The sequence below is a fragment of the Acidiphilium sp. PA genome (assembly GCF_026191915.1).
In the GTDB taxonomy this organism is placed as follows: Bacteria; Pseudomonadota; Alphaproteobacteria; order Acetobacterales; family Acetobacteraceae; genus Acidiphilium.
This window is the reverse complement of the sequence record NZ_JAIMBY010000001.1, coordinates 168,858-225,117: the sequence shown is the minus strand read 5'-3', so window position 1 is coordinate 225,117 and position 56,260 is coordinate 168,858. Positions and strand designations below refer to the sequence as shown.

Genomic DNA, 56,260 nt, shown 5'->3' with positions numbered 1-56,260 from the left:
GATCCCCGGCGTGCTGATCGGTGCCGCACTGCTCGGCGTGATCAACGATGGCATCGTCCTGCTCGGCATGGCCGGATACTGGCAGCAACTGATCACCGGGCTGGTGATCATCGCTGCGGCGTCGATCGATATTCTGCGCCGCCGGCTGGAACGGCTGCAAGTCGCATGAACAACAACCAAGGAGGAAATCGATGACCCGTATGTTCGTCATTCAACCAACGCGCCGGAGCCTGATCAAGACGACCGGCGCGGTCGCGGTCGCCGGGCTGGCGATGCCCGCGATCGCGCGCGCGGCAAAGCGCTACAGCATTGCCGTGGTGCCGAAATCACTCGATAACCCGGTCTTCTACACCGCCCATTACGGTGCGATGCAGCGGGCCAAGGAACTCGGCGACGTCGATCTGATCTGGACCGCGTCAGCGACCTCCGATGCCAGCCAGGAAGCCGAGATCATTCAGAATTTGATCACCCGCCATGTCGACGGCATGGCGATCGATGCCAATGCGCCGCAGCCTCTGATCGCGCCGATCAACGAGGCGGTCGAGAAGGGGATTGTGGCCATCACCTGGGATTCCGATGTGCCGGGCAGCAAGCGCGCAGTCTATTATGGGGTCGATAACACCAAGATGGGGGCTCGGATGGGTGAAGAGGCGCTCAAACTCATGGGCAAGCCGGCGGGCAAGGTGATTTTGGTTTCGGGCGGCCCCGGTGCGACCAATCTCAACGCGCGGCTGGCCGGCGTGAAGCAGGCGATGGGCAAGCACAAGGGGATCGAGTTCCTCGGCCCGTATTTCGACGATGACGATCTGACCAAGGGGCAGGAACTGATGAACAATCTGCTTACCGCGCATCCGGACGCCAAAGCGATCGTCAATGTCGCGGCGGTCGCGTTCTTTGGCAAGGTTGCGGCGATGCCCAAACTGATTTCCAATCACGGCAAGGTCAAGATCATCGGGTCGGATGTATTGGCGCCGGAAATTCCCCTCGTGCAGAAAGGCTATGTGCAGGCGTTGGTCGGTCAGGATTACTGGGGCTGGGGGTATCAGACCGTCAGCATCATCCACAACATGCTGACCAACAAACAATGCCGTTACCCCAAGCTGGTGCCGCAGCACATGCCGGTGGTGACCAAGGCGAACGCCGATCACTGGGCGAAGATATGGAAAGAGGCCGCGACGCCCGCGGGTGCGGCACGGGCGTTCAAGGAGGCTCCGGTCGGGTGCATGGCGACGTAGATCATGCCCGGTCCCATCCTGAGCCTGCACGGCATCCGCAAGAACTATGGACCCGTGCGCGCGCTCGACGGGGTCGATTTCGCGATCATGCCAGGGGAGATCGTATCGCTGGTCGGTGACAACGGCGCGGGAAAATCAACCCTGGTGAAGATCATGTCCGGCGCGGTACAGCCAAGCGCCGGACAAATCCGCTTCGAAGGCACGCCGGTGGTGTTCACCTCTCCCCATGACGCGCGCGACGCCGGGATCGAAACCGTTTATCAGGACCTGGCGGTGGTGCCGGAACTCGACGCCGAGGCCAATCTGTTCCTCGGCCGCGAATTGACGGGAACGGGGTTCCTGTCGCGGTTCTTTCTCGACCGCAAGCGGATGCGCGCGGCGGCGGAGGCCCATATCCGTTCGCTCAAGGTCAATCTCAAATCGATCCGTCAGCCGGTCGGGTTGCTGTCCGGCGGGCAGAGGCAGAGTGTTGCGGTGGCGCGTTCCATTTTGTGGGGCCGCAAGATGATCATTCTTGATGAGCCGACGGCGGCGCTCGGCGTGCGGGAATCGCGTGGTGTGCTCGACCTGATCCTGGAACTACGGGCACGCAATTTTGCGGTTCTCATGGTCAGCCATTCGATGCCGCATGTCTTCGAAGTGTCCGACCGGATTTTCGTGTTGCGCCAGGGGCGAAGCGCCGCCGTGCTCGACCGGCACGGCACGACCATGAACGAAATCGTCGGTTTGATCACCGGAATTCCGGTATCGGCGGATATGACACGCGCAGGATAATGCAGGATGCCGAGCATCTGATGCTGGTCCTTCGGTCAAGCGTCAGACCCACACCCACAACAGCATCAAGCAGCGTACCATAAATGGACATCGGAACCGCGCCGCTTCCCCCTCAAGTCCACCCGCCGCTCGTCCTCATCGCCGGGTCCTGTTCGTACCGCGCCGAATTCGAGTACCGCTTCAAGCGCCGACACGACCTCGCCAGCACGATCCCTCGACGCGGCTACGCCCTCGCCGAAGCATCTCCCATGCCTTATCGGTTGCGCAAATTGGCTCAGGTTTATGGGTAAGCGGGAAAAACTGCCTTGATTTGGGTCTGTGGCGGTGGAACTCTCTTACAGATAAGACGCTTTCCCTTCTACCAATACGCCCCCTGGCACACCAGGAAACCCACCCCATGTGACCGCAAAGAACGATAGCAACCCCGGGAGCGCCCCATGTCGAAATCCGCCGCCGCCATCCTGTTTGCCTTCGGCCTCGCCAGCGCCGTGCCGGCCTACGCGGCACCGCTTGCACCCGGCGCCACGGCTCCCGATTTCTCGGCCGCCGCCACCATGGCCGGCAAGACCTTCCAGTTCAATCTCGACCGGGCGCTTAAATCCGGCCCCGTCGTGCTCTATTTTTACCCCGCCGCGTTCACCGCCGGCTGCACCATCGAGGCGCATGATTTCGCCACCGCCATGCCCGCCTTCCACGCCCTGCACGCCACCGTCATCGGTGTCTCGATGGATGGTGTCGCCATCCTGAAAAAATTCTCGGTCAGTGAATGCCGCAGCCGCTTCCCCGTCGCCTCCGATAAATCCGGCGCCATCAGCCGCAGCTTCCACGCCGTCATGCCCGGCGACCCCCACTACGCCGACCGCATCAGCTACGTCATCGCCCCTGACCATAAAATCATCGCAACCTACCGCTCCGAAAATCCGGACCATCACGTCGCCACCACCATGGCCGCGGTGAAGGCGTGGGACGCCAAACACCCGCCCGCCTGATGCACCCAGCGAACCGGTCGCCTGACTTTATCTCCGGCACCATCGCCCGCTTTACCGCCCTCGGTCTTCCCACGGAGACCGTTCCGCTCTGGCTCTACCAGCAATTATGCCGCTGCAGCGACCCTGAATTCGCCGCGCTGTTCGCCGACCACCTTGATCTGCCAGGCATTTGCCCCGCCGATTACCTTCATAAAGTCATCCCGACCCCATCCGGCGCGCTGCTCGGCGGCATCCGCTTCTATGGCCAGGACAGCACGAAACCCTTCGTCGAACTCCTCGCCTGGACCGGCCCGATCGACCTGCCCGCGTGGCGCACCGCCATCACCACCGCCTGGTCCCGCTTCAAACCCACGCAATTCCGCATGCTCGCCGTAAATCAACCCGAGTTCGCCGGCGCCGTGATCGACCAGTCCATCCACGCCGGCCGCGCAGGGGTCATGGCCGAAACCCCGACCACCCCAGGCGTTGCCCTGCGACCCTGCCCAAACCCCGCCGATGCCGCCGCAGAGGTCGCTGCCTGGTACGACGCCTTCGCAGCCGATCACCCCACGCTCGCCGCCGAACTCCACCCCGCCGACACCGCCGAACTCGCCGCTTGCCACGCTAACGGCACGCTCGATTTCATTACCATCGACGGCGCCGTCGCCGGCCTGATCGCCACCGCACCCGGCCCGATCGACTGGCTGCACGGCCATGTGATGATCGAGGAAATCCTCGCGCCCGCCCACCGCGGCCGCGGCGCCGCCGCCCAAGCCCAACGCTTGCTCGCGGCCCGGCTCGCGACCACGCACGGCAGCGAAACCCTGATCACCGGGACCATCCACCGGCTGAACATCGCCTCGCACCGCACCGCCATCAATGCTGGAAGGCCCGCGATCATGGACTACCGCTTCCTGCCGCTCGGCTGACGAAATCGCGACGACCGCAGCAATACCAATTGGTAACCCGACCCTGCCATACCGCACTGCGGTAGCGCACCCGCCCGGTGCGGCGTATAGGACGCGCACCGAACCAGACAGGGGATCACCGATGAACAGCACTCATCCCACCATCACCAAAACCCGCGTCACTGCCATGCCGGGGGATGGCATCGGCCCTGAAGTGTTCGATGCGACCCGCCGTATTTTCGAAGCGGCCAATGCCCCGATCGAGTGGGAGATCGCCGAGGCCGGCGCCGCTGCGTTCAAGAAAGGCATCCCCTCCGGCGCCCCGCGCGAAACCCTCGACAGCATCGCCCGTAACGGCCTCGCGCTGAAGGGCCCGCTGGAAACCCCGGTCGGCTACGGCGCCAAATCCGCCAATGTCACGTTACGCAAACATTTCGAACTCTACGCCAACATCCGCCCGGTCCGGGAACTCCCGGGCATCAGGACGCCGTTTACCGGCCGCGGCATCGACATGGTGATCGTCCGCGAAAACGTCGAAGACGTCTATGCCGGCATCGAACATATGCAGACGCCCGATGTCGCCCAATGCCTCAAACTCATGACCCGCCCGGGCTGCGAGCGCATCATCCGCGCCGCCTTCGGCCTCGCCCTCGCGGAAGACCGCAAGAAACTCACCTGCGCCACCAAGGCCAACATCATGAAACTTACCGAGGGCATGATGAAGCGCGTGTTCGAACAGGTCGGGCCGGATTACCCCACCATCGCGCAGGACCACATCATCATCGACAATTGCGCCCACCAGCTGGTCATCGCCCCCGAGCAGTTCGACGTGATCGTCACCTCGAACATGAACGGCGACATCATTTCCGATCTCGCGGCCGGGCTGGTCGGGGGCCTCGGCATCGCGCCCTCATCCAACCTTGGCGATCATGCCGCGATTTTCGAAGCGGTTCATGGCTCGGCACCGCAGATCGCCGGCAAGGGGCTGGCCAATCCCACCGCACTGCTGTCCGCCGCGATCATGATGCTGCGTCACATCGGCGCCTTCGACACTGCCGCCACCATCGAACAGGCGCTGTTCATCACCCTGGCCGAAGGCGAAAACCTCACCGGCGATCTCTCGCCGCGCGGCCACGGTGTGGGCACCGATAAATTCGTGGGCCAGATCATCGACAATCTCGGCCGCTCCAGCAATCTGGCCTCGCGCGAATACCGCCCGCTGCACCTCACGCCCTGGCCCAACCTGACCGCCCATACCGAACCGAAGAGCCGTGAATTGATCGGGGTCGACGTCTTCATCGAAAGTGATCTATCGGCCGCCGACCTCGGCGCTTCGCTGACCAGAATCGCCGAAGGCAGCGCGCTCCGCCTCGATTCGATTTCCAACCGCGGTGTGCAGGTCTGGCCCTCGACCGGTGGCCAGACCTTCCTGGTCGATCATTTCGACTGTCGTTTCATGCTGCTCACCCCCGCCGAAGGCAACGTGCCGCAAGGCATCGCTGACCTGGTCGGCAAGATCGGCCAGAACCACGCGTGGATGCATGTGGAAAAACTTCAACGCTTCGACGGCAAGGACGCCTTCGAACGCCCCCAGGGCGAGGGCTGAGCCCCCGATCAGGTAAAGAGGCGTTGCCGGGAGAAGCGCCCGGCAACCAGCCATCCGATGGTCGACGCGACGCCACACACCACGGCCCCCCACGCCATGTCGATCAGCGTGAGTTCCAATGTCCAGTGCTGCAGGGTGGCATCATTGGTCAGGTCATACAGCCCGTAGGTGAACATGCCGAACAGCGCGCCGTAGCCCAGCGCGCTCGACGCCCGGCCGCTGGCCCGTGCCCGCGGCATCACGAACACCATCAGCCCCAGCACTTCGAGCAGATAGACCGCGAGCGCCGGCACCGGTTTGAACCCGGCGAGCAGAATGCCGCCGAGCGTCGCCCGATAGAGCGGCGCACTGGTCAAACTCAGCCAGACCGCATCCATCACCAGAAATGCAACCAGGGTCGCGCAATATAGTCCAATCCGTCCACGCATGGCCTATCCAGTTCCTGTTCACCATCGATATGCGTTGGTCGGGCGCGAGCGCAAGCGAAATCAACTTGGCGTGATCACCTGGCACCCCCATCTCGTGAGCGATGGACGCGGGCACCGCCATAACGACCGATACCAGCGCACCCCGCGCACGGCGCGCGCCAAAAACCTTTGCCGCGGTGAATTTTTTCCTCGCAGACGTCGCCGGCGGCCTCGGCCCGTTTCTGCCAACCTGGTTCGCCGAGGCGCTTCACTGGTCGCCCGAGCGGATCGGCTTGCTGATGACGCTCGGCGGCGTATTCGGCCTGCTGCTCAACACCCCGGGGGGCGCTCTGGTCGACCGCTTCGGCAAACCGAAATTGCTCGTCATGGCCGGGTCCGGCCTGATCCTGATCGGGGTCAGCACCATGGTGGCCGGTCGCGCGCTGCCGTACGTGATCCTGGGTGAAATCATCCAGGCCATGGGGGCGGCGGTCGTCGGCCCGGCGATGGCGGCGACCACCATTCTCTATGTCGGCAAGCGCCACTTCCCCAGCCAGCAGGGCCGCAATTCGGCCTGGAGCAACGCCGGCAACGTCTCGGCTGCCATCCTCGTCTTTCTCGGGGCCCGCCAGTACGGTGCCAACACGCCCCTGCTGGTGCTCGCCGCCATGGCGGCCCTTACGCTGGTTGCGCTGACCGCATTGAAATCACCCACGGGCGCCAGTACCCGCCTCGGCCTGGCCAGCGGTGGCACGCCGATGGGATTCCGCGATTTCATCCGCGAGCGGCCGGTGTTCGTGTTCGCGATCGCGTTGATGTTCTTCAACCTCGGCAACGCGGCGATGTTGCCTCTGCTGGGGCTCCGGCTCGCGCATTTCGGCGGCGCCCATGGCCGTGACGCAACGAGCTGGATGTCGCTATGCGTCATCGTCTCGCAATTCGCGATGATCGGTGTCGCGATCGTCGCGGGACGATTCGCCGAGCGGTTCGGCCGGATACCGCTGCTGATCGGCGCGTGCGCGGTTCTGCCCGTCCGCGCGGCGATCGCCGCGTTTGGCATCGCGCCGTTCTGGCTGATCCCGGTCGAGATCCTCGACGCCGCCGGGGCGGGCACCATCGGGGTCATCACGCCGCCGCTCACCGCCGATCTGTCGTGGGGTTCGGGGCGGACGCAGACGATCCTCGGTTTCGTGATGACGATCCAGGGTATCGGCGCGGCCACATCCAACGCGCTGGGCGGCGCCCTGATCGGTCTGATCGGCTGGAAATTCGCCTTTCTCGGCCTTGGCGCACCGCCGCTCATTGCGCTCGGTCTCGCGCTTTACCTGCGCCAGTTGACCAGGCATGCGGACGTGACCTGATCAACTCCGTGTTAATCTCAATCATTTAACGTGCGTTGCTGATAAATAGGTGGCACGTCACCCTGGAAGTATGAAACTGCGCCACCCTGGCGGACGGAGGTTTCTCATGAGTTTTTCACGCCGATTCCTGCTCGATGCCGGCGTCAAGGCCACGATCAGCCTGCCATTATGGATGCAGGCGGCCCTTGCGCGCGCCAGCGGACCCGACCGGGCGCGCATGATCTCGCCGGCGGCGTATCGCGAAGCGACCCGACATCGCCTGGTCGTGATCGATCCCGGTCACGGCGGGCACGATCCCGGTTGCATCGGTCAGGGCAATCTCTTCGAAAAGGACATCGCCCTGTCAGCGGCGTGGGATCTGCGGCATGCGCTGGAGCGCGGCGGCTATGAAGTGGTCATGACCCGGGCCCGCGATGTCTTCATTCCCCTGCAAAACCGCGTCGATATCGCGGAAAAACACAAAGCGGCGCTGTTTCTGTCGATGCATGCGAATTCGGTCGCGCCCAACACGACGGTGCGCGGTGCCAGCGTCTATACATTTTCCGATCAGGCGTCGGACGGCCTTGCGGCCACCATCGCGCGTTCGGAAAACAGCGTCGAGCGCATATCCAACCCGACGTTTCGGGGCGTCTCGCCCCAGGTCGGTAAAATTCTGTTCAGCCTGATGGCCCACAGCACGAAAATCGAATCCCTGCTCCTGCAGCGGAAAATGGTCGGCTCCCTGGGGCGTGAAGTGCCCATGCTGCCAAATCCGGCCCGGCACGCGACCTTCGCCGTGTTGCAGTCTTCCGCGATTCCCAGCGTCTTGGTCGAAACCGCGTTTCTGTCGAACCCGCAGGACGAGGCGGCGTTGCGTACCAACGCGTTTCGCGAGCGCATTGCGGGTTCGATGAAGGCGGCCGTCGATGCCTGGTTCCTGGCCAGGCGGCACGCCGTTGCAAACCTCTGAGGGTGCGCCTTGCCAAAACGCCGCCGCGTCACGCTCGGCCTTGGAGGGTTTGTCTGGCTGGCATCGACCCGCGCGTTGCGGGCCGATGCCCCCGAATCACCCCAAGCGGCCGGCTATACGATCCATCCCGGCGCCAACGGTGATGACTGCGGCAATTGCGTGTTCTTCCTGCCTGATCACGCAGCTCCTGCCCGCCCGGGGCGATGCCAGTTGGTCGCGGGGCCGATCATACCGTCCGGCCATTGCTTTTTCTATGCCCGCCGCTGATCTCCTGCACATGCCCGGGACCTGACCGGCCCCGGGCAGGGCCACACACCAGTCAAGTCGCCGTCGAACTGTCGATCCAGCCGATGTTGCCGTCGCTGCGGCGGTAAACCACATTCAGGGCGCGGTTGGCGGAGTTGCGGAACATCAATACCGGTTGATCCGCGAGATCCATGCGCATCACCGCCTCGCTGACCGACAGGAAAGCGATCTCGGTTGGCGTCTCGGCGACCACCGCCGCGTGCGGCCCGGTATCCGGCCCGCTGGCCTGTTCAGGGACGGCGCCGTTCGGGGCGGGCGCATCCTCACGCTCATAGACTTCCTGCAACACGTATTGGCGCGCCGCCTCCGGCCGTTCGCGACCGGCGATCTCGCGGGCGTGCTCGTTCACGCGGCGGCGATAGCGGCGCAGCCGTTTTGCGATATGCTCGGCGGCATCGTCGAACGCGGCATGGGCATCGGCCGCTTCGCCTTCACCGCGCAGGGTAAGGCCGCGGGCGGCATGCACGTTGATGTCGCAGGTAAAAAAGCTACGGGCGCGGCTGAAGGTGACGTTTGCCTCGAGAGCGTGATCGAAATATTTCGTCGAAATAACGTCCAGATGGTTGGCCACGTGGATGCGCAGTGCATCGGACAAATCGACTTGCTTGCCGGAGACCGTGATTTGCATCGCCAGGATCCTTGTTGTTAGGCGTTGCCCGCTCTTATCCGTGTGGGGCTCAGGGTTAGGCCGAAAGCCCCTTGTCCCGCTTGCGCTGCGCCGAGCCGGGTATGCGCATCGCCTCGCGGTATTTGGCCACAGTTCGGCGCGCGATGTCTATGCCTTCCTTTTGTAACATTTTGGCCAGGGCATCGTCAGACAGGACAACGTTGGCGGGTTCGGCCTCGATCAGCGCGGCGATCCGGTGCCGCACGGCCCCCGCGCTGTGGCTCTCGCCGTTCGCGCCCGACAGGGCGGTGGTGAAAAAGAATTTCATCTCGAAAATACCGCGCGGCGTTGCGATGACTTTGTTCGAGGTCACGCGGCTGACCGTGCTCTCGTGGATTTCGAGCGCAGCGGCCACTTCCCGCAGGGTGAGCGGCTTGAGGAAGCCGATACCGAGACGAAAAAATCCTTCCTGGTGCTGCACGATTTCACCCGCGACCCGCAAGATCGTATCGGCGCGCGATTCGAGCGCGCGGATCAGCCAATTGGCGCTCTGTATGCGCTCCGACAGGAATTGCCGGGTCTCGCGTGAGGCTTTCGCCGCCATACGCGCGTGAAATCCACGCCGGATCAGCACGCGGGGCATGGTTTCGGGGTTGAGTTCCAGCATGTAGTCGCCATCCGGGCCGGGGTGCATCAGCACGTCGGGGATCAGCGGCGTGATCGGGCCGGTATCGAACCCGGCGCCCGGCTTGGGGTTCAGGCGCTTGAGTTCGGCGATCATATCCCGCAGGTCTTCCGAATCGACGCCGCACAGCTCCATCAGGCTGCGGTGATCACGCTTCGCCAGGAGTTCGAGATTGGCGACCAGCGCCGCCATCGCCGGGTCGAGCCGGTTGCGTTCGGCGAGCTGCACGGCGAGGCATTCGGCCAGATCGCGGGCGAAAATGCCGGTCGGGTCGAATCGTAACATGGTCTGGCGCACCGCCTCCAGCGCTTCGGGCGCAACGCCGAGCGCCGTGGCGATCGCTTCCGGCGGATCGACCAGGCGGCCCGATGGATCGAGCGCCATCAGCAGGGCGGATGCGATGCGGCGCTGCGCCAGATCGGGGAAGGCCAGCCTGATCTGCTGCTCCAGATGCTCGCGCAGATCGGGCGGCCGATCGGCGATCTGCCCGATCCAGTCATCATCCTCAAAGCCCATGCCGCCGTCGCGGCCCCCATCGGAGCCGGTGCCGGCGTCGTAGACATTGGAAAAATCGGCATCGAGCGGCGCCTGAATACCGGCAGGGTCCACATCGATCGTCTGGGCATCGCGAACCTGGGCGAGCGGTGACGGATCCGGTGCCAGGGCGTGGTCTGCCTGACCGTCGGGCTGCGGCGCCAGCGGTTCCGCATCGTCGCGCTCGATCAGTGGATTTTTCAGCAATTCATCTTCGATGAACTGATTGACCTCGGTATTGGTGAACTGCAACAGCTGGATGGCCTGCCGCAATTGCGGCGTCATGACCAGCGATTGCGTCTGCCTTAGATCGAGCCGTGGTCCCAATGACATGCATGGATCATACCAACATCCTTAACCCTTTGGAATATCGCGGCGGGGCCTGATGGTGCGATTTTTGCATGGGGTGCGCCCGAGCGGACGCTGGGTCAGAACGCCGCCATCACTTTCAGGATCGCGGGGCCGCCGACGACCAGAAACACGCAGGGCAGAATGAAAATGATCATCGGCAGGGTCAGCAGCACCGGCAGGCGGGCGGCGCGTTCCTCGAACCGGGTCAGCTGCTCCTGGCGGAGCTCAGCCGAAAGGGTCCGCAGCGCCTGGGTCAGCGGCGTGCCGTACTGGATTGTCTGGATCAGGGTCGAGCCCAGCCGCTTGAGACTATCCAGACCCGTGCGGGTGCCGAGGGCGGTGAGCGCGTCGCGCACCTGGTTGCCGATCCGCATCTCGTTGGAGGTGATGGTCAGCTCCTGCGCCACCGCCGGGTGGGTTTCGCGGATCTCGTTGGCGACGCGGGCCAATCCCGGCTCCAGACTCAGGCCGGCGTCGGCGCAGATCACCATCAGATCGAGCGCATCGGCCAGTCCTGCCTCGACGCGCTTGACGAAGCGTTTGCGCCTTTGCTGGATGATCATGTCCGGCCCCAGCAGGCCGGCGATCGCGGCCGCGCCGATCAGCCCGATTTTCGGAATCTGGCTGAGGTGGATGAAATGGAGCGATGCGAAGGCGATCGCCGGCAATCCCGCGAACATCAGCAGTTTCGCGCCGACGAACAGGCCCAGCGCACCCTGATCCCGGATGCCGGCCATGCGCAAGGTATGGCGCAGATCCGCCAGCGTCTTGGCGCTCAGCAAGCCGCTGCGCGCGACCGCAAACCCGAGCCCGACGATGATTCTGATATGAACCGGCTGGCGGTCCGCCTCGGTTTCGGCGGCGACCGACAGGCCGCCGGCGCGCGCGATGCGCCTTGCCAGTTTCTCCTCCTCGATCACCACCTTGAGCATCAGCATGGCGATTGCGGCGATCAGCAGAAAAAACGCAGGTATGCCGACATAGAGAAGTGCCATGGCCGGTCAGCTCAGACTACGCCGGATGATCGAGCGCATGGTCAGCGTCCCCATCACCAGCATGCAGACGGCGGACGCGAAAATGACGTGCCCTTTCTGGGTGGTGAACAGCACATTGAGGTATTTCGGCTGGATCAACTCGATGCCGAGTCCCGCGACGATCGGGATCGCGCCGAGGATCATTGCGCTGGTGCGCGCCTCCGCCGCCATGGCATACCCGCGCGCCTTCATGGCGACACGCTTGCGGATGACATCCGAAAGGGTTTCGAGCGTCTGGGCCAGGCCGCCGCCGGCGCGGGCCTGCAAACTCAGGGCGGTTGCGAAAAAACCATATTCGGCCAGCCGCGAACGCTCCGCGAGGCTGCGCAGCGCCTGATCGAGCGGCGTGCCGATCGCGACCTGATCCGCGATGCGGGTGAATTCGGCCCCGGTGGGTTTGGGCATGTCGCGCCCGATGATGCGCAGCGCCTCCTGCACGGGGATGCCGACCCGCACGCAGCGCACGATGGTCGCCAGCGTATCGGGGAACTGGTTGAGCAGCGCGGAGGAGCGTTTGGCGTGGATGGTGCCGAACACCGAGCGGGCGATGATCACGCTCATCAGCGGCCACATCAACAGGCCGATGCTGCCCACCACCATGGTGATCAGCATGACCACGACACGCGCCGCCACGATGCTGACCAGCAGAATGAGCCACCAGGGTGCCGGGTAATCCGGTGCGCGCAGCAGATCGATCCCGAAGACGTGAAGCAGGTTCGTGAACGGCGCGATGAACCGCGCGAAGGGATTGATCGCCTTGGGTTTTTCCTCGGACTCGACGATGACGAGGCCGTTGGTCACCCGATCGAGCCGCCCGGCGAGCCGGCGTTGTGCGCGGTCGGCCTGCCAGACGTTCAATCCGAGGAACACGAGGCCCGCCGTCATGATCAGACTGACCGCGAGCAACAGCGGCAGATGGCTCATCCGAGGCTCGCCTCCTCGAGTGCCGCGGCCCAGGGCCGCGCCAGGCCGAAATACGTGAGTCGCTCGTGGAAGCTCGACCGGGTACGCGATACGATATATTTGCCGAGCAATCGGCCGGTGGCATCCTCGCCTTGCGTTTCATATTTGAAAATATCGTTGAGCAGCGGGGTTTCGCCTTCGATGCCGGCGATTTCGGTGAGCTGGATCACCCGCCTGCCGCCGTCGCGCTGGCGCTCGACCTGTACGATCAGATTGACGGCTGACACCACCTGCATCCGGATCGCGCGGGGTGACAGGCCCATGCTGGCCATTTGCACCATATTCTCGATGCGGGCGAGCGCGTCGCGCGTGTTATTCGCGTGGATGGTCGACATCGAACCGTCGTGGCCGGTGTTCATTGCCTGCAGCATGTCGAACGCTTCGGGCCCGCGCACCTCGCCGATGATGATGCGATCGGGGCGCATGCGCAGCGCGTTGCGGAGCAGGTCGCGCTGATTGATTTCGCCTTTGCCTTCAAGATTGAGCGGCCGGGTTTCGAGCCGCACGATGTGCGGCTGCTGCAACTGCAGTTCCGCCGCATCCTCGACCGTGACGATGCGTTCGGCCGGATCGATGAAGCTGCTCATGGCGTTCATCATGGTGGTCTTGCCCGAGCCGGTGCCGCCCGAGATGACCACATTGAGCCGGCACCGCGCCGCGATTTCGAGAATGCGCGCGATCGGTGGCGTCAATGAGCCATATTCGATCAGCTTGGCGAAACTGATCGGTTTTTTGGCGAATTTGCGGATCGACAGGCAGGGGCCGTCGATCGCCAGGGGCGGCAACACGATGTTGACGCGTGAGCCGTCCTTCAGCCGCGCATCCACCATCGGCGATGATTCATCGACGCGTCGCCCGACCGATGCGGCGATGCGCTGGCAGATATTGGCGAGATGCGCGGAGTCGCGGAACCGCACCGGCAGTTGTTCCAGCTTGCCGCGTTTTTCAGCGAACACGCGTTCAGGACCGTTCACCATGATGTCGGTGATCGTATCGTCCTCCAGCAATGGTTCGAGCGGGCCGAGGCCGAGCATGTCGTCGACCAGTTCATTGGCGATCTGGTGCTGCTCGCGGCTGTTGAGTTGAATGCGGTGCTCAGTGGCCAGTTCGGCGAGCATCACCTCGACCGTATTGAGCAGGCGGGGCTGCGAAAGGGTCGCGATCACCGAGGCATCGATCTTGGTCAAGCACAGCGTGCGGATCAGGTCCACGTCTTCCTGGCGGATGCCCGCGGCCGGTTCGGCGCCGGACGGCACAGGAGCGGCCGATGGTTCGCTCGGGCGGCGGCCGAAGACCGGGATACCATCCATCATGCAGGCCCGCCGGGGGCAGCGCCAATGATTCTGGCCAGTTGCAGAATGGCGTCGCGGAATTTGCCTTTGGCCGCGATCAGGCTCTCGCCAAGATCGGCGGCCCGCGCGGCATGGGGCCCCATATCCGGTACGGTCACCGCAACCGGGGTGCTGAGTTCGGCTTCGATCTGGGCCGCGGTGAGGCCCCGGCGCTTTTGATATTTGTTCACGACCAGGACGGGCCGGCTCGTCTGCATGGCGCCGGCTGGCAGCGCCATCCAGGATTTGGCCAGGTGCACGCTCTGCGCCGTCGCTTCGATGATCAGAATGCGCTGCTGGGCAAGTGCGAGGATTTCGCCGGCAAAGCCAAGCGGGTGGGCCGGGATATCGGCGAGGACAAAATTATAGCGCTGCCGGAGCGCGACCGCGAGGGCACGGCCACCGCCGATCCGGTGGGTCCATTGTTCGGTCAGCGGTTCTTCGGCGGCCAGAACGTGCAACCGTTCGGTCGCCGGATGGGCGGCGCGCTCGATCAGCAGCGGATCGATGCGGTCCGGCGCTTCGAGCGCGTGCCGCAATCCTGTGCTGGGCGGCACATTGGCAAACAAGGCGGCGCTGCCGCGATGGAGGTCGGCATCGAGCAAAATCGTGTGGCGCCGGGTTTCGCCGCCGATCAGCCACGCCAGATTGGCGGCGATCGTCGTCACGCCGACCCCGCCGCCGGCACCGCACAGCGCGACCACGGCACCGCCGCGGGCTGGTTCGGCTGCCGGTTCATCGCCCGTCGCCCAGGGCAGGAACTCGCGTTGCACCATGCCGGCATCGAGCGGTTTCGGCAGATATTCCTTGACGCCCAGATTGCGGGTCAGGGTTCGATAGAAGCTGACGCTACGGTTTTCACCGATCACCAGCACTCTCGTTCCGGGGTCGACCACGGCTTCGAGCTGGACCATGGCCGTGAACGGTTGATCCTCGCCGGAGATATCGATCAGGATGGTCCTGGGGGTGGCAATGCCGCCAAGCCACTCGATCGATTGCCGGAAGCTCAGTTGATGCAGCGCAAGCCCGGCCGGAAACGCCGGGCCGAGCGCGGCGCGCAGGACATGGGCCGTTTCGGTATCACGCACGAAGCCGATGAAATCGGGGCGCTCTGCAAGCCCGGCCGATACCGGCGTCATGAATGGTCTGCCAGCGAGACTTGTTTCAAACGCGGTCATTGCGGCAGGGATGTCTGGCCGGGGGTGAACTGCGTCTGCTCGCCCGGACCTTGGTAGATCGTTATGCTGCGGCCGGACATCGGCGCGCTGACCGCGGCGAGAGCCGGTGAAACCTGACCACTGTAGACCGGCGGCGGGGGGGTGAGCAGCGGGCGCGCCGGCGAGTCGGTAGGACGCACGACCAGCGACAAGGGGCCGAGACGGGCGGCGACATCGACGCGTTCGGCCTCATCGGGCGTGACTTCGAGCGTGACGGTGCGCGCCATCGCTTCTTCCTTGCCCCTGGTGTTAGCCCCCTGGACCAGCCGTTGATCGATTGCGATGACCCGCACATCCGACAGGACGGTTTCGGCGGCGACGCTTTTCGCCGGCGGCAGATTCGGAGCCGATAGGTTCTGGGTCAGGATCAGATCGACATGGTCGCCCGGCCAGATGAGCCCGGCGGTGCCGGTGATCGCATCCACGCCGACCGAGATGGCGCGCATGCCGGGTTGCAGCACGGCGGCAAGGAAACCGTGGTCGCCGGGGCGGATGACTTCGCCTGCCTCGATGATCGCACCGGCCTCGAGCGGGTGGCGAACCATGGCACCCGTGTAGGCGGAGCGATTGGCCGGCGTATCGAGGACGGCATTGGCCGGCGGTGCGCCGCCGGCCCGGACGACGGTGGTGAAATCAGACGGTTGAATCAGGCTGCCGGCGCGCAGCGGATGAGCGGTGGCGAGCAGCAGGATTTTCTGAACGGCGACGGCTGGCGGCTTGGCTGGACGGAGATCCAGCCAAGCCACTGTGCCGAAACCGGCGAGACCGAGTGCCAACACAATAAACAAGGAGATTCTGACGAACATTTTTCTACCTTATTATACAGAGTTGGCTTCGATCTGTCGTAACTATTTAGAAATTAGTTGCGCTATTATATGCAAGCAACACGCCGTTTCCAAGCATAGCTACCGTCCCGATAATGACGGCGGCGATCAAGCCAGCAATCAGCGCATACTCGATGGCCGTAACGCCGTGGTTGTCTAGAAAAATCCTGAGTGCAGTGATGTTATGATCCATTGATTTCGTCGTCGGTTCGCCATTACTATATTATAGATTGCTGTTAATTGTCCCAAATGCAGTATTCAGATGCGTACCGAGCGACGAAACAACTCCCACGATTACTGCCGCGATCAACGCAGCAATCATCCCATATTCCAGCGCCGTCACGGCGCGCTTGTCGTTGAACAGCGTGATGCCCCGCACCGCGAGCCAGGTTCTGGTATAGTCCAGCATGATCTACTCTCCTTCCACCGCGCGGATGGCCCGCAGGCGGCGATGATGAATGCATGTTGCCAGAATTTTACTGGCGGGAGCCTGCGCCTACGGCGGAAGGGCAAGCTCGGGAGTTCATGCGCTCATATAGTCAGGAGAGAGTTGCCAAACGGTTAACGCTGATCAGAATTTCCGGGATGGCAATGTCAACCCGCCGCGATGCGCGCCAGCGTCGCCGCATCCGGCCGTGCGCCGATCCGGGCAATGGCGGCGGCGGCGGCGGCGCTGGCCAGTGCCGCGCAGGATGGCAGCGAATCGCCGCGCGCGAGGGCGGTCAGAAATCCCGCGGCGTAGGCATCACCGGCGCCGGTCGTATCGAGCACCACCGTCGGCACCGCCTCGGCATGGTGCCGCGTCTCGCCCGCGATGATCACACTGCCGGCTTCGCTCCGCGTCAGGACGGCGAGCGGTACAGTCTGCGCGGCGACGTTGGCGGCGCTCTCGAACGCATCCTGCTCGAACAAAGCGCAAATCTCGGCCTCGTTGGCAAACAAGATATCGACGCTGCCGAGCAGATCGAGAAAGCCGGCCCGATGGCGATCGACGCAGAACGCATCGGACAGCGACAAAGCGACCTTGCGACCCGCCGCCCGCGCCATCTGTGCGGCCGCGCGAAATGCCGCCTGCGCCTGCGGCGGGTCGAACAGATAACCCTCCAGATACAGAATCGCGGACGCGCCGATCGCATCGGCATCGAGGTCGGCGGCGGAGAAATCGACGCACGCACCGAGGTAGGTGTTCATGGTACGCTGGCCGTCCGCGGTCACCAGAATCAGGCAGCGCGCCGTGGGTGCGCCTCCGGCGGCGGCCGGTGCGGTCGGAAAATCGACGCCGATGGCACGCAGATCGGCCGCGAAAGCCGCACCCAGCGCGTCATCGGCGACCTTGCCCAGAAACGCGACGCGCGCGCCAAGGCCGGCGGCAACGGCACAGGTATTGGCAACGGACCCACCCGAGGCGGTCTTGCCCGCCGGCATGGCGCGGGACAGGCGCTCGGCGGTTGCGGCGTCGATCAGGGCCATGCTGCCCTTGCGCATGTCATGACGATCCAGGAATTCATCTTGGGTGACGGCGAGCACATCGACGATGGCGTTACCGATGCCGATGATGTCGTAGCGCAGCGTGCTCATGCGAGGGTCCTGACCAATGTTGCGGGAAGACACGCGGCGTATCATCAGCCGCGCGAAGAACCAAATTTGCGCCACCAGATGGACAAAGGATTGCGGATCAGCAACTTGATGGGATTGCGGAACCTTGCGGCACAACATGGGTTTTTTTGCACGTTGCCGATTGTCGGTTGCGTTGCGAGCGTGCTAGCTCCGCTCAGCGCGATGCGAGTGGAGGTTCCGTGATCAGTTTCAGAAAACGCGACGAGCAACCGACCCAACCGAAGGCGAACGAGGGGCCGTCGCAGGCCGCTGTCGATGACGGGTTGAGCATGCCCGAATTTCGCCCCGCCCCTTCTTTATCCGCCGAAACGCCGACCGAACAGGAGACGCCCATGGCAAGATCGCCCTTCGCCCCCAACCAACCGACCGCAACCCCCGCCGTGCCGCCGGCCTCGCCGATGCCCGGTGCGAGTTTCCGCCCGCCGATGGGCCGCTCGCCCGATACCGCTGAGCGGCGCACCCTCGTGGTCGGCCGGGGCATCAGTGTGCAGGGCGTCGTGCAGGACGCCGAACGCCTGGTGGTGGAAGGCACGGTCGAGGCAACCATGATCAACGCCACCGAGCTGTCGATCGCGCAAGGCGGTATCTTCAAAGGTGAAGTCGAAGTCGAGGAAGCCGAGATCGCCGGCACGATCGATGGCACACTCACCGCCCGCCACGCCCTGATCGTGCGCGCGACCGGCCGCGTGCTCGGCACCGCCCGCTGCCGGCGCCTGCAGGTGGAAGACGGCGGTCAGATCACTGGCCGGATCGAAATGATCACCGAAGGCGCCGCCAAGTCCGAATGAGGCAATGCGCGTGCGTCGCCGTGATGCTGATGGCCCTTGGTTTGGCCGGATGCAGCGCGCCGGCGCCGCGCGCAGCGACCGGCGCGGCCACCAACGCCGCGCCGATCACTTTGGTCGGTGCGACCATCGGCGGCCTGCGGGCCGATTTCGGCCGTCCGGCACTGCAGCGAATCGATGGCTCGGCGCAGGTCTGGCTCTATCATTCACCGGTCTGCCGGCTCAACCTGATCCTGTACCCGGGGCCGGACGGCGCGCCGCACGTGCGTGCTGCCATGCCGATGCCGCGCGGCGTCTCGGAATCCTCCTGCGTGGCCAGTCTGGAACAGAACCGGCCCTCCTGATAGAGACGGCGCAACACCAGGCGGAGGGCGCATGAGCGGTTTAAAGGTCGCGGTCCAGATGGACCCGATGGAAAGCATCGATATCGACGGCGATTCCAGCTTCGCCCTCATGCTCGAGGCGCAACGCCGGGGCCACAGCCTGTGGCACTACCTCGTCTCCGATCTGTGGCTCGAAGCCGGCGTGCTGCGCGCGCGGGTTCGCCCCGTCACTGTCGAACGGGCACGCGGTGCCCATTTCACCGCCGGTGCGCCGCAGGTGATCGATCTGGGCAGCATGGACGTCGTGCTGATGCGCCAGGACCCGCCGTTCGATATGGCCTACATCACCGCGACCCACCTGCTCGAACACATCCATCCCAAAACCCTGGTCGTCAACGATCCCGCCGCCGTGCGCAACGCGCCGGAAAAACTGCTGGTGATGGATTTCCCCGACCTGATGCCCCCCACCATGATCGCGTGGGACCGCGCCGCCATCCGCGATTTCCGGGCGCGCTATCAGGATATCATCGTCAAACCGCTGTTCGGCAACGGCGGCGCCGGGATCTTCCGGATCAAACCCGACGATGAAAACCTCGGCGCGCTGATGGACATGCATTTCGGCATGTCACGCGAACCCCTGATGATCCAACGCTACGAACCCGCCGTGCGGGCCGGCGATAAACGTATCATCCTGATCGATGGCGAAGCGCTCGGCGCCATCAACCGTGTACCGGTCGAAGGGGATGCACGATCGAACATGCATGCCGGCGGCGTCGCCCGCCCAACCGAACTGACCGCCCGCGATCGCGAAATCTGCAAACGCATCGGCCCCACCCTGAAAGAGCGCGGCCTGCTGTTCACCGGCATCGACGTGATCGGCAATTACCTCACGGAAATCAACGTCACCTCCCCCACCGGCATCCAACAAGTCGCCCGCTTCGGTGGCACCGACCTCGCCAGCGCTATCTGGGACCGCATCGAAGCGAAGCGGTAGCAATGGTCTTGGGGTGGGTGCCCGAATGTCCGTTGGCACATCAACCTGGGAAACGGGATTGAATGGGAACAAACGGGACGTCGCGGGATAACGTGTTGGTTTCGCGCGGAAAATCGGTGGTCTTTGTTGTTCGCACTGATGGGCTCCTGGAGGCGCTTACGGGGCGCGTTTGGGCGGTTTGCAGTGCGCCTGGCGGGAATTCCGGCGCAGTGTCCAAGGGCGTCTTAAGAGCGACCTAAGAGGCGGTCAATGCGGCTCAAATGGCGGTTTTCTGCGGTTTAGCGAAGAGGCGACCAGCTGTCGAGCGCCACCTTGGGCCGGGTAAATCATGGTTTCATGCAAGCCAGAGCAGCCGCGAACTGTATTATTAGGACAATATACCTATCCATTCTGTATCATTGAAAACATTACGTTTTTTGGGATGTTGATACAGTTTGGGAAGACTAAACTGTATCAAAAAACTCGGAAATAAGCCACGATAAACGCGGTTTTCGTTAGATTCCTCGTTAGTGACCTTCGGTGCCTCGTGGCGGGCGAATTCCTCACGCACGGCGCGTTGAACGGCGGCCGTCGTGGAGCGGCGGCTACGGCGCACGAGTGCGATGATAATGAGAACGATGACTAAGCCGATCGGCGTAAAAAAGGCTGTCAGAAGTAGCACGCCAAGAATGACCAACGCGCGGATCGTCTGGTAGAGGAAGTCGAATACGTCCTGCCACCAGCTGCGCGGCTGGTCGACGGCCGCGCCGGGCTCGATCGGTGCGGGAGCCTCTGCATCTTGAGCGCTCGTATCCGGTAGTCGAAGGACGTATTGGCCATCGGGCAGCGGGTCGCGGGTCATTTCAAATCATCTCCAGTTTTAAATTCGATTTTGACCTCGGCTAGCTTGTGACCGATCCGATAAGGCGGAGAAACCCACTCGAAGACAGCCCTCAGAACGGGCTTTTCCGTCATCGCGTACGCATCCTGGCAGGAACGTATCAAAATCAAAAGAGCGGAAAAGTTAACAGTCGATTCCAGGATCTCGCAGCCAAATATCGAGTTCTCGGAAATATGAATTGGTTCTTCGGGCTTGGCACCTGTCGCCAGCCAATCGAGAGAGATTCCACAGGCTGCTGCGATCCTTGCTCCCCTCGACAGCTTGATATCGGTCCCATTGAGGTAATCATGAAGGGTCGAAACCGGCACATTTGCTGACTTTGCAACCGCCGGAATGCCGCCGGACCGGTTGATTGCGTCCCGAAGCCTTGCGCAAACTTCAAGTTGAGGGGTGTCAATTTTCTTTGTCTCTACCATCGGACGGACTCGCTTAAATTATTGAAAAATATAGTATAATGCCAGAACGTATAGTTCCGATTTATCGTTGATATGATTCAGAAATTCGAATATTTTTCGGTAATTCGGACTTCTGTAATACTTCGGAGCGGACATTGGCACAAAAAATGCGGCGTTACATGCCGAAATGATTAAGGCCGAACTTCGCCTTCGATACGGTTTGCTGACGCACGTTGCGAAGCTCTTGGAGATTTCGCTGAAAAGCGTGTCGGGTACGATCCGATATCCGGGCCTTTCGGTTCGTACTGAGGGACGGATTGCGAAGTTACTTGAACGCCCGGCTTACGAAAACTGGCCTGATCGTTACACCGCCGAGGGCGAGCCTCGGCGTCGCGCGTATACGCGACGGCGCCGCGGAGCTTCGTCATGAGCGATCCTGTTCTGACGGTCCCGATGAGCCAGATTGAGGTCTCCGATCGCTTGCGCATCGTGGATCAGGCGGAAGTGCAAAAACTAGCAGTTTCGATTAGCAAAACGAAACAAATCTCGCCTGTTGAAGTCAGGGCTATAGCGCCCGGTCAGTATCGTTTGGTCGCTGGTGCTTATCGCATCGCGGCTATTAAGTCCCTTGGACAAACGCAAGTCCGTGCGGTCCTGTTCGAGGGTAACGATGATGAGGCGAGACTGCGCGAGATCGATGAAAACCTTTATCGTCAAGAACTGAGCCCGTTCGACCAAGCAGAATTTCTCGCGGAGCGCCGCATTGTTTGGGAATGACTTCACGGAGAGACGAGGCGCGGAGGAGATCGGCGATCAAAAAACCAACTTGGAAATTTGATCGACGATCTCCGGGACGTTGGATATGTCGATGAACTTTCCGAACGATTTAAGATCTCGGCCCCATCACTTTATCGGGCTCTTTCCCGAAAGGCACACATCGATCCGACAGTATGGTCGGCGATAAAGGGGCAAAGCGCTGCACAAAATGGCTCCTTCCTGGATAAGCTAAAAAAGCTGCCGGTCGAACACCAGCGCTAACTGCTTGTGTTTTTCTCAACGCCACGGCGTCGAAATCGATGAGGCGTATCAACAGGTAGTAAATATAAACCGCGCTACCAAAAGTAAAAAAACTGACACCGAAGCAAGCATTGAAAAATATGCGCCTAGAGTGGGAGCAAGCTCCTGAAAAGGAGAGGTAAATTTTCATTGCTGAAATCAATAATGATGCAGACAAATGGAAAAACTATTAATCGTAAAATACTTTAGCACATCCGAAATTATTGGCCGAAGCGCAGCCATATCTTACGTCTTGTCAGTTTCAGAGCCTGACCGCAAAAGATAGTTGAGCGATTTCAGTAGGTTGTGATTCAGTTCGTTTGCGAAGACGAACGGAGACACGATGGCCTGGACTGAAATCGCCCGGCAACGATATTGCCGGGCCGGATTGCGCTACGCAAGCGACCTCACCGACGCCGAATGGGCCTTGATCGAACCATTCATGCCCTTGCCGCCGCATCGAGGCCGGCCCCGGACGGTGGTGCTGCGAAGGATTGTGGAGGCCATCTTCTACATGCTGTCGACCGGTTGCCAGTGGCGGCAGATCCCGAAGGAATTCGCGCCGTTCACCACTGTGCAGGGGTATTTTTACCGCTTCTGTCGCGACGGCACATTTGATCGCATCAATCACGTCCTGGTCATGCAGGCGCGGGAGATAGCCGGACGGGAGGCATCGCCCACAGCCGGCGTGATCGACAGCCAGTCGGTCAAGACCACCGAAGCCGCCGGGCCGCGCGGGTTCGATGCCGGAAAGAAGATCAAGGGACGCAAGCGCCACATCATCACCGATACAATCGGCGACCTCGTCGGTGCGATCGTTCATCATGCCGGCATTCAGGATCGGGATGGGGCGCCCGACGTGCTCAAATCGGTCAAATCCCTGTATCCCTGGTTGCGGCAGGTGTTCGCCGACGGCGGCTATGCCGGTCCCAAACTCAATGGACGCCTCGCCAAAATCGGCAAATGGACCATACAGATCGTCAAGCGCTCCGACACCGCCAGCGGGTTCGAACTCCTGCCGCGACGCTGGGTCGTGGAGAGAACCTTCGCCTGGCTCGGCAGATGCCGACGTCTTGCAAAGGATTTCGAGGCCACCGTTACCAGCGCCACCGCATGGCTCTTCCTCGCCCATATCCGCCTGCTCACACGGAAAATCACACGCAACCGATAGCCGCACTACCATTCAGATTCGGGCTCTAAGAGCACCAGCCAGCTGGGCTCGTCTACTTACCCACCCATGCCGGAAATCGCCCTGCTGCTCGCTATATGCTTGCCAGCCTGATTTCCCAGCTAGTCTTAAATCAAATAATCTATTGCAAAGATTGGCGGACCCGGCGCGATTCGAACGCGCGACCTTTGCCTTCGGAGGGCAACGCTCTATCCAGCTGAGCTACGGGTCCACGGGGCTTTACTAGCGGGGTTTCGGGTGGGGTTCAATGCTGGGCGGTGAAAATCATGGCATTGGTCGCGGCGTCCGACCGCAGGGGGTGGTCGGGGTGCAGGATGAAGCCGGTGATGTCGCGGGTGGGTGTTGCGCGTTGGTGGTCGAGCAGCATCAGATGATAGTCGGGTCCGTAATAGGCGGTGCGGGCGCGGGGCAGGGCGTGCCAGCATGCGGCCATGGCGGATTTCGGGATCAGCTGGTCGTGGCCGCCGTACAGGATCAGGGCATGGGCGGGGGCGAATTTGGCGCAATCCGCCTGGGCCTTGCCCATCAGGCGGGTCAGGCCGGCGAGTGTGGCGATTTTTGTGGCGCGGATGGTCAGCGGGTCGTTCGAGACTGCGATCAGCGCGCGGATGTTGTCGCTGGCGCGCACCGCCGCCTGCCGGCCGGTCAGCCGCAGCCAGGGGACGAAGGTGTCGGCGACCGCGAGGGTGGCGCGCAGGGGCCAGGCGAGCGCCGTGCCGCCCCATACCGCCGGGGAGATCAGCACATAGGAGGCGATGTCGGCATCGCCCTGCGCGCCGAGGATCAGACCGATCGCGCCGCCCATGCTTTCGCCCATCAAGGTGAGCGGCACGCTGGCGTAGCGCCGGTGCAGGATCGCCGCCATCTGCCTTGCATCGTTCACCAGGCGCGCCGTGCCGGGCCAGTCGCCGCGGCCGGGGGCGGCGCCGAAGCCGCGCTGGTCTGGCGCGAACACCGCGATGCCGGCGGCGGCGAGGTGCGGCGCGGGCATCGCCCAGGCATCGCGGCTGTCGTTGAACCCGTGCAGCGCGAGCACCACCGCGCGGGGGGGCTGGTCGGGCAGCCAGTCGCGATAGGGCAGCACCTGGCCGCCGGCGAGGGTGAAGTGGCCATCGGTGACGATGGGGTGGCGCGCCGATGCCGTCGGGACGCGGAACTGTGCGGCGCACCCCGCCAGTGCGAGGCTGATCAGCAGGCATAGTCCGGCTCGATAGGCATTCACCACGAGATTCGGTATCATGGATGGACCACGCCAAGCAAAGAGGGGTTCCATGCCGGATGCGCGCGTTTCGCCTGCCAGCGAGAGTTTCGAGGTTCACGATCGCGTGGTCGCCTGCGATGGCGGCGGGGAACCGCTCGGGCATCCGCGGGTGTATTTGAAAATCGAGGACCGGGCGGTGACCTGCCCGTATTGTTCGCGCCACTACGTGCTCGCGGCGGGTACGCTGCCGGGCGCCGGGCATTGAGCGGCACGCGCCTGGTTCTGGTTGACGGCTCGGGCTTCATTTTCCGCGCGTTTCATGCCCTGCCGCCGATGACCCGCGAAGACGGCACGCCGGTGAATGCGGTGTTCGGCTTCTGCAACATGCTGACGAGGCTGCTCAAGGATCATACCGGCACGCATCTGGCGGTGATTTTCGATGCCGGGCGGACCACGTTCCGCAACGCGATCGACCCGCGCTACAAGGCGCAGCGGCCGGAGCCGCCGGAGGAGCTGATCCCGCAATTCGCGCTGGTGCGCGATGCGACGCGGGCGTTTTCGGTGCCGGCGATCGAGCTCGACGGGTTCGAGGCGGATGATCTGATCGCGAGCTATGCCGCGGCGATGCAGGCGGCGGGCGGCGAGGTGGTGATCGTTTCATCGGACAAGGATCTGATGCAGCTGCTCGGGGCGGGCGTGTCGATGCTCGACCCGATCAAATCCGTGCCGATCGGGCCGGACGAGGTGATGGCGAAATTCGGCGTGACGCCGGCGCAGATGATCGATGCGCAGGCGCTGATGGGCGATTCGGTCGATAACGTGCCGGGGGTTGCCGGCATCGGGCCGAAGGGTGCGGCGCAGCTGATCGGCGAGTATGGCACGCTCGAGGCGATTCTGGCGGCGGCCGCCTCGGGGGCGATGAAGCCGGGCAAGCGGCGCGATGCGCTGGTCGCCCATGCCGAGGATGCGCGGATTTCACGCCAGCTGGTGGCGTTGCGCACCGATGTGCCGCTGCCGCTGCCGATCGAAGACCTGGTGCTCGCCGCGCATGACGACGTGGCGCTGCATGATTTTCTCGACGCCCAGGGGTTCAAGAGCATCAAGGCGCGGCTGGGGCTCGATGGGCTGGCGCGGCGCCGTGACGAGCGGGCGGCCCCGGCGGCGCCGGTCGTGGCGGCCACGGAGGATGTCGGTTTCGGTCCGTATGAGACGATCGACACGCCGGCGGCGCTGGTGCGGTGGGTTGAGGCGATCCGTGCGGCGGGGCTGGTTGCGATCGATACCGAGACGACGGATCTGAACGCGCGGCGGACGCGGCTGGTCGGGATTTCGCTGGCGACGGCGCCGGGCGTTGCGGCCTATATTCCGCTGGGGCATGAGTCAGGCGAGCAGTTGCCGCGCGGGGCGGTGGCGGAGGCGCTGGCACCGGTGCTCGGCGATCGAGCGATTCTCAAGATTTTTCATAACGCGAAATTCGACCTGCACGTGCTGGCCGGTGCCGGGCTCGCGGATGCCGCGCCGATCGATGACACCATGCTGATTTCCTACGCGCTCGAGGCCGGGGCGCATGGGCATGGCATGGATGAACTCTCGGCGCTGCACCTCGATCATAAGCCGATCGCCTATGACGAGGTGACCGGCACCGGGCGCAACCGGATCAGTTTTTCCGCCGTGCCGATCGAGCGCGCCACGGCCTATGCCGCCGAGGATGCCGATGTCACGCTGCGGCTGTGGCGGATGCTGCGGCCGCGCCTGCGCGAGGCGAAGGCGCTGGCGTTGTACGAGACGCTGGAGCGGCGCCTGGTGCCGGTGCTGCTGGATATGGAACGTGCGGGCATCATGGTCGATCGGGACGATCTGGTTGCGATGTCCGCCGAGTTCGCGCGGCGGATGGATGAGATCCAGCGCGACATCGAACAGATGGTCGGGCATGCGTTCAATCTGGGCAGTCCGAAGCAGCTGGGCGAGATCCTGTTCGATGAGATGAAGCTGCCGGGCGGCAAACGCACCAAGACCGGCGCGTGGGGCACCGATGCGGCGGTGCTCGATGAACTGGCCGAGGCCGGGCATGAATTACCCGTGCGGATTCTGGAATGGCGGCAGCTGCAGAAGCTGAAATCGACCTATGCCGATGCGCTGGTCACCGAAATCGACATCGAGGACCGGCGGGTGCATACCAATTTCGCCCAGGCGATCGCGGCGACGGGGCGGCTGTCGTCGAACGATCCGAATTTGCAGAACATTCCGATCCGCACGCGCGAGGGGGCGCGGATTCGCCGCGCCTTCATCGCGGCGCCGGGGCATGCGCTGATCTCGGCGGATTATTCGCAGATCGAGCTGCGGCTGCTTGCGCATGTCGCGGATATTCCGGCGCTGAAGGCGAGCTTCATCAATGGCGAGGATATCCATGCGCGGACCGCCTCCGAAGTGTTCGGCGTGCCGATGGAGGGGATGGATGCGGCGACGCGCCGGCGGGCCAAGGCGATCAATTTCGGGATCATTTATGGTATTTCCGCGTTCGGCCTCGCGCGGCAGTTGAGCATCGAGACCGGCGAGGCGAAGCGGTATATCGATGCGTATTTCGCGCGCTACCCGGAGATTCGCCGTTACATGAACGAAACACGGGATTTCGCGCGGACCCATGGCTATGTGGTGACGCCGTTCGGCCGGCGCTGCTATGTGCCGGGGATTGCCGACAAGAATCCGGCGCGGCGGAGCTATGCCGAGCGCCAGGCGATCAATGCGCCGTTGCAGGGCGGGGCGGCGGATATCATCAAGCGGGCGATGGTGCGGCTGCCGGCGGCGATTGCGGCATCGGGGTTGACGGTGCGGTTGTTGTTGCAGGTGCATGACGAATTATTGTTCGAGGCGGTGACCGATCAGGCGGAGCGGGCGGCGGCGCTGGTGCGCGGCATCATGCAGGCGGCGGCGGTGTTATCGGTGCCGCTGCTGGTCGAAGCCGGGATCGGCGGCAACTGGTCCGACGCGCATTGATCAGCGCCCCGTTGTGCGGCCTTGACGGTGCAGGGCGAGGCGCAGGCGGGCGAGGGCTTCACCGATCGGGCCCTCCGGCAATGCATCCGGCCCGGTGAGCGGCGGGGGTTCCGTGGTGACCGGGGGGCGGCGTGATTTGGGGCGTTCGGCCGGTGGGCGGGGCATGTCGATGAAGCGGAGGCGGGCGATGGTGCCGCCGCCGAGGGCGAGGTTGATCCGCGCGATCAGGTCGGGCGTGCGGTGCTGGAGCTCGAGCGCGTCCGGCCCGGTGCAGGCGAGGGTGAGGGTGCCGCCAGCGAATTTGACCGGCAGGCTGCGTTCGGCGATGCCGGGTCCGGCGATGGCCGGCCAGTCTTCGACCAGGGTTGCGAGCGCCATGCCGCGGCGGTGCAGGGCGGGGCGTAGAACGGGGGCGAGCAGGGAGGCGATGCCGCGCGGCGCATAGTGGCGTGGCGGCTCGACAGGTGGCGGTTTTGCCGCCACTGAGCGTTTCCGTGAACCCTGCTCCGCCATCCGCTGCCGCTCTGCTCCGTTGGTATGCCACCCATCGCCGGGTGTTGCCGTGGCGTGCCGCCGATGGCGGGCGCCCTGATCCGTATCATGTCTGGCTCAGCGAGATCATGCTGCAACAGACCGTGGTGGCGACGGTGATACCGTATTTCGGGCGGTTTATCGAGCGCTATCCGACCGTGGCCGATCTTGCTGCGGCGCCGGATGATGATGTGCTCGGCCTGTGGGCGGGGCTTGGCTATTATGCGCGGGCGCGAAATTTGATTGCGTGTGCGCGGGCGGTGGTGGCGGCGGGCGGGTTTCCGGCGACGATCGATGGTTTGCGGGCGTTGCCGGGGATTGGCGCGTATACGGCGGCGGCGATCGGGGCGATTGCGTTCGATCTGCCGGTGGTGCCGATCGATGGCAATGTCGAACGGGTGGCGGCACGGATCGGGGCGGTGACGACGGCGTTGCCGGCGGCCAAGGCCGAGATCGCGCGGGTTGCGGCATGGCTGGGCGAGCAGGCGGCGGCGCGGGCGGCGCCGGGTGATTTCGCGCAGGCGTTGTTCGATCTGGGGGCGAGCCTGTGCGGGCCGCGCGCGCCATCGTGCCTGATCTGTCCGTGGCGGGGGGATTGCGCCGGTCATGCGGCGGGGATCGCGGCGAATTTACCGCGCAAGGCGGCGCGGGCGGCGCGGCCGGTGCGGTTCGGCACGGTGTTTCTGATGCGCGATGCGGATGGGGCGATCGGGTTGCGCCGGCGCCCGCCCACGGGGTTGCTGGGCGGTATGATGGAATTGCCGGGCACGACCTGGGCGGCGGCGATGCCGGATGCGCCACCGCCGGTGCCGGCGGCGTGGCGGGATGCGGGGGTGGTGGTGCATGTGTTCACCCATTTCGAATTGCGGTTGCGGGTGATGGCGGCCGAGGTTGCGGTGCTGCCGGCGGGGTTGATCGCCGCGGCCGTGACGGCACCGGTGCCGAGCGTGATGCGCAAGGCCGTGAACCTGGGGCTGGGCGCGCTGGATTAGGCGCGGGTTGTTGCGTTGGCTTCAATGGGGGTCGGGATGTTGCATGGCGTTGGAGAGAGCAGATGAAACGACGTTCGGCCATTGCCGCCTCGGCGGCGGTCTTTTGCGCGCTTCCCGCGGCATCGGCGCGGGCGGATTCGGGGACCGCGCTCGATGCCTCGGTGGTGCGGATGAAGCTTCAGAAGGGGATTACCCCGGATGTCGCGGTCGATTGCCTGAAGCTGCGGGCGAATTTGCGCAATATGAAACAGGTTGGTTATTTGCCGTTGTCCAAGCAGGTCGAGGCGATGGTGGGCCGGCCGCAGCGGCTGACCGAGGTGTTTTTGTTCTGCAATCCGCTGATCGCGATCGAGATGGTTGCCGCGAATATCGATTTCGCGGCGTATCTGCCGTGCCGGATCACGCTGACCGAGGACGCTGCGGGGGCGTATTGGCTGGTGATGCTCGATCTGAAGCCGCTGATCGCGCAGATCCCCGCAGGGTCGGCGCTGCATGCCAAGGCTGAGCAGGTGAATGATGTTCTGATGAGCATCATGCAGGCGGGGGCGTCCGGGTCGTTGTGAGGGCGGGCCGGCCGAGGATGCGGCGCCATCTGGCGTAAGGCGCGGGTTTTCCCTGCTGGTTGCGGGCGCGCTAGGCATGGTTCCGGCCTCCTGTTATCGAACGCCGGGAGCAAAGCCGGCTTGCCTATGTCTGCCGGGTGAACATCGGGGGCGCTGCTATGTCGGATATCGTCATGGATCGCTGTATTTGATGGGCAGGGTGCGTCGATCGTTTTTGCGGTCGGTTGCCGGCCTCTGCCTCGCGATTGCGGGGATGGGGCTGAACCATCGGGCGGCGGTGGCTGATGCGCCGCCGGCGGGCGTTGGTCTGCGGCATCTGCTGCCGGGGCTGGTGGCGGATGCGCGGGGGTTTCAGGCGTTTGCGGATCGGCGGGTGGCGGGGGACAGCGCGGGCGTTGCGGCGCATCGGGCGGATTTGGCGCGGCGGGCGAAGCAGGCGTTCGATGATCAGGATTGGGCGGCCGCGGCGGCGCTTTACCGGCGGCGGTTGACGATTGGCGATGCGGCGCAGCCGGGGTTGTGGCTCGATTATGCCACGGCGCTGTCGCGCATCGCCAAGCCCGATCCGGCCGCGATCGAGGCGGCGGCGTTCATTGCGTATCGGCAGAACGAGACATCCGGCGGCGATGCGGTGCGTGCCAAGCGGGCACTGCTTTTGATCGTCAAGGCGTTGTCGCTGCAGGACAATCAGTTGGCGCGGCTCGATGTGCTGGCGGCGTTGCAGCGTGCGTATCCGGATGATCGGGTGATTGCGGACAAATTGGCGGCGGCGCGCAAGACCTATGGCGTGCGGGTGACCAGGTTGACCGTGCATGCCAACCAGTTTCCGACCAGCGCCTGTATTGCATTGACGGTGAAGCCGAGCCGGGCAGCGGATTTTCATGCGGGGGATTGGGTGCGGTTTGCGCCGCCCGAGCCACAGGCGGCGGTGAGCGTGCAGGCCGGCGCGATTTGTGTTGCCGGTCTGCCGGCCGGCCATTCCAGCACGGTGACGCTGCTGCGCGGGATGCCGTTGCAGGGTGGCGCGCGCCTGCCGGAGGATATGAAGGTGCGCGTGGCGATCGGCGCGCGGCGGGCGCAGTTGATTGCGGATGTCACGCATTTTCTGATCCCCGCCTCATCGCCGCCGGCGGTGGGGGTTTCCACTGTCAATCTGGACAGGGTACGGCTGAAGATCGTGCGGGTGGCGGAGCGGTCGTTGACCGGATTTTTCGCGAGCCATCCGCTGTTCAATCCGGATTCCTATCAGAACACGCTGAACGGCAATTATGGCAGGACGGTCTGGCAGGGTGAGGCGGCGGTGCCGGGGTTCGTTTCGAACCGGTTGATCCGCTCGGTGCTGAAATTGCCCAAGGTTATGACCGGGCCGGGTCTTTATGCGATCGAGCTGCGGCCGGGGGCGGGGCAGAAGAGCGATTATGCGTTGCATGCGGTGCAGCTGGTGCTGCGGACCGATCTGGCGCCGGTGCTCTGGCGCGGTTGGAACGGGCTGCATGTGCAGATCCGCAATTTTACCGCGGCACAGCCGCAGAGCGGCGTGAAGATTGCGTTGATCGCATCGGATAATTCGATTCTGGCGACGGCGACGACGGATGGTGACGGGTTCGCGACTTTTGCGGCGCCGCTGCTGGCGGGCAGCGGCGGGCAGGCGCCGGTTGCTTTGCATATCACCGCGCCGGATGGTGATTTCACGGTGTTCGATTTGAGGGGATCGCCGCTCGATTTGTCCGATCGGGGGATTTCGGGGCGGCCGGTGGCGCATCGGATCGATCCGTTCTTGTGGCTGGATCGGGGGATTTATCGGCCGGGCGAGACCGTGCATGTCATGGCGCTGTATCGGACCGATCGGGAGACGCCGCTCGATTTGCCGTTGCACGTGATCGTGCGGCGGCCGGCCGGGCAGGTTTACCTCGATCGGGTGTTGGCGCGGCAGGATGATGATGCGGTGACGCTGCCGGTTGTGCTGCCGGGGGCTGCGCAGGCGGGGAACTGGTCGGTCAGCCTGGCGATGGGGACCAACAAGCCGGCGCTGGCGGAGCGGCATTTCACGGTTGCGGCGTTCGTGCCGGCGAAGCTGAAGGTTTCGCTCGGGCAGCCGAAGCCGCTGGTGGCGGGCAAGCGCGATCATTGGCCGGTCAATGTGCGGTTTTTATATGGTGCGCCGGGTTCGGCCCTGAGCGGGACGGCGACGGTGCGGCTGGTGACGGCGGCGACGCCGTTTGCGCAATGGGCGGGGTATCGGTTCGGCTTGCAGGGCGAGATGTTCGAGTCGCCGCTGAGCCATGTGCAACTGGCAGCGACCGGGCCGCATGGCAATACGAGCGTGCGGATCGATCTGACCAATCCGCCGGACACCACCCATGCGATTGCGGCGAAGCTGCGTGTGAGCATCGATGATCCCTCCGGCCGGGCGGTGACCAAGACGATCACGCTGCCGGTGACGCCGGCGGCGCCTTTGATCGGGATCAAGCCGGATTTCGCCGATGATACGGTGGGCAACAAGGTGGCGCCGGGGTTCGAGATTGCCGCGGTCGATCCGGCGGGGGCGGCGGTGGCGATGCCGGTGACGGTGAGCCTGGTGCGCCAGGACACCGAGTGGAACATTTATTACAACGGCTCGGTGGCGCGCTGGTCGATCAGCCATGTGAATCGGCCGGTGGAGACGGTGACTGTGACGTTGCAACCGGGCAAGCCGACGCATTTCAGCGCGCCGGTGCTGGGTTGGGGGCGGTATCGGCTGCGGGTGGTGCAGGCGAAGGGCGGGTTCGCGGCAAGCTCGGTGGTGTTTTATTCGGGCTGGGCGACCTCGGCCAATCCGGCGGCGCCGCAGCGGGTGACGGTTTCATCCGGTGCGCGCGATTACGCGGTGGGCGATACCGCGCAGGTTCATGTGAGCGCGCCGTTCGCGGGGCCGGCGACGCTGGTGATGGCCAATAACGATGTGATTTCGACGCGGAACTTCACCCTGCCGCAGGGCGGGACGACGCTGAACATCGCGGTCAGGCGGCGGTGGGGGGCGGGTGCGTATGCGATGGTCGAGGCGTTTCGGAAGGGCGATGCGACGCATCAGCCGGGGCGGGCGATCGGGCTGACCTGGATTGGCGTGAAGCCGGGGCGGCGGCGGATCGATGTGTCGATTCCGGTGAAGCCGCTGTATCGGCCGGGGCGGGATGTGACGTTCGATGTCCGCGCGCGGCCGGGGGCGTATGTGACGCTGGCGGCGGTGGATGAGGGGATCTTGCAGCTGACCGATTTCGCCGACCCTGATCCGCTCGGGCATTTTTTCGGCCAGCGCCGGTTGGGGGTGAGCGTGCTGGATGATTACGCCGGGCTGATCCTGCCGCCCTCCGGCCAGCCGGCGGTGCTGAAGAACGGCGCGGGGGCCAATTTCGGACCGGCGAACAAGCCTGTTCCGCAGCGCATCGTTTCGTTGTTCGCAGGGCCGGTGCAGGCGGGGGCGGATGGGATTGCGCATGTCACGCTGCATATACCCTCGTTCAACGGCCAGATCAGGCTGATGGCGGTGGCCTGGACCAGGACGGCGGTGGGTGCGGCGAACAGCGATATCATTGTGCGCAACCGGGTGATTGCCGATGCGCTGCTGCCGCGCTTTCTGGCACCGGGGGACAGTGCGGATGCCGGGTTGATGCTGCAGAACCTGGATTTGCCGGATGGCAGTTTCACCGCGCGGCTCAGCGTATCCGGGCCGTTGCGCCTGGCGGGGGCGGCGCGCGCGACGATCGATCTGAAGCCGGGTGCGCGCCAGGTGGTGCGGTTCGGGCTGGATGCGGCGCAGGCGGAGGGCACCGGGCGGATCGATCTGGCGTTGCGCGGCGCGCATTATACGCTGGACCGGCATTGGACGATGAGTGTGCACTCCGCCCGCGCGGCGGTGAGCCGGTTGATGACCGCGACGGTCAGGCCGGGGGCGCGGGCGACGATCGGGGTGAACGACGCCGGGTTTTATCCGGGCTCGGTGCGCGCGACCATCACGTTCGGTAATACGCTGCCGTTCGATCCGGCGGAGTATATGCAGGCGCTGGCGGCGAACCACCTGCCGTTTCTGGCACAGAGCGTGAGCCGGGGTCTGCCGCTGACGGTGCTGCATGGGCCGGTCGCGGGGCCGGAGCCGCAGGCGCGGCTGGCGCGGGCGGTGGAGCAGGTGCTGGATTTGCAGCGGTTCGATGGGGCGTTCGGGCTGTGGTCGTCGCAGGATACCAGTGAGCCGTGGCTGAGCGCGTATGCGACGGAGTTTTTGCTGCGCGCGCGCAAGGCGGGGGCGTATGTGCCGGAGGCGCAGATCGATCAGGCGTTGGCGTGGTTGCATGACGAGGTGGTGCACGGGGAGGGCAGCGCGGTCTCGCAGGTTTATGCGGCCTATGTGCTGGGCCTGGCGGGGCGGCCGCCGGCGGGGGTGATCCGCCAGCTGGGCGAGGGGCTCGATGGGTTGCACATGCCGCTGGCACGCGCGCAGCTAGGCGCGGCGCTGGATGAGATCGGCGAGCCGGGGGCGGCGCGGCATGCGCTGGATGCGGCACTGTCGATGCATAACCGCTTGACCGGGGATTGGTATTTTCTGGATCAGGATTGGAACCAGGCGTTCGGGTCGCCGTTGCGCGATGCCTGGGCGGTGCCTGCGGTGGTGGCGCAGACCGGGTTGCTGCACGGCCGGCTTGCGGCGTTGCGGGCGGATCTGCCGGGGCAGGGGATCGATGTCGCGGATTTGAGCGCGCAGGAACTGGCCTGGGCGTGTTTTGCCGATGGGGTGCTCGGCGCGCCGCCGCCGCCGATGGATTTCACGATCGGTGGCCGCGCGATCAAGGCGGACAAGGCGGTCAGCGAGGCGTTGGTGGGGCCGGCGGCGATTGTCAATCGGGCGACGACGGCGCTGGCGGTGAGTGTTGCGACGACTGGCGTGCCGGATCGGGCACCGGCGGCGGTGCGGCACGGCATGGTCGTGACGCGGCGGTTCTATGCGCTGGACGGCACCGCGCTCGACCCGGCGGTGCTGGCGCAGAACACCAGTTTCATCATGGTGATCAGCGGCCGGGCGGTCGATTCCGCGCCGCATCGGGCCGTGGTCGATGCCGGTCTGCCGGCGGGGTGGGAGCTTGCGGGCAATATTGCGAGCGGGGCGGTGAGCGGCAGTGCGCTGGACTGGCTGGGCCGGCTCAGCCATCCGCGCGTGCGGGCGGCTTCGGATGATCGCTATGAGGCCGCGTTCGATCTGGCGCCGCCCGATTCCAATTATTTCGGCGAGGACAATGGGGTGGATCGGGAATTCCGCGTCGCCGTGATGGTGCGGGCGGTGACGCCGGGGCATTTCACGCTGCCGGGGGTGACGCTGTCGGATATGGTTCACCCGATGGTGTTCGGCCGGACGGCGGGGGGCAGCGTGACGGTGCTGGCGCCGGGGCAGGCGGCGCCGAAGCCGGTGGTGACGCCGAAAGCGGGGGCAGCGCAGAAATCCGGGGCAGCGCCGGGGGGTGGTGGGTCGCCGAAGCTCAAGGCCGCGAATGCCGCATTGGCGAGGCAATATGACGCGTTGATGCGGACCCTGCCGCCGGGCGAGCAGGCGTTGCTGCGGGTTGGGGAGTCGCAATGGATCATCGACAAGCGGGCCGCGTGCGGGCGGCAGGCGGTGGCGATGCGGACGGCGAAGGGGGTGGCCTGCCTGATCGATCAGACCGAGCGGCGGATGGCCGTGCTCAAGCGCGATGCCGCGCCGCGGCCCTGAGATGCGGCGCCGGCTTGGGGCGGTTGGGCTTGCTGGTGTTGTTGCGATCGGGCTGATCTTTGGGCTGGCGTGGTTTCGCCCGCCCGGACTGTCGCGCCTGGTTGTGCAGAGCCGGCAGAGTTTCGGCCGGCATGGTCATGTGATTGCGACGTTCGAGGATGCGCGGGGCGAGTGGAAATTGCCGAGCGATGCGGCGACGGTCGATCCGTTGCTGGCGCGGATGGTGATTGCGGTCGAGGATCGGCATTTCTATCTTGACCCGGGGGTCGATCCGCTGTCGATCCTGCGGGCGAGCGCGCAATTGCTGGCGGCGGGGCATGTGGTTTCGGGCGCATCGACGCTGACCATGCAGGTGACGCGGCTGCTGCATCCGGCGCCGCGCACGCTGGCGGTGAAGCTCGATGAGGCGTTTCATGCGCTGGCGTTGAACGAGCATTACAGCAAGGCGGCGATCCTGGGCATGTGGCTCTCGCTCGCGCCGTTCGGGGGCAATCTGGTCGGGGTGGAGGCGGCGTCGCACGCGTGGTTCGGCCATGGTCCGCGGCGGTTGAGCCCGGCGGAGGCGGCTTTGCTGGTTGCGCTGTGCCGGCGGCCGGCAGCACTCGACCCAGCAGTGCATCCGCGTGCGGCGATGGCGGCGCGCAACCGGGTGCTCGCGGCGGCCGCGGCGGCGGGGGTGATTTCAGGCGCGGCGCTGCGCCATGCCGAGGCGCGTGCGGTGCCGCGGCGGCGGCATCGGTTTCTGGTGCTGGCGCCGCAGGTGACGGTGCATTTGCCGGCCGGGGCGCGCACCACGATCGATGGGCCGCTCGATGCCGCGATCGCGCGGTTCGCGCTTGGGGTGATGCGCGGGCTGGGGCCGCATGAGAGCCTTGCGATCATGGTGGTGGATGCGCGGAGCAGGGCGATCCGGGCGGTTTATGCCGGGGACTGGGGCGACGCGCGGCGGGCCGGCTTTGTCGATCTGACGCGGGCGGTGCGGTCGCCGGGGTCGGCGCTCAAGCCGTTTTTATATGGGCTTGCTTTCGCCGATGGGCTGGCCCGGCCGCATGGGGTGCTGACCGATCTGCCCGGTCGGTTCGGCGGGTATGCGCCGGATGACTACACCGGGCGGTTCAAGGGGGCGGTGACCGCGACGACCGCGCTGCGCCGCTCGCTCAATCTGCCGGCGGTGGCGTTGATGCGGGCGTATGGGCCGCAGCATTTTGCCGCGGCGCTCGCGGCGGCCGGGGTGCCGCTTGCGCTGCCGCGCGGGGCGGCACCCTCGTTGCCGTTGGCGCTGGGGGGTGCGGGGATTACGATGCGGCGGCTGATGGCGCTGTATGCCGCGCTTGCGACGGATGGGCGGGTCGAGCGATTGCATGTGCTGGCGGGTGAGGCGCGGCGGCGGCGGCTGCTGCTGTCACCGGCGATCGCGCAGGAAATCACCGGGATTCTGACGCGGCCGTTTCCGGGTGGCGGGCCGGCGGGAATTGCGTGGAAAACCGGCACCAGTGCGGGGAATCGGGATAATTGGGCGTTCGGCTACGATCGGGACGCGGTGGTGGGTGTGTGGATCGGCGCGCCGGACGGCGGGGCGCTGGCGGGGCAGTTCGCGCTGGCCGCGTTGCCGGTGCTGGCGGATGTGTTCGGGTTTCTGCCGGCGGCCCCGTTGGCGCTGCCACGATCGCGCACACCGCTCGTGCTGACGGCGGCGAAGCCGGCGTTGCCGTTCACGCTGCTCGCGCCGGCGCCGAAACTGGTTCTGCCGGCGGGCGATCCGGTGGATTTGCGGGCGATGGGCGGGGTGCGGCCGCTGCGGTTCATGGTCGATGATCGGGTGATCGCGTCGATCCCGGCGCTGCGCAGCACCGAATGGCAGCCGCCGGGGCCGGGGTTCTATCGGCTCACGATCATGGATGCGACCGGGCGGACGATTACCCGGACCGTCCACGTACGGTGAGGCGCCAAGGTTGATGCAGGGCTGACCTGCCGCTGGTCAGGTTGCCGGGGATCGCCATGTGAGGGACCAGTGTTGCAAAGGACTGACAGTTTTTCTACGACCACCGACTGATCCTGACCCGAACGATGCGCGGAGCGAGCCTGATGAGTGCCAGCCATAATACCGAAACCGTCACCGATGTGCATCATTGGACTGATCGGCTGTTCAGCTTCACGGTGACGCGCGATCCGTCGTTCCGGTTCGTGGCCGGGCAGTTCACGATGATCGGGCTCGATGTCGGCGGGCGGAAGCTGATGCGCGCCTATTCGATGGCGAGTGCGACGTATGAGGATCATCTGGAGTTTTTCAGCATCAAGGTGCCGTCCGGCCCGCTCACCTCGCAGTTGCAGCACGTCAAGCCCGGCGATACCGTGCTGGTCGGGCGCAAGCCGACCGGAACGCTCGTGGCCGATAATCTGCGGCCGGGTGCGCGGCTGTATCTGCTGGGGACCGGGACGGGGCTGGCGCCGTTCATGAGCATTATCCGTGAGCCGGATATTTATGAGCGGTTCGAACAGATCATTTTGGTGCATGGCTGCCGGCATGTCTCGGAGCTGGCCTATGAGACCTATATCACCAGCACGCTGCCGCAGAACGAATTCATCGGCGACATGGTACGCGCGCAATTGCTGTATTACCCGACCGTGACGCGTGAGCCGTTCCGTCACAACGGGCGGATCACCACGCTGATGCGCGACGGGTTCGACCCGAGCTACAACTTGCCACCGCTTTCGCCCGGGAGCGATCGCGTGATGCTGTGCGGCAGCCCGGCGTTCCTTTCCGACATGACGGCGCTGCTCGAGGCGGGCGGGTTCAACGAAGGAAACTCGTCGCACCCTGGCGAATACGTCATCGAAAAAGCATTTGTCGAGAAATGACGGCACGGCAAGCGCGCCGCCGGGCCCGCTTGCCGTGCGGTCAGGTTACGCCTGACCGGCGGGGACCTTGGCGGTGAGCGGCGATTTGGACGAGGCCGGCTCTTCGCTGCCCGATGGTTCCGGGGCCTCTGGCGGGTGCGGGATCTGGGCATGGGCCTGATGCCAGAACTCGTCATCGCGATCGGCGGGTTTGCCGGCCTCTTCCCATAGTTTGTAGGCCAGCTCTCTGACCTTTTCTTCGTGTTTCTGGTCGGACATGGCGGATTCCCTCCTGATTGACTGCCGTGTACGATGGACATGGCAAGGCGCCTGGACCGGCTCAATCGGGCCGAACGGTGAATTCGCGGTCATCCGGTGCGGTGCCGGAATACCGTATCAAGATCATGGTTTCGTTACGACATCAGATTGGATTATCGGTGCGCTTACGCGCTTTTGCCATCGTCCTCAAGCGTGAAGCCAGCCTTCAGCGTGACTTGGTAATGCGCAACCCTGCCGCCCTCGACATGGCCCCGCGTCTCGATCACCTGAAACCAATGTATGTGGCGCAAAGTCTCGTGCGCCTTGGTCAGCGCGGTTTGAATCGCATCCTCAATACTGGTCGGTGAAGACCCAACCAACTCCACCAGCCGATACGTGTGATTGTCCATCCTCGGTCGCCTATTTATTGTTGCATCCACAACATTGGCACCAACCACCGCGATTTCAATTATCACCCGGCCTGTAATACTGGGTAGTGGTGGGGTGGAGTTTGAGAGCAAGTAAGGCCAGGGGCAGAGCCCCTGGTCTTGCTTACCTTAAGGCAGCCACCCCAAGCCCCTCGCTACGCCATTAGCATCGCAGCGGCGCAGGCGTTAAGGATGGCGTCTTCGTCGATGCCGTAGATGCGGTAGAGGTCGGGGATATCGCCTGACTGGCCGAAGTGGTCGGGGCCGAGGGTGTGGATGCGTTGGCCCCGCACGCCGCCGAGCCAGGCGTGGGTGCTGGGGTGGCCATCGAGCACGGTGACGAGTGCGGCGCCCGGGCAGAGCGGCGCGAGCAGGGTTTCGATGTGGGCGCGCGTGTCGTGCCGGCCTTCGCGGCGGGCGGCCTGGGCGGCGCGCCAATCGGCGAACAAGCGGTCGGGGCTGGTGATCGCCATCAGCCCGGCGCCGGGTGCGTCTTCGAGCAGGGCGGCGAAGGCGGCTTCGGCTTCGGGGGCGACGGCGCCCTGGTAGAGGATGGCGATCTGCGCACCTTGGGCGGGCGGTTCGATCCAGTGCGCACCGGCGATGACGGCGGCGGGGTCGATCGTGCGGCGGGGCTGATCGAGCTGCCGGGTGGACAGGCGAAACCATACCGATGAGCCTTCCGGCCGTTGCATCCAGTCGAACCCGTGGCGGAACAATATGGCGAATTCATCGGCATAGGCGGGCTCGTAGGCGGCGATGCGGTCCTGCACCATGCCGAGCAGCGGGGTGTTGGTGGATTGATGCTGGCCGCCCTCCGGCGCGAGGGTGATGCCGGACGGCGTGGCGACCAGCATGAACCGGGCATCCTGATAGCAGCCATATACCAGCGCATCGTGGCCGCGGTTGACGAACGGGTCGTACACCGTGCCGATCGGCAGCAGGCGGGTGCCCTGCATCGGGCCGGCGAGGCCGGCGGCGGCGAGCAGCAGGAACAAATTCTGTTCGGCGATGCCGAGTTCGATGTGCTGGCCTTCCGGGCTCATGCCCCAGCGCTGGGCGGAGGCGAGTTTGGCGTCGCGGAAAACGTCGTTGCGGGTGTGCCGGTCGAACACGCCGCGCCGGTTGACCCAGGGGCCGAGGCTGGTCGAGACCGTGACATCCGGGCTCATGGTGACGATGTGTCTGGCGAGTTCGGCGCAATCGCCTTCGCCACGGCCGATCTCCGAGAGCATCTCACCGAACGCGCCCTGGGTGGACATTTTGCGCCCGGCGGTGGGGGCGTGCGGCAGGGTGGCGGGCACCGGCACGAGCGGTGCGGTCAGCACCCGGCCGGCGGGCGAGAGTTTCGCCGCGAAAGGGACGCTGGCGACGAAGTGACGCAGGGATTCGGGATCGGCGATGCCCTCATAGGGGTCCCATTCATGGCCTGGGCGAATGTTCATCAGGGTGCGGAACGCATCCATCTGGTCTTCGTTCATCAGGCCGGAGTGGTTGTCCTTGTGGCCGGCGAACGGCAGGCCGGCGCCCTTGGTGGTGTAGGCCAGAAAGCAGGTCGGCTGGTCGGAATGGGCGGCTTCGGTGAAGGCCTCGATCAGGGTGGGCAGGTCGTGGCCGGCGAGGTTGGTCATCAGCCCGGCCAAGGCCTCGTCCGATACCGGATCGATGATGGCGCGCACGCCGCGTGAGCGGCCCAGGTCGGTCATCAGCGCCTGCCGCCAGGCGGCGCCGCCCTGGAACGTGAGGGCGGAGTACAGCGAGTTGGGGCAGTCATCGATCCAGGCGCGCAGCGCCGCCCCGCCCGGTTTGCGGAACGCGGCTTCGAGCGCCTTGCCGTATTTCAGGCTCATCACGTTCCAGCCCATGTCGCGGAACAGACCCTCGAACCGGCCGAACAGCCGGTCCGGCATCACGCTGTCGAGGCTCTGGCGGTTGTAGTCGACCACCCACCAGACATCGCGCACATCGTGTTTCCAGCCTTCGAGCAGGGCTTCGTAGATATTGCCCTCGTCGAGTTCGGCATCGCCGGCGATCGCGACATGGCGGGACGCCGGGCGATTGGCCGGGGTCATGTCGTGGGCGCGCAGATAATCCTGGATCAGCCCGGCGAAGGAGGTGATCGCGACGCCGAGGCCGACCGAGCCGGTCGAGAAATCGATCTCGCCGCCGTCCTTGACGCGCGAGGGATAGGCCTGCGCGCCGCCGACCTGGCGCAAGCCCTGCATCATGTCGACGGTCTGGCGCCCGAGCAGGTAATTGATGGCGTGCAGCACCGGCCCGGCGTGCGGTTTCACCGCGACGCGGTCCTGCGGGCGGAGCATGTGGAAATACAGCGCCGTCATGATCGAAACGACCGAGGCGCAGGAGGCCTGATGGCCGCCGACCTTCAAGCCGTCGCGATTCGGGCGGATGTGGTTGGCGTTATGGATCATCCATGATGACAGCCAGAGCAGCTTGCGCTCGATCTGGCGCAAGGCGGCGTAATCGACCGTGGTGGCCGATGCGCTGGCATCGCGAAGCTGGTCGGCGACGAATTTGTCCATTTCCAATCCCTGAGCTGGCCTTGCGACTGTAGATGGAATCGCGACGCGATCAAGGAATGGGTGCAGCGCGCGCCCATCAAAAAACACATTGTGCCGGTACGAAAAGGCATCGCGCGGGAAAACCGCAGGGCATATGCCATAAATCAAGCGTGGCGATGTGACGCAGGTCACAGACGGCGCGGAGAGACCACGGTAACCGGAGGTCATTGCAACGACGAACAGTTTTCGAAACGGTTTTACAGACGGGCTACCGAGACAGGGTCATTTGAGCGAGCATAACCGGGCAGACGCGCCGAGGACAAACGCGCCGCGATAAAGGGCGCTCGTGGATGACTGACAATTACCGTCAGAGCTATATCCACGAGCGCCGATTTCCTGCAACCGGGCCGCTGGCGAGGCGGCGGATCACGGTGTAGGGATGGTGGATCATGATCCGAGGTCGTCCGAGATCGCCATGTCCGAGCCAATGACACCGCGCATCAATCCGCTGGCCGGCCAGCCGGTGCCGGCCGCGCTACTGGTCAATATCCCCCGCCTGATGACGGCGTATTACGCGCTCAAACCAGACCCCGCGGTGCCGGCGCAGCGGGTTGCGTTCGGAACCTCCGGCCATCGCGGCAATGCGCGCGCGGCTGGCTTCAATGAGGACCATATTCTCGCGATCACCCAGGCGGTGTGCGATTATCGGCGCGGCGCGGGCATCACCGGGCCGTTGTTCATCGGCATGGATACCCATGCCTTGTCGGAAGCCGCGTTCACCAGCGCGATCGAGGTGCTCGCGGCGAACGCGGTCGAGACCATGATCGATCAGGACGGCGGCTACACGCCGACGCCGGTGATCTCGCACGCCATCATCGGTTATAATCGCGGCCGGACGAGCGGGTTGGCGGACGGCATCGTGATCAGCCCCTCGCACAACCCGCCGGAGGATGGCGGATTCAAATACAATCCGCCGAACGGCGGGCCGGCGGATGTCGATGTCACCGGCGCGATCGAACGGGCCGCCAATGCGTATCTGGCGGCGCAGAACCAGGGGGTCCGCCGCATCGGGTTCGCGCACGCCAGGCGGGCGGCCTGTGTGCATGCCCATGATTACATCACCCCCTATGTCGCCGATCTCGGCGCGGTGATCGACATGGCGGCGATCCGGCGCGCCGGGGTGCGGATCGGCGTCGATCCGCTCGGCGGGGCGGCGGGCGCCTATTGGCAACCGATCATCGAGCACTATGGCATTGCAGCGACAGTGGTGGACGCGGCGATCGACCCGACCTTCCGCTTCATGTCGGTCGATTGGGACGGCAAGATCCGGATGGACTGTTCCTCGCCCTTCGCGATGGCCAAGCTGATCGCGCTGCGCGAGCGCTTCGATATCGCCTGCGCGACCGATCCCGATGCGGACCGGCATGGCATCGTCTGCCCTTCGGCTGGGTTGATGCCGCCCAATGCGTATCTGGCCGCCGCGATCGGGTATCTGTGCACGCATCGGCCGGCGTGGCAGGCGGGCGGCGCGGTCGGCAAGACTGCGGTTTCGAGCGCGATGATCGACCGGGTCGTGGCACGCCAGGGACGGCACGTGCGTGAAGTGCCGGTCGGGTTCAAATGGTTCAGCGCCGGGTTGACCGATGGCTCGCTGGTGTTCGGCGGCGAGGAAAGCGCCGGGGCGTCGTTTCTGCGGCGGGACGGGTCGGTCTGGACGACCGACAAGGACGGGCTGATCCTGGGGCTGCTGGCCGCCGAGATGACGGCGGTGACCGGCAAGGACCCCAACCAGTATTACACCGAAATCACCGAGGGTCTGGGCACATCGCATTACGAGCGGATCGATGCACCGGCGTCGCGCGCGCAGAAATCGGTGCTCTCGAAGCTCGACCCCGCCGCGATCGCGGCGACGACGCTGGCCGGGGAGCCGATCATGGCGAAACTCAACCGGGCGCCCGGCAATGATGCGGCGCTGGGCGGCATCAAGCTCGTCACCGAGAACGGATGGTTCGCGGCGCGGCCATCGGGGACCGAGGATGTCTATAAAATCTATGCGGAGAGTTTTCTGAGCGATCAGCACCTGAAAGCCGTGCAGCAGGAGGCGCAGGCGCTGATCGGGCGGTTGTTCGAGACGTTGTAGCGCAAGCGATGCCCGCCCGCCGCGCCGGGGCGGCGCAAGGGCGGCGGCGATGGACAAACCATCCTTATTGTCCGTATGATCACTGATTCCGCACGGCAACCGTTTCAATGATGAAAGATTTCATCGCATGGCGGAAATCGTGCCCTCACAAGCGGCGCTGTCCGGTGCCGTGCCACAGCGGGCCGCGGCGGGCGGCCGTTTCGCGGTCGTTGCGCTGGGCGCATCCGCGGGCGGGCTCGATGCGTTCGGCCGCATCCTCGATCGGTTGGCCCGCGACTCCGGCATGGCGTTCATTCTGGTGCAGCATCTGGACCCGACCCATGAGAGCCTGATGGTCGAGTTGCTGGCCCGCCATACCGCGATACCGGTGATCGAGGCGGGCGATGGGATGATGCTCGAACCCGATCATGTCTATGTCATTCCGCCCGGGCGGTACCTGGCGGTCGAGCACGATATGCTGCGCCTCACGCAACCGGTCGAGCGGCACGGCATGCGGCTGCCGTTCGATTTTCTGCTCCATTCGATCGCGGGCTCCTGCGGCAGCCGCGCCATTGCGGTGGTGCTGAGCGGCACCGGGCGCGATGGCAGCGCGGGGCTGCGGGCGATCCGCGACAAGGGTGGTTTCGTGATCGCGCAGGCGCCGGATGAGGCGGCGTTCGATGGCATGCCGCGCAATGCCATCGCGACTGGTCTGGTCGATCTGGTGCTGCCGCTCAACGAGATTCCGGCCGCCCTGGCGGCACGGCCGCGTGATGCGGTGGCGGGTGTGGTGCCGGGCGATACGCCGGATAGTTTCGCAGCGATCATCGCGCTGCTGCGCGAGGCGACCGCCCATAATTTCACCCTCTATAAGTCGGGCACGCTGCGCCGGCGGATCGATCGGCGGATCGGGCTGGCCGGGCTGGTGCCGCCGACCCTCGATGCGTATCTGGCGTTGCTGACCAGCCACCCGGCCGAGGTGGATTTGCTGGCGCAGGATCTGTTGATCAATGTCACCAGTTTTTTTCGCGATCGCGCGGTTTTTCACCCGCGAGGAACAGAAATACCGCATCGGCGCCGAGTTGCGGGCGCTAGTGGTGTTCACGGTGCAGGATGTGCTGGCCGATCCGCCGTTTTCTCGGCTCGATCTGGTGTCGTGCCGGAATCTGCTGATCTATTTGCGTGGTGAGGCGCAGTCGAAAATCGTGACGCTGTTTCATTTTGCGCTGCGCGATGGCGGGATTTTGCTGCTCGGCAGCGCCGAGACCATCGGGGCGGGCGATCAGGGTTTCAGCGTGGTCGCCAAGGCCGAGCGGATCTATCGGCGGACCGGTCGCAATCGGCCCGGGGTGTTCGGCTTTCCGGTCCTGCCGAACGACAGGTCGCGCCCGGCGACACGCCTGGTAGCCGCCACGCTGCCCGGGACGAGCCTGATCGTCACGCCGGGGCGGGGGACAGCTGAGCCGGTGAGCCTGGCCGAGCTGTGCCGGCGGATGGTGATCGAGGCCTATGCGCCGGCGGCGGTGTTGATCAACGGGCAGAACGAGTGCCTGTTCACGCTCGGACCGGTCGACCGGTTTTTGCAGATCGCCCCCGGCCTGCCCTCGCACGACGTGCTGGCGATGTGCCGGCCGGGGCTGCGTACCAAGCTGCGCGCCGCGATCCGCCGGGCGATCGACTCGGCGGGGCGGGTGGTGGTGCCGGGTGGGACGATGACGCATGAGGGCGTCGAGCAGGCGTTCATGATCGATGTGCAACCGGTCGCGAGCGATGGCGAGCGGTTGCTGCTGGTCTGTTTCGTGACGGGGCAGACCGGCGTGACGGCGGAGGCATCGCCGGTCACCCGCAAGGACAGCTCGCGCGTGGCGCAGCTGGAGCGCGAGCTGGCGGCGACGCGGACGGAATTGCTCGGCGCCATCCATGATCTGGAATTGTCGAGCGAGGATCAGAAGGCGATCAACGAGGAGGCGCTCTCGGTCAATGAGGAGTTCCAGTCCACCAACGAGGAGTTGCTGACCTCGAAGGAGGAATTGCAATCGCTGAACGAGGAGCTGACCGCGCTGACCAATGACGGGATGCTGACGCTTGATGCGCGGTCGGTGCTCGAGACGCTGCAACCGATCGAACGCGAGGTGCAGGGGCGCAACGGCGCCTGGTTCACCCGGCGGGTGCTGCCTTATCGGACCCAGCAGCATGGCGTAGAAGGGGTGGTGATTACCTACGCCGACATCACCGAGCGTAAGCGGACCGCGCTTGCCTTGCAGACGGCGACGACGGTTGCCGAGCAGACCAATCTCGCGAAGTCGCGGTTTCTGGCGGCGGCCAGCCATGATCTGCGCCAGCCGCTCACGTCGCTGTCGCTGCTGCACGGGCTGCTGGCCCGCGCGGTGACGGGCACGCCGACCGAGCCGCTGGTCGAGCGGATGGCGCAGGCGCTGGGTGTGATGACGACGATGCTCGATACGCTGCTCGACATCAATGAAATCGAAGCGGGCGTGGTCAAGGTCTCGGCGAGCCACTTCGCCGTCAATGCGGTGTTCGACCGGTTGCGCCAGGAGTTCGCCGATGATGCCGCGGCGCATGGGCTCGATTTTCGCGTGATGCCCTGCACGCTGACGATCGAGACGGACCGGGGTTTGCTGACGCAGATTTTGCGTAACCTGGTATCGAACGCGCTGAAATATACCAGGCGGGGGCGCATTCTGGTGGGTTGCCGGCGGGTGGGCGGGCAGCCGAGCAAGGTGATTGCCCGGATGCTCGGGATCAGTCCGCGCACGGTCGAGCTGCATCGGGCGGCGATCATGCGTAAGACGGGTACGGCGTCGGTCGCGGCCCTCGCGCGGCTTGCGAGTGCGGCGGCGCAAGGCGTTGCCATCCAGCGGTGACGGGTGGCCGGCGACCTGATAGGGTGCGGGGGGTGATATCATTGCCGTGCGCCGGCAGGCGCCGCAGCCAGGGGGATCGACCATGACCGGGGTTTGCATTGTGGGCTGGGCTCATTCGCCGTTCGGCAAGCTCGATGGGCCTGATCTGGAATCGCTGATCGGGGCGGTGGCAGGCAGTGCGATCGAGGATGCGGGCATTGCGCCTGGCGAGATCGATGGCGTGTTTGTGGGCACTTTCAACAACGGGTTCAGCAAGCAGGATTTTCCGGGGTCGCTTGCGATGCAGAGCGTGCCGGCGTTGCGGTTCAAGCCGGCGATGCGGTGTGAGAATGCCTGTGCATCGGGTTCGGCGGCGGTGTTTGCGGCGCGCGATTTCATTGCGGCCGGGCGGGGGCGGTTTGCCCTGGTGGTCGGGGCCGAAACGATGACGGGGGTGAGCGGGGCGGCGGTGGGCGATATTCTGCTCGGTGCGTCGTATCGGCGGGAGGAAGGCGAGATTGCCGGCGGGTTTGCCGGCGTGTTCGGGCGGATTGCCGAGACGTATTTTCAGCGGTTCGGCGATCAATCGGATGCGTTGGCGGCGATTGCGGCGAAGAATCATCGCAACGGGGTGGATAATCCGTATGCGCAGATGCGGCGGGATCTGGGGGTGGAATTCTGCCGGACGGTGTCGGAGAAAAACCCGTATGTCGCTGGGCCGTTGAAGCGGACGGATTGTTCGCTGGTGAGCGATGGTGCGGCGGCGCTGGTGCTCGCGGATGCGGAGACGGCATCGGCGATGCGGCGGGCGGTGCGGTTTCGGGCGGCGGCGCATGTCAATGATTTTCTGCCGTTATCGCGCAGGGACCCGACGCGGTTCGACGGCGGGGCGGCGGCATGGGCGCAGGCGCTGGACGGCGCGGGGCTTTCGATTGAGGATTTATCGTTCGTCGAGACGCATGATTGTTTCACCATCGCCGAGTTGATCGAATACGAGGCGATGGGATTGGCGCCGCACGGCAAAGGGGCGCGGGTGGTGCTGGATGGCATGGTCAGTGCCGAGGGACGGTTGCCGGTCAACCGGTCCGGCGGGTTGAAGGCGAAGGGGCATCCGGTGGGGGCGACCGGGGTATCGATGCACGTGATCGCCGCGATGCAGCTGACCGGTGAGGCGGGGGAGATGCAGTTGAGCCGGGCTGATGTTGGGGGGATCTTCAATATGGGCGGGGCTGCCGTGGCGAATTATGTTTCGATTTTGGAGCGGGTTTAGGGGAGGGAAGGCTTCTTTTTTGTAAAAAAGAAGCAAAAAACTTTCTGACCCTGAGGCACGGGCGTTTTCACCGGCACGGGCCCAAATGAACAAAGTTTTTTTTGCTTCTTTTTTGTTCACAAAAAAGAAGAGCTTCCCTTGCTTCTTTGCCTGTTTCGTTATGGTATCGTAACGATTCAGGCGTGCATCAGCCCCGTGGGCCTTTGCGCCACATTTTTTTGGCATCGAAGGAGGGCACGAAGGGCTGGTGCCAGGGGGGCACGGGTGGTGGGGGTGGGCCGAGGATGTCGCGCAGTTGTTCGGGGGTGAAGTCGATGCTGCCATCGGGGTTGACTTTGTACTGGGCCATGAAGTCGGGCTGACGCCTGGGGCGGGGGCGTTTGGGGCGGGGGTTGGCGGCGCTTGTGGGTTCGCGCCGGGGTTTTCTGGGGCGTTTGATGATTTTTGGGGGACGCAGGCCGAGCATGGTGTGGAGGGGGCGGAGGATGCGGCCGAGGCTGGGGTGGGTGGCCAGCAGCTCCAGCACGATGGGGTCTTCCATGAAAAGCTGGAGATCGGCGCGGGCGGCGGCACCGCCGACGACGGTGGCGGGGCCGTTGGGCAGCAGGCGGATCAGCCAGGCGAAGCCGCGCGGCAGGGTGAGGGGTGGTTTGGGATTGGGGTTAGGGGTGGCGGGTTCGCGCTCGACCGGTCCGGGAGCGCGGGTGCGGGTGCGGGGAGATTGTGGCAGGCGGGATGCGATGCGGGCGAAGCGGGCGATCTGGCGGGCGAGGTAGTTCCAGATCAGGACGATGAGCGGGCCGTGGATTTTGAGGCGGTAGCCATTATCGGCGACCGAGCGCTGCAAGGCACGGAAGATCACCGTGAAGCGCTCGGTCGGGTCGGCAGGCATGAACGGCGCGTTTGCGATCATGGGTAGGGTTAGACCATGGTCGGTGGGGGGTGAGAAAGCGGTTTGTCAGGGGGATTGTTAGAAATCAGGTCCGGCGCCGGTGGGCCACCCGGTGGCGGTGGCGCTGGCGCTCGTGGAATGGAATGACAGGGTGGCGGACGGGTTCGTGTGTCAGCGCCGGGCTTGGTCCATGATGGTGCGCATGCGGCGGATGGTTTCGGGCAGGCCGAGGAAGACGGCTTCGCCTACGATGAAATGCCCGATGTTGAGTTCGCGCACCTGGGGGATGGCGGCGACGGCGGCGACGTTGGCGAAGGTCAGGCCATGGCCGGCGTGGACCTCGAGGCCGAGGGATGCGGCCTTGCGGGCGGCTTCGATCAGCCGGTCGAGCTCGCCGGGTTTGCCGTCGGCGTAGGCGCCGGTGTGGAGTTCGACGACCGGGGCGCCGAGCGATGCGGCGGCCTGGAGCTGGTGTTCGTCGGGGTCGATGAACAGGGAGACGCGGATGCCGGCCTCGCGCAGGCGGGCGATGCGGGGCGCGAGCGTGGCGTGGTTGCCGGCGACATCGAGCCCGCCTTCGGTGGTGATTTCGGCGCGGCGTTCCGGGACCAGGCATGCGGCGTGCGGGCGTTCGCGGCAGGCGATGGCGACCATTTCATCGGTCGCGGCCATTTCCAGATTGAGCGGGACCGGCAGGGTGCGCGCGCGGGTGATGTCGGCATCGCGGATGTGGCGGCGATCTTCGCGCAGGTGCAGCGTGATGCCGTCTGCGCCGGCCTCGATGGCGAGGTGGGCGGCGCGGATCGGGTCGGGGTAATCGACGCCGCGGGCGTTGCGCAGGGTCGCGACGTGGTCGAGGTTGACGCCGAGGCGCTGGGTGTTCATGCGCGCCGCCCCGCCATGAGCGTGGCCATGCGCAGGGCGGCGAGCAGGCTGGCGGGCCGGGCGAGGCCTTTGCCCGCGATGTCGAACGCGGTGCCGTGGTCGGGCGAGGTGCGGATGATCGGCAGGCCGAGCGTGATGTTCACGCTGTTCTCCATATCGATGGTTTTGAGCGGAATGAGTGCCTGGTCATGATACATGCAAATTGCGGCGTCGTAACCCTGCAGCGCGATCGGGGTGAACAAGGTGTCGGGCGGCAGGGGGCCGGATGCGGCAATGCCGGCGGCGCGCAGGGCCGCGATGGCGGGGGCGATGATGCGGGTTTCGTCATCGCCCATGGCGCCGGCTTCGCCGGCGTGCGGGTTGAGCCCGGCGATGGCGAGGCGGGGGGACGGGATGGCGAAATCGCGGATCAGGCCGGCGTGGGTGATGGTTGCGGCGGTGATGATCGCCTCGGTGGTGAGGGTTTCGATCGCGCGGCGGAGCGAGACGTGCACGGTGACCGGCACGACGCGCAGGGTGGGGCCGGCGAGCATCATGATCGGGGTTGGCGCACCGGTCAGCGCACCGATGAATTCGGTGTGGCCCGGGTGGGCGAAGCCTGCGGCGTAGAGCACGGATTTGGCGATGGGGTTGGTGACGACCGCGCTGACGGCGCCGGCCATGGCCAGGGCGGTGGCGCGTTCGATGGCGCCGATGATGGCGTGGGCGTTGGCGGGGTCGGGCTGGCCGGGGACCGGGGCTGCGGCGAGCGGCATGGGCAGCACGGGCAGGGCGCGCGGGAAGGCGGCGGCGGCGGCGGCGGGATGGTCGATCACCTCGATCGGCACGCCGAAGCCGCCGGCCCAGCCGACATCGCCGATCAGGCAGAACGGCAGGATGCCGGGGGCGCTGCCCTGCCGCGCGGCGAGCCAGGCGGCGGCGGTGATCTCACCGCCGATGCCGGCCGGGTCACCCATGGTGAGGGCGACCGGGGCGGTCACGCCTGCGGTTTGGTGCTGGTGCGTTCCAGCACGATCTGCTGGCGATCGAGCCGGTAGGCTTTGTTGAACAGGGTTTTCAGGGCGTCCCGATCGCGGACCGGGTACCACATGCGTTCGAGCGACAATGTCTGCACCAGGTGCAGGGTGGTGCCGTGCATGGTCGCGGACTGCACGAAACTGCCGGCGCTGGTTTTGACCGTGCCGCTTTCGGGTGTCGCCAGCACTTTGTAGCCGGCCGGCAGCGTCAGGCTGGTGGTGAAATGCAGCGTGCCGACCGCGCGTTTGACCGGGTAACGCTTGCTGGGCGAGGCGTTGGTGGCGAGATAATGGCCGATGGCGGTGAAGGCGAAGCCCTTGTGGACGCGCAGCACCACGATATGGCCGGGGGTGTAATAGCCGGGGGCGCGCCAGTGGTCGGTCACGATGAAGGGTTTGGTCAGATCATCGGCGCCGGTGGCGGTGAAGGTGCCGGTGCCGACCAGGCCTTCACCGGAGAGCACCTGTTTGACGACGCGCGGGTAGGCCGCTTTGGGCAGCTGGTCGAGAATGTCGCGCATCATCCAGTCGGTATAGCCGGTGGCGTGGATGGTGCCGCTGCCCTGCAGCGTGCCGCCCGGGGTGATGGTTTCGGCGGTTTGCTGGATGTAGGAGGCCGGGCCGGACGGGGTGCGCGCGAGGGTGGAGTGGGCGGAGGCGAGGATTACCGGCTTGTCGGCATCGCCCGCGGGCAGTTCGCCGGGGGTCGCGAAACCGGAGGTGGGGTCGAGGAAGAGTTTGTATTTCGGCACGTAGACGATCACGTGGTCGATGATGCCGAGATTGACCAGATGGGTGAGGCGATAGACGGCGCTGCCGCCATCGATCAGGGCGGGTTCGGCCTTGATGCCCTTGGCTTTCAGGAGGGCGACCAGGAGGGTTTCAGAGGCCTTGCAATCGCCGTAGCGCCGGGTGAGCGTATGGCCGGCGGCGGCGGGAATCCAGCCTGACAGGCCGGGTTCGATGCCGACCCAGCGGATGTGGGTGGTCGCCCAGTCGTACAGCGCGTCCACCGCGGCGCGGCCGGTCTTGTTGCCCGCGATTTCATCGGCCAGTTTTTTGACATCCGGCGTGACGCGGGCTTTCGCGGCCGCGCGGGCCCAATAGGCATTGCCCAGGGCCTGCCAGTCGGGGAAGGTGGTGGCGAGGAACATGGGTTCGAACTGCGCGGTGCTGACGGCATCGCCGGGGACGACGTGGTAGGGCGGGTTATCGAGCGTTGCGGTGATGATCTGGGTGTTGCCGTTGACCGTTCGGGTCATTTTGTAGCCGCCGCGCACCGAGGTGAGCAGGTGCAGGCTGGCGGGCGCGCGGACCTCGACCTGTTCATGCCCGGTGAACTGGCCGGGGGGTACTGCGTCGATGCCGGAGAATTCGTTGGGGAAATAGGGCAGGAAGCGGTGGATGGTGTAGGTGACATCGAGCTTGCTGCCGCGCTCGACATGCGGAAATTCGATGCTGACGATTTTTGCGTCGCTGAAGGTCGGCGCATCGACCGCGGAGGGGGCGGTCTGGGTGTGCACGTCCTTGGCGGTGACGGGGTAGATTTTGCCGCCGGGGGCGATGGTCCGGGCGGAGACGAGGTGGAAGTGCTCCATCGCGGTGGCGACGAGCTCCTGGATCTGGCCGTCGCTCTGCACGCCGTTTTTGGTCAGCGGTTCGATGATTTTGTGGACGGTGCGGGTATAGGTGCCGTTGGCGGCGAGGGTGAAGACGTCGCTGTAGGAGAGCACTTTGAACGGCGCGCCGGCGGCGTTTGGGGTGGGCTGCGGGGTTGCGGCGGCGGCCGGGATGATGCTGAGGCCAGCCGTAAACGCGGCAAGCGCCGCGCCGGTTCGAAGCTTCGGGATCATGTGGGCAGCCCTTTCAGATCATCGCGCGAACAGGTTACGTGCTCATCCAGCGGAACAGGTAGAGGCGTGCGTGCGGGTTCCGCAGGAAGGCCATATTATAGAGCCCGCATGTGGCCATCAGTGCGGAACCGGCAATCACGACGGCATGGACGATCACCGAAAGATGATCGCCGGACGTGGGGGATCGAGCCGCCAAGTGCCATTGCAGCCACGCTTGCCCACCGTAGAAGATCGTGTAGCACAATAGGAACGTCTGCCGCATTTTTGTCAGTAGAGGGCTCGGTGCGTCCGCTTGGGGGACGTGCTTAGCTTGTGCCATCGGTTAGTCCAGCATCCAGCGGAGTTCGGGAAACCGATCCAAGGCTGCGGGGTTGAACAGGGCGCAGAGGCATTGCACCGCGGTGAACATGCTGGGCACCAGCAGCATGCCATCGAGGAACAGCCAGACACCGTGGGGGCGTGCTGCGGGTTCGAACAGCATCACGGCGAGGCAGACTAGAAAGACCAACGCCAACATCAGCCGGGCGATGATAAAGTAGCGACGCATGCGCGGTAGCGACATGAGACCTTCCGTTGATCCAACGTGATTGAACGTAACGGATTCGCGGCGGAGGTTCAATCGCCGTTGGGGCTCGCGATTGATGCCCCACGCCTCAAGATCGCGCGAGCGACTTAGCCGGTCTGCCACTCTTCGACCGGGATGCGCGGCATGTCGAACCGGTCGTTCGTGCTGGAATACCACCCGCCGCCATGCATGCGCCCGATCAGGTCGAGTTTGGGCGTGTCGATGTGGCAGCGTTTCGCGTCCAGCACGGCGTCGTCGCGGACGTGCATGGCGAGGACTTCGCCCACCACCATGGCGCGGTCGGGGCCGAATTCGACGATGGAGTGCAGTCTGCATTCCAGCGCGACCGGGCTTTCCGCGATGCGCGGGGGCTTGATTTTCAGCGAGGGCATGGTGGTCAGCCCGGCCTCGGCGAGTTCGTCGATCTCCGGGCCGAATTCGATGGCGGTGACATTCATGGCACGGGCGTTGGCGAGGGCGACGAGGTTGACCACGAATTCACCCGTGCTGCGGATGTTCTCGCCGGTGTCTTTCAGGTCGCCGGGTTTGCGCGCGCCGATGCCGATGCACAGGATCGGCGGGCCGGCGCCGAAGACGTTGAAGAAGGAAAACGGCGCGGCGTTCAGCCGGCCTTCGGGGTTCATGGTGACGACCCAGGCGATCGGCCGGGGAACCACGGTCGAGGCGAGGAGTTTGTATTGGTCGAGCGGCGGCAGGGCGGTCAGGTCGAAGATCATGCCGCATCATCGCTGGTCGGCCGCGCGCTGTCCATGGCGGCATCGGCGGGGCTGGTTGCGAAATCGTCCTGAAACGTCGGATTGGCGGGCGGTGTTAACCGGTTGTTCATTTCGGGCGGCTAGTCTGGGTGGATGAACCAGAGTGTGCGCGCCGCGATGGCCGTGGCTGAAACTCCGCTGTGCGATGCCGTGCGGGGATACCGGACCCTGCTGGCGGACGGAGGCGATTCGGCGGTGGTACAGGGGCTGCTGGCGCAGGCTTTGTATGAGGCGGGCGATTACGCTGATGCGGTTGCCGCGGCTGATGTTGCGTTGCGCGGTGATCCTTCGGATGGCGTTGCGCGCATCACGCGGGCGTCGGCGTTGAACGCGCTGTGCCGGTTTGAGGCGGCGGCGGCGGATTTTGCGGTGCTGGCGCAGGCGCACCCGGGCCGCGCGACGATCCTGATCGGGCTGGGGACCGCGTATGCCGAGGCGGGCCAGTTTCGCGCGGCGATCGCGGCCTTGATGGAGGCGATTGCGGCCGAGCCCGGCAATGCGGCGGCGGCGGCGGCGTTGGGCGCGGTGTGCGCGCGGGCGGGCAACGCGGCGGCGGCGATCACGGCCTGCCGCTATGCGCTGACGCTCGATCCGGACCAGGTGATCGCGCATCAGAATCTGGCGGCGTTGCTGGCGGCGGATGATCCGGCCGCGGCGGTGCATCGGGATGCCGCGTATCGGCGAAAGCAGATCGTCACGATTGCCGGGCCGCCCGCCGCACCGGTGGTGCTCGTGCTGACATGTGCGGCGGCGGCCAATATTCCGCTCGAGCATCTGCTGCCCCGGCGGTGTTTCACCCAGGTCCGCTGGTTCATCGATTATGCGTGCCCCGATCAGGATCGGGCGTTGCCGGCGCATGATCTGGTGTTCAACGCGATCGGTGATCCTGACCTGATGCCCGAAATCGGCGTGCCGGTGGCGCGCATGTTGCGTGAGACCGATCGGCCGGTGCTGAACCATCCCGAGCGGGTCCGCGAGATCGACCGGGCCGCGCTGCCCGACCTGCTGGCGGGGCTGCCGGACGTGGTGGTGCCGCATGTGAGTCGGGTGGCGCGGGCGCAAGGCGATGCGCGGGCATGGTTTGCGGGGCATCGGCTGCCGGTGATCGTGCGGCCGGCGGGATCGCATGGCGGTCAGGACCTGGTCCTTGCCGCGACCGAAGCGGCGGCGATTGCCGCGATCGGCCGCGATCCGCATGGCTACGTCACCGATTTCCACGACTATCGTTCGGCAAGGGACGGGTTGTATCGCAAATATCGCGTGATCTTCGTCGATCGGGTGCCTTATCCGTATCATCTCGCGATCGGGACCGGCTGGCTGGTGCATTACTGGACCGCGGGCATGGCGGAGGCGCCGGCGCGCCGTGCCGAGGAGGCGCGGTTTCTGCGCGATCCGGCCAGGGCGATCGGCGCGCGGGCGATGGCGGCGTTGGAGGCGGTCGCGGCGCGGCTCGATCTCGATTACGCCGGCATCGATTTTTCGGTGTTGCCGGATGGGCGTGTGCTGGTCTTCGAAGCCAATGCGACGATGTTGGTGCATCCCGAGACCGAGGCGATGTTCGCTTACAAGAATGCGGCGGTGGCGGCGATTCTGGCCGCGGTCGACCGCATGATCGGCGCGCGGATCGGGCGTGCCGGGTCCGTCAGCGGTCGAGACGGGCGATGATGCGATCGGCGAGGCGGCCCAGTGCTGCGCTCATGGCGCTGGCGCGGGCGGCAGGTGTGGCGGCAGAGGGGATCACGATGTGGTCGCGTCCGGTCGCGAGCACCCGATGATGATCGCGCGCCGTGACCCGCCAATCCGCGTTCAGCACGACGTGGCTGGGGTCGGGCAGAAACCGGGTCACGTTGACCGCAATCAGCCGCGCGCCGCCCGGTGGCGCGGGATCGCCGGGGTGGAGCACGGTCGTGCCAGGCAGGCGTTGCGCCAGATCGTCGGCCAGCGTGTTCTGCGCCTCGCCGCCGAGCGGTGCAGCCCAGCGCGCGTGATCGGCGACATGCAGCGTGGTGGGGCCGGTCGCGCTGGTCAGGTAGAGCCGGTCGATCGCGGCGGGCATCATGACTTTGGCGACGGCGAGCGGGGGCGAGGCGATCGAGACGGTGGGACCGGTTGTGGGTGCCAGGGTGAGGTAGGTGGTCGGCGTCGTGGCGCAGCCGTCCAGCAACAGTGCAATGCCGGTCAGGCAGAGCCATCGGTTCATCGTTCAGCGTCCTTTGCCGAGAATGATTGAATTCGGATGACCCGAGAGATAGTCGGTCAATTCGCGCAGCGATTGCGCGGCGCGGGTGAGTTCATAGAGCGCGTGTGGCAGGGATTCCGATTCTGGCGTGTTCGCCGCGGTGCCCTGTTGTGCCAGCACGTCGCGGGCGGCGCGCAGGGACGCGTCTGCGGCCCTGGTGGTGCGGCGCAGACCGGCCAGCAGGGCGGGCAGTTGCGCATCGGTGGTGCGGGTGATCGCATCGATATGCGTGATTGTCCGGTCGAGCCGTTCGAGCGTGCGGCGGGTGCGCGGCGAGCGGCTGACGGCGGCGATCCGGCTGGTCGCGTCGTGAACATTGGCGAGAATTGCGCTGATCTGATCCATGATCTGATTGATCGAGGTGGCGCTGGTGGAGGGGATGGTCGGCGGTTCGCCGGGCGTGCCCGCGAGGCTCAGG

The 56,260-nt window shown here is 65.2% G+C and carries 56 protein-coding genes and 1 tRNA gene (2 of these 57 only partly in view); 28 read left to right on the top strand and 29 right to left on the bottom strand.

What is annotated here, in order from left to right:
- From AruPA_RS01085 to AruPA_RS01055, 7 genes are all read left to right on the top strand, one after another.
- Nucleotides 1-169: the 3' end of an ABC transporter permease gene (locus AruPA_RS01085; RefSeq protein WP_265634317.1), read on the top strand. 884 nt of this gene lie to the left of the window's left edge; 169 of the gene's 1,053 nt are visible here — the last part of the coding sequence; its start codon lies beyond the left edge, outside the window; the stop codon is at nt 167-169.
- Between the two features lie 22 nt (nt 170-191).
- The gene (locus tag AruPA_RS01080) at nt 192-1,235 is read left to right on the top strand and encodes a substrate-binding domain-containing protein (RefSeq protein ID WP_265634316.1); all 1,044 of its coding nucleotides are present in this window, start codon (nt 192-194) and stop codon (nt 1,233-1,235) included.
- 3 nt (nt 1,236-1,238) lie between these two features.
- Nucleotides 1,239-2,009 (top strand): ATP-binding cassette domain-containing protein, encoded by a 771-nt coding sequence (locus tag AruPA_RS01075; protein ID WP_265634315.1) that lies wholly within the window; start codon nt 1,239-1,241, stop codon nt 2,007-2,009.
- An 83-nt stretch (nt 2,010-2,092) separates the two neighbouring features.
- Nucleotides 2,093-2,299: a hypothetical protein gene (locus AruPA_RS01070; protein ID WP_265634313.1), complete on the top strand. Its 207-nt coding sequence runs from the start codon at nt 2,093-2,095 to the stop codon at nt 2,297-2,299.
- Between the two features lie 147 nt (nt 2,300-2,446).
- Nucleotides 2,447-2,998, top strand: a complete 552-nt coding sequence (locus AruPA_RS01065) for a peroxiredoxin (protein WP_265634312.1) — start codon at nt 2,447-2,449, stop codon at nt 2,996-2,998.
- Nucleotides 2,971-3,906, top strand: coding sequence for a hypothetical protein (locus tag AruPA_RS01060; protein ID WP_265634311.1), 936 nt, complete (start codon nt 2,971-2,973; stop codon nt 3,904-3,906). Before AruPA_RS01065 ends, AruPA_RS01060 begins: the two co-directional genes overlap by 28 nt.
- A gap of 121 nt (nt 3,907-4,027) precedes the next feature.
- Nucleotides 4,028-5,491, top strand: a complete 1,464-nt coding sequence (locus AruPA_RS01055) for an NADP-dependent isocitrate dehydrogenase (RefSeq protein WP_265634309.1) — start codon at nt 4,028-4,030, stop codon at nt 5,489-5,491.
- Nucleotides 5,492-5,499: 8 nt separating this feature from the next.
- Here AruPA_RS01055 and AruPA_RS01050 read toward each other — a convergent pair whose 3' ends face one another.
- A complete protein-coding gene (locus tag AruPA_RS01050) occupies nt 5,500-5,919 on the bottom strand; it encodes a DUF2177 family protein (RefSeq protein WP_265634307.1) in 420 nt (139 codons plus the stop codon).
- A gap of 101 nt (nt 5,920-6,020) precedes the next feature.
- Here AruPA_RS01050 and AruPA_RS01045 point away from each other — a divergent pair, with 101 nt between their 5' ends.
- The 3 genes from AruPA_RS01045 to AruPA_RS01035 all read left to right on the top strand — a co-directional run bounded on the left by AruPA_RS01045 (nt 6,021) and on the right by AruPA_RS01035 (nt 8,475).
- Nucleotides 6,021-7,259 (top strand): MFS transporter, encoded by a 1,239-nt coding sequence (locus AruPA_RS01045; protein ID WP_265634305.1) that lies wholly within the window; start codon nt 6,021-6,023, stop codon nt 7,257-7,259.
- 106 nt (nt 7,260-7,365) lie between these two features.
- Nucleotides 7,366-8,208, top strand: coding sequence for an N-acetylmuramoyl-L-alanine amidase (locus AruPA_RS01040; protein ID WP_265634303.1), 843 nt, complete (start codon nt 7,366-7,368; stop codon nt 8,206-8,208).
- 9 nt (nt 8,209-8,217) lie between these two features.
- The gene (locus AruPA_RS01035) at nt 8,218-8,475 is read left to right on the top strand and encodes a hypothetical protein (protein ID WP_265634302.1); all 258 of its coding nucleotides are present in this window, start codon (nt 8,218-8,220) and stop codon (nt 8,473-8,475) included.
- A gap of 52 nt (nt 8,476-8,527) precedes the next feature.
- Here the strand turns inward: AruPA_RS01035 and hpf are convergent, their stop codons facing one another.
- The 10 genes from hpf to AruPA_RS00985 all read right to left on the bottom strand — a co-directional run bounded on the left by hpf (nt 8,528) and on the right by AruPA_RS00985 (nt 17,638).
- A complete protein-coding gene (gene hpf / locus AruPA_RS01030) occupies nt 8,528-9,142 on the bottom strand; it encodes a ribosome hibernation-promoting factor, HPF/YfiA family (RefSeq protein WP_265634301.1) in 615 nt (204 codons plus the stop codon).
- Nucleotides 9,143-9,197: 55 nt separating this feature from the next.
- Nucleotides 9,198-10,673 (bottom strand): RNA polymerase factor sigma-54, encoded by a 1,476-nt coding sequence (gene rpoN, locus AruPA_RS01025; RefSeq protein ID WP_265634299.1) that lies wholly within the window; start codon nt 10,671-10,673, stop codon nt 9,198-9,200.
- A gap of 95 nt (nt 10,674-10,768) precedes the next feature.
- Complete coding sequence (locus AruPA_RS01020) at nt 10,769-11,686, bottom strand: type II secretion system F family protein (protein WP_265634297.1); 918 nt, start codon at nt 11,684-11,686, stop codon at nt 10,769-10,771.
- 6 nt (nt 11,687-11,692) lie between these two features.
- The gene (locus AruPA_RS01015) at nt 11,693-12,649 is read right to left on the bottom strand and encodes a type II secretion system F family protein (protein WP_265634296.1); all 957 of its coding nucleotides are present in this window, start codon (nt 12,647-12,649) and stop codon (nt 11,693-11,695) included.
- A complete protein-coding gene (locus AruPA_RS01010) occupies nt 12,646-14,001 on the bottom strand; it encodes a CpaF family protein (RefSeq protein WP_265634294.1) in 1,356 nt (451 codons plus the stop codon). Before AruPA_RS01010 ends, AruPA_RS01015 begins: the two co-directional genes overlap by 4 nt.
- A complete protein-coding gene (locus AruPA_RS01005) occupies nt 13,998-15,158 on the bottom strand; it encodes a pilus assembly protein CpaE (protein WP_265634292.1) in 1,161 nt (386 codons plus the stop codon). Before AruPA_RS01005 ends, AruPA_RS01010 begins: the two co-directional genes overlap by 4 nt.
- 35 nt (nt 15,159-15,193) lie before the next feature.
- On the bottom strand, nt 15,194-16,042 hold the full coding sequence (cpaB, locus tag AruPA_RS01000) for a Flp pilus assembly protein CpaB (RefSeq protein ID WP_265634290.1): 849 nt from the start codon (nt 16,040-16,042) through the stop codon (nt 15,194-15,196).
- A gap of 46 nt (nt 16,043-16,088) precedes the next feature.
- Nucleotides 16,089-16,253: a Flp family type IVb pilin gene (locus tag AruPA_RS00995; RefSeq protein WP_265634289.1), complete on the bottom strand. Its 165-nt coding sequence runs from the start codon at nt 16,251-16,253 to the stop codon at nt 16,089-16,091.
- A 30-nt stretch (nt 16,254-16,283) separates the two neighbouring features.
- Nucleotides 16,284-16,469 carry a Flp family type IVb pilin gene (locus AruPA_RS00990; RefSeq protein ID WP_265634288.1) on the bottom strand — a complete coding sequence of 62 codons (186 nt, stop codon included), beginning with the start codon at nt 16,467-16,469 and terminating at the stop codon, nt 16,284-16,286.
- 185 nt (nt 16,470-16,654) lie between these two features.
- Complete coding sequence (locus tag AruPA_RS00985) at nt 16,655-17,638, bottom strand: adenosine kinase (RefSeq protein WP_265634286.1); 984 nt, start codon at nt 17,636-17,638, stop codon at nt 16,655-16,657.
- 218 nt (nt 17,639-17,856) lie between these two features.
- Between AruPA_RS00985 and AruPA_RS00980 the strand changes: the two genes are divergently transcribed.
- The 3 genes from AruPA_RS00980 to gshB are packed head-to-tail and all read left to right on the top strand — an operon-like array spanning nt 17,857 to nt 19,779.
- Complete coding sequence (locus AruPA_RS00980) at nt 17,857-18,465, top strand: polymer-forming cytoskeletal protein (protein WP_408858554.1); 609 nt, start codon at nt 17,857-17,859, stop codon at nt 18,463-18,465.
- A complete protein-coding gene (locus tag AruPA_RS00975) occupies nt 18,462-18,806 on the top strand; it encodes a hypothetical protein (RefSeq protein WP_265634284.1) in 345 nt (114 codons plus the stop codon). The genes AruPA_RS00980 and AruPA_RS00975 overlap by 4 nt, the downstream gene beginning before the upstream one ends.
- Nucleotides 18,807-18,837: 31 nt before the next feature.
- Complete coding sequence (gshB, locus tag AruPA_RS00970) at nt 18,838-19,779, top strand: glutathione synthase (RefSeq protein ID WP_265634281.1); 942 nt, start codon at nt 18,838-18,840, stop codon at nt 19,777-19,779.
- Nucleotides 19,780-20,146: 367 nt separating this feature from the next.
- On the opposite strand, the gene AruPA_RS00965 is transcribed toward gshB, so the two are convergent.
- Both AruPA_RS00965 and AruPA_RS00960 read right to left on the bottom strand, forming a co-directional pair.
- Nucleotides 20,147-20,620, bottom strand: a complete 474-nt coding sequence (locus tag AruPA_RS00965; protein ID WP_265634279.1) for a hypothetical protein — start codon at nt 20,618-20,620, stop codon at nt 20,147-20,149.
- On the bottom strand, nt 20,617-21,075 hold the full coding sequence (locus AruPA_RS00960) for a helix-turn-helix transcriptional regulator (protein WP_265634277.1): 459 nt from the start codon (nt 21,073-21,075) through the stop codon (nt 20,617-20,619). Before AruPA_RS00960 ends, AruPA_RS00965 begins: the two co-directional genes overlap by 4 nt.
- Before the next feature lie 166 nt (nt 21,076-21,241).
- Between AruPA_RS00960 and AruPA_RS21750 the strand changes: the two genes are divergently transcribed.
- Together AruPA_RS21750 and AruPA_RS00955 are read left to right on the top strand one after the other, a co-directional pair.
- The gene (locus tag AruPA_RS21750; RefSeq protein WP_408858553.1) at nt 21,242-21,484 is read left to right on the top strand and encodes a helix-turn-helix domain-containing protein; all 243 of its coding nucleotides are present in this window, start codon (nt 21,242-21,244) and stop codon (nt 21,482-21,484) included.
- Nucleotides 21,481-21,831, top strand: coding sequence for a ParB N-terminal domain-containing protein (locus tag AruPA_RS00955; RefSeq protein ID WP_265634275.1), 351 nt, complete (start codon nt 21,481-21,483; stop codon nt 21,829-21,831). Before AruPA_RS21750 ends, AruPA_RS00955 begins: the two co-directional genes overlap by 4 nt.
- 109 nt (nt 21,832-21,940) lie before the next feature.
- On the opposite strand, the gene AruPA_RS00950 is transcribed toward AruPA_RS00955, so the two are convergent.
- A complete protein-coding gene (locus AruPA_RS00950; protein ID WP_265634273.1) occupies nt 21,941-22,261 on the bottom strand; it encodes a hypothetical protein in 321 nt (106 codons plus the stop codon).
- A 192-nt stretch (nt 22,262-22,453) separates the two neighbouring features.
- Between AruPA_RS00950 and AruPA_RS00945 the strand changes: the two genes are divergently transcribed.
- A complete protein-coding gene (locus AruPA_RS00945) occupies nt 22,454-23,281 on the top strand; it encodes an IS5 family transposase (RefSeq protein ID WP_265634271.1) in 828 nt (275 codons plus the stop codon).
- Nucleotides 23,282-23,433: 152 nt separating this feature from the next.
- Here the strand turns inward: AruPA_RS00945 and AruPA_RS00940 are convergent.
- Nucleotides 23,434-23,510: transfer RNA gene (locus AruPA_RS00940), tRNA-Arg, on the bottom strand.
- 33 nt (nt 23,511-23,543) lie between these two features.
- Nucleotides 23,544-24,539: an alpha/beta fold hydrolase gene (locus AruPA_RS00935; protein ID WP_265634269.1), complete on the bottom strand. Its 996-nt coding sequence runs from the start codon at nt 24,537-24,539 to the stop codon at nt 23,544-23,546.
- Between the two features lie 31 nt (nt 24,540-24,570).
- Between AruPA_RS00935 and AruPA_RS00930 the strand changes: the two genes are divergently transcribed.
- Both AruPA_RS00930 and polA read left to right on the top strand, forming a co-directional pair.
- Nucleotides 24,571-24,765, top strand: coding sequence for a zinc-finger domain-containing protein (locus tag AruPA_RS00930; RefSeq protein WP_265634267.1), 195 nt, complete (start codon nt 24,571-24,573; stop codon nt 24,763-24,765).
- Nucleotides 24,762-27,494 carry a DNA polymerase I gene (gene polA / locus AruPA_RS00925; protein WP_265634265.1) on the top strand — a complete coding sequence of 911 codons (2,733 nt, stop codon included), beginning with the start codon at nt 24,762-24,764 and terminating at the stop codon, nt 27,492-27,494. The genes AruPA_RS00930 and polA overlap by 4 nt, the downstream gene beginning before the upstream one ends.
- Here the strand turns inward: polA and AruPA_RS00920 are convergent, their stop codons facing one another.
- Nucleotides 27,495-27,977, bottom strand: a complete 483-nt coding sequence (locus AruPA_RS00920) for a DUF721 domain-containing protein (protein ID WP_265634263.1) — start codon at nt 27,975-27,977, stop codon at nt 27,495-27,497. It lies immediately after the preceding gene.
- Nucleotides 27,978-27,988: 11 nt separating this feature from the next.
- Between AruPA_RS00920 and AruPA_RS00915 the strand changes: the two genes are divergently transcribed.
- From AruPA_RS00915 to AruPA_RS00895, 5 genes are all read left to right on the top strand, one after another.
- The gene (locus AruPA_RS00915; protein ID WP_265634261.1) at nt 27,989-29,017 is read left to right on the top strand and encodes an A/G-specific adenine glycosylase; all 1,029 of its coding nucleotides are present in this window, start codon (nt 27,989-27,991) and stop codon (nt 29,015-29,017) included.
- 62 nt (nt 29,018-29,079) lie between these two features.
- Nucleotides 29,080-29,580 (top strand): DUF302 domain-containing protein, encoded by a 501-nt coding sequence (locus AruPA_RS00910; RefSeq protein WP_265634259.1) that lies wholly within the window; start codon nt 29,080-29,082, stop codon nt 29,578-29,580.
- Between the two features lie 199 nt (nt 29,581-29,779).
- Nucleotides 29,780-35,317 carry an alpha-2-macroglobulin gene (locus tag AruPA_RS00905; RefSeq protein ID WP_265634257.1) on the top strand — a complete coding sequence of 1,846 codons (5,538 nt, stop codon included), beginning with the start codon at nt 29,780-29,782 and terminating at the stop codon, nt 35,315-35,317.
- A complete protein-coding gene (gene pbpC / locus AruPA_RS00900) occupies nt 35,298-37,259 on the top strand; it encodes a penicillin-binding protein 1C (RefSeq protein ID WP_265634255.1) in 1,962 nt (653 codons plus the stop codon). The genes AruPA_RS00905 and pbpC overlap by 20 nt, the downstream gene beginning before the upstream one ends.
- A 143-nt stretch (nt 37,260-37,402) precedes the next feature.
- Nucleotides 37,403-38,176, top strand: coding sequence for a ferredoxin--NADP reductase (locus AruPA_RS00895; protein ID WP_265634253.1), 774 nt, complete (start codon nt 37,403-37,405; stop codon nt 38,174-38,176).
- Between the two features lie 45 nt (nt 38,177-38,221).
- Here the strand turns inward: AruPA_RS00895 and AruPA_RS00890 are convergent, their stop codons facing one another.
- The 3 genes from AruPA_RS00890 to AruPA_RS00880 form a co-directional block, all read right to left on the bottom strand.
- The gene (locus AruPA_RS00890; RefSeq protein ID WP_265634251.1) at nt 38,222-38,434 is read right to left on the bottom strand and encodes a DUF2934 domain-containing protein; all 213 of its coding nucleotides are present in this window, start codon (nt 38,432-38,434) and stop codon (nt 38,222-38,224) included.
- A 164-nt stretch (nt 38,435-38,598) separates the two neighbouring features.
- Entirely contained in the window at nt 38,599-38,823 is a 225-nt protein-coding gene (locus AruPA_RS00885; RefSeq protein WP_265634250.1) for a dodecin, read from the bottom strand.
- 173 nt (nt 38,824-38,996) lie between these two features.
- Nucleotides 38,997-41,384, bottom strand: a complete 2,388-nt coding sequence (locus AruPA_RS00880; protein WP_265634248.1) for a 1-deoxy-D-xylulose-5-phosphate synthase N-terminal domain-containing protein — start codon at nt 41,382-41,384, stop codon at nt 38,997-38,999.
- 454 nt (nt 41,385-41,838) lie between these two features.
- Here AruPA_RS00880 and pgm point away from each other — a divergent pair, with 454 nt between their 5' ends.
- From pgm to AruPA_RS00860, 4 genes are all read left to right on the top strand, one after another.
- Nucleotides 41,839-43,503, top strand: a complete 1,665-nt coding sequence (gene pgm, locus AruPA_RS00875) for a phosphoglucomutase (alpha-D-glucose-1,6-bisphosphate-dependent) (RefSeq protein ID WP_265634247.1) — start codon at nt 41,839-41,841, stop codon at nt 43,501-43,503.
- Between the two features lie 127 nt (nt 43,504-43,630).
- The gene (locus AruPA_RS00870; RefSeq protein ID WP_265634245.1) at nt 43,631-44,671 is read left to right on the top strand and encodes a chemotaxis protein CheB; all 1,041 of its coding nucleotides are present in this window, start codon (nt 43,631-43,633) and stop codon (nt 44,669-44,671) included.
- Nucleotides 44,577-46,367, top strand: coding sequence for a CheR family methyltransferase (locus AruPA_RS00865; RefSeq protein ID WP_265635108.1), 1,791 nt, complete (start codon nt 44,577-44,579; stop codon nt 46,365-46,367). The genes AruPA_RS00870 and AruPA_RS00865 overlap by 95 nt, the downstream gene beginning before the upstream one ends.
- A gap of 82 nt (nt 46,368-46,449) precedes the next feature.
- Entirely contained in the window at nt 46,450-47,616 is a 1,167-nt protein-coding gene (locus tag AruPA_RS00860) for an acetyl-CoA acetyltransferase (protein ID WP_265634243.1), read from the top strand.
- Between the two features lie 187 nt (nt 47,617-47,803).
- Here the strand turns inward: AruPA_RS00860 and AruPA_RS00855 are convergent, their stop codons facing one another.
- The 7 genes from AruPA_RS00855 to AruPA_RS00825 all read right to left on the bottom strand — a co-directional run bounded on the left by AruPA_RS00855 (nt 47,804) and on the right by AruPA_RS00825 (nt 53,564).
- Nucleotides 47,804-48,529 (bottom strand): hypothetical protein, encoded by a 726-nt coding sequence (locus AruPA_RS00855; protein WP_265634242.1) that lies wholly within the window; start codon nt 48,527-48,529, stop codon nt 47,804-47,806.
- Between the two features lie 150 nt (nt 48,530-48,679).
- Complete coding sequence (locus tag AruPA_RS00850; RefSeq protein WP_265634240.1) at nt 48,680-49,393, bottom strand: pyridoxine 5'-phosphate synthase; 714 nt, start codon at nt 49,391-49,393, stop codon at nt 48,680-48,682.
- Entirely contained in the window at nt 49,390-50,373 is a 984-nt protein-coding gene (gene pdxA / locus AruPA_RS00845) for a 4-hydroxythreonine-4-phosphate dehydrogenase PdxA (RefSeq protein ID WP_265634238.1), read from the bottom strand. Before pdxA ends, AruPA_RS00850 begins: the two co-directional genes overlap by 4 nt.
- Nucleotides 50,370-52,262, bottom strand: coding sequence for a DUF3857 domain-containing transglutaminase family protein (locus AruPA_RS00840; RefSeq protein WP_265634236.1), 1,893 nt, complete (start codon nt 52,260-52,262; stop codon nt 50,370-50,372). Before AruPA_RS00840 ends, pdxA begins: the two co-directional genes overlap by 4 nt.
- Before the next feature lie 34 nt (nt 52,263-52,296).
- Nucleotides 52,297-52,524 carry a hypothetical protein gene (locus tag AruPA_RS00835; RefSeq protein ID WP_265634234.1) on the bottom strand — a complete coding sequence of 76 codons (228 nt, stop codon included), beginning with the start codon at nt 52,522-52,524 and terminating at the stop codon, nt 52,297-52,299.
- A gap of 60 nt (nt 52,525-52,584) precedes the next feature.
- Nucleotides 52,585-52,809 (bottom strand): hypothetical protein, encoded by a 225-nt coding sequence (locus tag AruPA_RS00830; protein ID WP_265634233.1) that lies wholly within the window; start codon nt 52,807-52,809, stop codon nt 52,585-52,587.
- Nucleotides 52,810-52,934: 125 nt separating this feature from the next.
- Complete coding sequence (locus tag AruPA_RS00825) at nt 52,935-53,564, bottom strand: flavin reductase family protein (protein WP_265634232.1); 630 nt, start codon at nt 53,562-53,564, stop codon at nt 52,935-52,937.
- Nucleotides 53,565-53,696: 132 nt separating this feature from the next.
- Between AruPA_RS00825 and AruPA_RS00820 the strand changes: the two genes are divergently transcribed.
- A complete protein-coding gene (locus AruPA_RS00820) occupies nt 53,697-55,268 on the top strand; it encodes a tetratricopeptide repeat protein (protein ID WP_265634231.1) in 1,572 nt (523 codons plus the stop codon).
- Here AruPA_RS00820 and AruPA_RS00815 read toward each other — a convergent pair.
- Entirely contained in the window at nt 55,246-55,803 is a 558-nt protein-coding gene (locus tag AruPA_RS00815) for a membrane integrity-associated transporter subunit PqiC (protein ID WP_265634229.1), read from the bottom strand. The two genes, AruPA_RS00820 and AruPA_RS00815, sit on opposite strands and share 23 nt — an antisense overlap.
- 3 nt (nt 55,804-55,806) lie before the next feature.
- Nucleotides 55,807-56,260 carry the final stretch of an intermembrane transport protein PqiB gene (locus tag AruPA_RS00810; protein ID WP_265634228.1) on the bottom strand. Its footprint extends 1,199 nt past the window's final position, so the window shows 454 of its 1,653 coding nt (coding positions 1,200-1,653); its start codon lies beyond the right edge, outside the window; its stop codon occupies nt 55,807-55,809.

Bases quoted from the DNA above. Each gene is read 5' to 3' on its own strand.
- AruPA_RS21750 (WP_408858553.1), top strand. From the start codon at position 21,242: ATGATTAAGGCCGAACTTCGCCTTCGATACGGTTTGCTGACGCACGTT.
- AruPA_RS01045 (WP_265634305.1), top strand. From the start codon at position 6,021: ATGGACGCGGGCACCGCCATAACGACCGATACCAGCGCACCCCGCGCA.
- AruPA_RS00815 (WP_265634229.1), bottom strand. From the start codon at position 55,803: ATGAACCGATGGCTCTGCCTGACCGGCATTGCACTGTTGCTGGACGGC.
- AruPA_RS00860 (WP_265634243.1), top strand. From the start codon at position 46,450: ATGACCGGGGTTTGCATTGTGGGCTGGGCTCATTCGCCGTTCGGCAAG.
- AruPA_RS00985 (WP_265634286.1), bottom strand. From the start codon at position 17,638: ATGAGCACGCTGCGCTACGACATCATCGGCATCGGTAACGCCATCGTC.
- AruPA_RS00840 (WP_265634236.1), bottom strand. From the start codon at position 52,262: ATGATCCCGAAGCTTCGAACCGGCGCGGCGCTTGCCGCGTTTACGGCT.
- AruPA_RS00935 (WP_265634269.1), bottom strand. From the start codon at position 24,539: ATGATACCGAATCTCGTGGTGAATGCCTATCGAGCCGGACTATGCCTG.
- AruPA_RS00885 (WP_265634250.1), bottom strand. From the start codon at position 38,823: ATGGACAATCACACGTATCGGCTGGTGGAGTTGGTTGGGTCTTCACCG.
- AruPA_RS01065 (WP_265634312.1), top strand. From the start codon at position 2,447: ATGTCGAAATCCGCCGCCGCCATCCTGTTTGCCTTCGGCCTCGCCAGC.
- AruPA_RS01040 (WP_265634303.1), top strand. From the start codon at position 7,366: ATGAGTTTTTCACGCCGATTCCTGCTCGATGCCGGCGTCAAGGCCACG.
- pbpC (WP_265634255.1), top strand. From the start codon at position 35,298: ATGCCGCGCCGCGGCCCTGAGATGCGGCGCCGGCTTGGGGCGGTTGGG.
- rpoN (WP_265634299.1), bottom strand. From the start codon at position 10,673: ATGTCATTGGGACCACGGCTCGATCTAAGGCAGACGCAATCGCTGGTC.
- AruPA_RS01070 (WP_265634313.1), top strand. From the start codon at position 2,093: ATGGACATCGGAACCGCGCCGCTTCCCCCTCAAGTCCACCCGCCGCTC.
- gshB (WP_265634281.1), top strand. From the start codon at position 18,838: ATGAGCGGTTTAAAGGTCGCGGTCCAGATGGACCCGATGGAAAGCATC.
- AruPA_RS00825 (WP_265634232.1), bottom strand. From the start codon at position 53,564: ATGATCTTCGACCTGACCGCCCTGCCGCCGCTCGACCAATACAAACTC.
- AruPA_RS00855 (WP_265634242.1), bottom strand. From the start codon at position 48,529: ATGATCGCAAACGCGCCGTTCATGCCTGCCGACCCGACCGAGCGCTTC.
- AruPA_RS00835 (WP_265634234.1), bottom strand. From the start codon at position 52,524: ATGCGGCAGACGTTCCTATTGTGCTACACGATCTTCTACGGTGGGCAA.
- AruPA_RS01005 (WP_265634292.1), bottom strand. From the start codon at position 15,158: ATGACGCCGGTATCGGCCGGGCTTGCAGAGCGCCCCGATTTCATCGGC.
- hpf (WP_265634301.1), bottom strand. From the start codon at position 9,142: ATGCAAATCACGGTCTCCGGCAAGCAAGTCGATTTGTCCGATGCACTG.
- AruPA_RS01050 (WP_265634307.1), bottom strand. From the start codon at position 5,919: ATGCGTGGACGGATTGGACTATATTGCGCGACCCTGGTTGCATTTCTG.
- AruPA_RS00820 (WP_265634231.1), top strand. From the start codon at position 53,697: ATGAACCAGAGTGTGCGCGCCGCGATGGCCGTGGCTGAAACTCCGCTG.
- AruPA_RS00950 (WP_265634273.1), bottom strand. From the start codon at position 22,261: ATGAAAATTTACCTCTCCTTTTCAGGAGCTTGCTCCCACTCTAGGCGC.
- AruPA_RS01080 (WP_265634316.1), top strand. From the start codon at position 192: ATGACCCGTATGTTCGTCATTCAACCAACGCGCCGGAGCCTGATCAAG.
- AruPA_RS00990 (WP_265634288.1), bottom strand. From the start codon at position 16,469: ATGCTGGACTATACCAGAACCTGGCTCGCGGTGCGGGGCATCACGCTG.
- AruPA_RS00945 (WP_265634271.1), top strand. From the start codon at position 22,454: ATGGCCTGGACTGAAATCGCCCGGCAACGATATTGCCGGGCCGGATTG.
- AruPA_RS00930 (WP_265634267.1), top strand. From the start codon at position 24,571: ATGCCGGATGCGCGCGTTTCGCCTGCCAGCGAGAGTTTCGAGGTTCAC.
- AruPA_RS00960 (WP_265634277.1), bottom strand. From the start codon at position 21,075: ATGGTAGAGACAAAGAAAATTGACACCCCTCAACTTGAAGTTTGCGCA.
- AruPA_RS00910 (WP_265634259.1), top strand. From the start codon at position 29,080: ATGAAACGACGTTCGGCCATTGCCGCCTCGGCGGCGGTCTTTTGCGCG.
- AruPA_RS00880 (WP_265634248.1), bottom strand. From the start codon at position 41,384: ATGGACAAATTCGTCGCCGACCAGCTTCGCGATGCCAGCGCATCGGCC.
- AruPA_RS00995 (WP_265634289.1), bottom strand. From the start codon at position 16,253: ATGGATCATAACATCACTGCACTCAGGATTTTTCTAGACAACCACGGC.
- AruPA_RS00965 (WP_265634279.1), bottom strand. From the start codon at position 20,620: ATGACCCGCGACCCGCTGCCCGATGGCCAATACGTCCTTCGACTACCG.
- AruPA_RS00895 (WP_265634253.1), top strand. From the start codon at position 37,403: ATGAGTGCCAGCCATAATACCGAAACCGTCACCGATGTGCATCATTGG.
- AruPA_RS01020 (WP_265634297.1), bottom strand. From the start codon at position 11,686: ATGGCACTTCTCTATGTCGGCATACCTGCGTTTTTTCTGCTGATCGCC.
- AruPA_RS01075 (WP_265634315.1), top strand. From the start codon at position 1,239: ATGCCCGGTCCCATCCTGAGCCTGCACGGCATCCGCAAGAACTATGGA.
- AruPA_RS00975 (WP_265634284.1), top strand. From the start codon at position 18,462: ATGAGGCAATGCGCGTGCGTCGCCGTGATGCTGATGGCCCTTGGTTTG.
- AruPA_RS00870 (WP_265634245.1), top strand. From the start codon at position 43,631: ATGGCGGAAATCGTGCCCTCACAAGCGGCGCTGTCCGGTGCCGTGCCA.
- AruPA_RS00850 (WP_265634240.1), bottom strand. From the start codon at position 49,393: ATGAACACCCAGCGCCTCGGCGTCAACCTCGACCACGTCGCGACCCTG.
- AruPA_RS01015 (WP_265634296.1), bottom strand. From the start codon at position 12,649: ATGAGCCATCTGCCGCTGTTGCTCGCGGTCAGTCTGATCATGACGGCG.
- pgm (WP_265634247.1), top strand. From the start codon at position 41,839: ATGTCCGAGCCAATGACACCGCGCATCAATCCGCTGGCCGGCCAGCCG.
- AruPA_RS00955 (WP_265634275.1), top strand. From the start codon at position 21,481: ATGAGCGATCCTGTTCTGACGGTCCCGATGAGCCAGATTGAGGTCTCC.
- AruPA_RS01010 (WP_265634294.1), bottom strand. From the start codon at position 14,001: ATGATGGATGGTATCCCGGTCTTCGGCCGCCGCCCGAGCGAACCATCG.
- AruPA_RS01055 (WP_265634309.1), top strand. From the start codon at position 4,028: ATGAACAGCACTCATCCCACCATCACCAAAACCCGCGTCACTGCCATG.
- AruPA_RS00830 (WP_265634233.1), bottom strand. From the start codon at position 52,809: ATGCGTCGCTACTTTATCATCGCCCGGCTGATGTTGGCGTTGGTCTTT.
- cpaB (WP_265634290.1), bottom strand. From the start codon at position 16,042: ATGTTCGTCAGAATCTCCTTGTTTATTGTGTTGGCACTCGGTCTCGCC.
- AruPA_RS00890 (WP_265634251.1), bottom strand. From the start codon at position 38,434: ATGTCCGACCAGAAACACGAAGAAAAGGTCAGAGAGCTGGCCTACAAA.